Genomic DNA, 56,710 nt, shown 5'->3' with positions numbered 1-56,710 from the left:
AGCGCTGGATCAGGGGCTCCTTGACCTCGGGCCGGAAGCCGGCGCGGACCTGCTGGACCTTCTCGCGCACGTCCTGCGTGGCGACGGCGGAGGATACCGAGAGCTCGAACTCGGCGATGACGATCGAGCGGCCCTCGAAGGAGCGCGAGGTCAGCGCCTTGATCCCGGCGACGGCGTTGATCGCCTCCTCGATCTTGCGGCTGATCTCGGTCTCGACCGTCTCCGGCGAGGCCCCCGGATAGTCGGTGGTCACCACGACCACTGGGAAGTCGACATTGGGGAACTGGTCGATGCCGAGCTGGCGATAGGAGAACAGGCCCATCACCAGCAGCGCCACCATCATCATGGTGGCGAAGACCGGATTGTCGACCGCTACTCGGGTCAGCCACATGGCGCCGCCTAGCGCGTCTCGACGATCTTGACCGGCTGGCCCGCCTGCAGGCCGGGGAGCGGCGCGGAAACCACGCGCATACCTGCCTCCAGACCCTTGACCTCGACCAGCTCGCCGCGCGACCAGGTGCGGACCGCGCCGACTGGCTTGCGCACCAGCATGCCGTTCTCGGCGGCGAGAACGAAATCCCCTTCGGCGTCCTTGCGCATGGCGGAGGCCGGGACGGCCAGCGCGTGGCCCTTCTCCTTGACGTTGATGGTGCCCATGCCGAACAGGCCGCCGCGCAGCCCGTCGTGCCGTTCGAGGATCTCGACGAAGACCAGGATCGATCGCGAGCCCGGTTGCGCCGTCGGGCTGATGCGCGTGACGCGGCCGGGGAAGACGTGTTCGCCGAAGCCCTCGAGCGTGACCGAGGCATGCTGGCCCACGCTCATGCGGACCACATCGGCGGCCGGCATCTGGGCGGCGACCTCGACGCGGCTGGTGTCGAGCAGGGCGAGGATCTTGCCGTCGATCGGGAGTGATTCGCCCTGGTTGGCGAGCCGCTCTCCGATCACCCCGCCGAACGGTGCCCGCACTTCGGCGTCCGCCAGGTTTTTCTCGGCGACGTCGAGTTGGGCCTCAGCCACCGCGACCATCGAGGCCTTTTGCTCGGCCGCGGCGCGGGACTGGTCCATCGCCGCCTGGCTCACGATGTTACGGGCCGCGAGCGCCTCCTTGTCGGAGCGGTCGCGGGCAGCCCAGCGCAGCTCCGCGCGGGCGGCCTCGACGGCCGAGCGCCTCTCGTTGACCCGCGCCTGGAGCTCCGTCGTCTCGAAGCGGGCAAGCAGCTCGCCTTTGCCGACCTTGTCGCCCTCACGCACGAGGACCTCGGCGAGGCGGCCGGCGACCCTGCTCTTGACCACGGTCTGGTCGACCGGCTGTGTCGCGCCGGTGAAGCGCACCGTATCCACGAGGCCGCGCGGCTTGATCGTATGCAGCTCCGCGGGGATCAGCTCGATCGTGCGCTGGCCCGCCGTTACCGCCGCTCCAGGCCTGTGTTCCGAGGCGGCGGACTTGCCGTTTTGCCAGACGAAGGCGCCGCCCGTTACGACAATGGCCGCCGCGAGGGCGGCAATCACGAGCTTGCTTCGCTTCCTCATGACCGCAACCCCGCGAGGATCAGGTCGAGATAGGCGGCGTAGAAGGCATCGTTCGAGGGGGCTTGGGTGTCGTAAGGGGCAAGCGAGCGCAGCCACACCGAGTGCATCGCCAAGGGCTGGGCGACGACGACCGCGGCGGCGTCGATGTCGTCGATCGGACGGAACTCGCCCCGGTCGACGCCGCGGCGCAGCACGGTCGCGAACAACTCGCGCCCCCGAAGATCGAACTCGGAGCAATAGAAGTGGGCCACATCGGGGAAGTTGCCGGCCTCGGCGAGGATGAGCTTCACGACACCACCGGCCGGACTCTCCGAGAAGTCCCGGAAGCGTGCGACCAACGCGCGCAACAATTCCTCGCTGGTGCCGTCGAACCGGTCGATGAATTCCCTGGCCCGGGAGATGGGCGCGGCGATTGCCTCGTTGATCACCGCCTTGAAGAGGTCCTCCTTGCTCCTGAAGTAGAGATAGGGGAGGCCCTTGCTGACGCCGGCGGCCTTGGCGACATCTTCCAGCTTGGTCGCGGCGAAGCCACGGGTGACGAAAAGTTCCAGTGCGGCGCGGGCAATGTCCGAACTGCGATCCTCCGATCGGCGCCCTCGGGTGTCGACCGTAGCGATGGAATTGACTGACTGGTCAGTATCCATTTTCGCTGTGTAGGGGCGAAATCAGGCTGGATCAAGGCCCTCCAAAAAGAATGTCCGGCGCGCCGAAGCTGCCGGACATCGAATTCAGTCTCGCCTTTCCGCCTCCACGGAGTGGGGCGTTGCTTTGGCTTAAATGCACAAATTCAAGGTGGCTTCCGGTGGGGGCCCGAGTGACTGAGCACAGGGGCTCCCACACGGAAGCCGAAAGGCGTTGGTTAGAGGGGCCAAAGTCTTGCTTTGGCCTACGCCCTTTCCTTCTTACTGCTTCTTCTTCTTAGCAGCCTTCTTCTTCGCAGCCTTCTTCTTAGCAGCCATGACTGTCTCCTATGGTTAGCTGTGAGGTCCCCAACCGCGAGGGCCCCGGGGTACGCGGGTACGCGAACGCCACGATGGTCAACTGCAACCGGTGGTTCCGCCACAGGTCGTGCACTTGAGGCACGTTCCGTTGCGGACCATGGTGAAGTTGCCGCATTCCGGACAGGCATCACCTTCGAAGCCTTGCAGCCTCGCTGTGCTTGCCGATCCGGTCGCGACGCCGACGACGGCCGCCTGGGCGATGTGCGCCGAAGCGACGGCTGGGCCGTCCGTCAGTCCTGTGGGCGGGGGGCCGGCCGCGAACGCCTCCTCGGCGATCGCCACATTGCCGGCCATCCGGCCGTTCAACACGTAAAGATTGGTGCGCATATAGCCCGCGCTGGCGATGCGGCTCACGGCGGCCGCAGCCTGCTGTGCTGCTTGACTGCCGGCCGCGGGAAGTTCGCCCTCCACCTCGCCCCGACCGACGCTGTCCGACCTAAGGTCGGATTGTTCGACATGGGCGAGATCGTTGCGTCCGAGATATGAGATCGCGAGCTCGCGGAATATGTAGTCGAGTACAGACGTCGACATCTTGATTGCATCGTTGCCTTCGACCAGACCGCTGGGATCGAACCGGGTGAAGGTGTAGGCCTCGACGAATTCCTCCAGGGGCACGCCGTACTGCAAACCAATCGATATCGCGATGGCGAAATTGTTCATGAGACTGCGGAAGGCTGCGCCCTCTTTGTGCATGTCGACGAAGATCTCGCCGACACGGCCGTCCTCGTACTCACCCGTTCTCAGGTAGACTTTGTGGCCGCCGACAACGGCCTTCTGAGTGTATCCCTTGCGGCGCTGTGGCAGGCGCTCGCGCCCCTGCCGAATCTGCCGTTCGACGATGCGCTCGACGATTCGTTCGGCGACGACTGGTGCTCGTGCGATCGGCGAGAGCTCTGCCAAGTCGTCATTGGCTGGCAGGTCGTCTCCGATTGTCATCGCCGACAACGGTTGGGAAAGCTTCGAGCCGTCGCGATAGAGCGCATTGGCCTTGAGGCCTAGCCTCCACGACATCTCGTAAGCCTTGCGGCAGTCCTCGACCGTTGCAGCGTTGGGCATGTTGATGGTCTTGGAAATCGCCCCCGATATGAACGGCTGTGCTGCAGCCATCATGCGGATATGGCTTTCTACAGACAAGAAGCGCTTGCCATCTCGTCCACAGGGATTCGCGCAATCGAACACGGCGAGATGTTCGCTCTTCACTCCGGGGGCGGCCTCGAGCGACATCGTTCCGCAGACATGGAGGTTGGCGGCATTGATGTCATCGCGAGAGAAGCCGAGGTAGGCGAGCACGTCGAGGCCGGGAGCGGCGAGCGTCCTGTCGTCGATGCCTAGTACGTCCCTGCAGAAGGCATCGCCCAAGGTATAGCGCGAGAAGGCGACGCGGATGTCGAAGGCGCTTCCCAATGTTCCTTCGATCCGTGCGAGTGTCTCGGCGTCGAAGCCCCGGGCCGCAAGAGTTTGATGATTTATGGCGGGAGCGCCATCGAGCGTTGCATGACCGACGGCGTGAGCGACGATGCGCCGAACATCGGCGTCGTCGTAACCAAGCTTCTTCAATGCCAGCGGCACTGTCCGGTTGATGATTTTGAAGTAACCGCCGCCGGCGAGCTTCTTGAACTTCACCAAGGCAAAGTCGGGCTCTACGCCGGTGGTGTCGCAATCCATGATCAGACCGATCGTCCCGGTCGGGGCGATCACGGAAACCTGGGCGTTGCGGTATCCATGTTGCTCGCCGAGAGCCAACGCACGGTCCCAAGCCCGTTTCGCGGCGGCGCCCAGCTCCGCGTCCAGGCAATTGGCATGATCCAGGGCAACCGGTGGCGTCGACAGGTTCTCGTATCCGGAATTGTCGCCGTGCGCGGCGCGACGATGATTCCGAATGACCCGCAGCATCGCGGCGCGGTTCGCGGGGAAACCGGCGAACGGGCCCATGAGCCAGGCCATTTCCGCCGACGTGGCGTAGGCCGTGCCGGTCATGACCGCTGCAATCGCTCCGGCGATGGCCCGACCATGCGCCGAATCATAGCTGAGACCAGAGGCCATCAGGAGGGCGCCGAGATTGGCGTAGCCCAATCCCAGGGTGCGGTACCGATACGACAACTCGGCGATAGTGCGCGACGGGTACTGCGCCATCATGACCGAAATCTCGAGCACAACCGTCCAAAGGCGTGCGGCGTGTTCGAAGCGATCAACGTCGAACGATCCGTCGGCACGGCGGAAACGCATCAAGTTGAGCGAAGCCAGATTGCACGCAGTATCGTCGAGGAACATGTACTCCGAGCACGGGTTCGAACCGTTGATCCGGCCGGATGCTGGACAGGTGTGCCAATCGTTTATTGTGGTATCGAACTGAACGCCCGGATCCGCGGAATGCCAGGCCGCTTCCGCGATTCGATCCCACAAAACGCGCGCGCTCACGATGCTGGAGACCTTGCCGGTCGTCCGCTCGGTGAGCGCCCAGTCACGATCGGCTTCGACAGCACGTAGAAACGCATCGGTCACGCGCACCGAATTGTTGGCGTTCTGACCGGCCACGGTGGCGTAGGCCTCTGACTCCCAATCGGCGTCGAACGTCGGAAACTCTATGCCTCGGTAGCCCTGACGGGCGAACTGGACGACCCGCTGGATATAATTCTCGGGCACCTCGGCGCGTCGTGCCGCGACGATCTCGTGACGCAGGCGCGGATTGCGCTTGGGGTCGAAAGCAGCCTCGCCCACATCGTCGACGCAGGCCTGCATCACCGCGTTGAGATGGCGGTTGGCGAGCCGCGAGCCCGCCACCAATGCCGCCACCTTCTGCTCCTCGAGCATCTTCCAGGAGATGAATTCCTCGATGTCGGGATGGTCGATGTCGACGCTGACCATCTTGGCCGCCCGCCGAGTCGTACCCCCTGACTTGATGGCGCCCGCCGCGCGGTCGCCGATCTTGAGAAATGACATGAGACCGGACGATTTGCCGCCGCCCGACAACTTCTCTCCGGAGCCGCGCAACCGGGAGAAGTTGGAGCCGGTCCCAGAGCCGTACTTGAACAGTCGCGCCTCGCGGATCCAGAGATCCATGATGCCGCCTTCGTTGACCAGATCGTCGGAGACACTCTGGATGAAGCAGGCGTGCGGCTGCGGCCGCTCGTAGGCGGAGTCGGAAGGTAGGGCGCCGCCGTCACGGTGATCGACGAACCAATGACCCTGGCCCGGGCCGTCGACGCCGTAGGCCCAATGCAGACCCGTATTGAACCATTGGGGGGAGTTCGGCGCGCAGATTTGCGCCGCCAGCATGTAGCAGTGCTCGTCGTAGAACGTCCGGGCATCGGCTTCGCTGTCGAAATAGCCGCCTTTCCAACCCCAATAGGTCCAGGCACCGACCATTCGATGAAAAACCTGCCGAGCGCTGGTCTCGCCGCCAAAGCGCTGGTCGACCGGCAGCGGTGCCAATGCCTCTTCGTCCGGGACCGAGCGCCAGAGCCACTCGGGAACGTCGCTCTCGGCAACCTTCTTCAAGCGCTGCGCAACGCCGGCACGGCGGAAGTACTTCTGTGCCAGCACATCGGTGGCGACTTGCGACCAACCGGTCGGGACGTCCACGCCGACTTGATGGAAGATGACCTTGCCGTCGTGCGCGCGAATTTCGGAAGCGGCAGCACGAAAAGCCATCCGTGCGAATGGCGATTCTCCTTCGTGAGTATACCGACGCTCAAAACGCATCGACGATCCCCCGTGCCCGTTTCCGTCTTCGTTCTCTTGCGGAGCGCGCTCGGCGCAACTGGAGGCGCGCAAATATGGGCACGTGGCGATAGTAAATTACAAAATCTTGTGTGCGCAACTACATTTTGTAGACCGGCGTGTTGATCGTACTACATGATGCAAGGACGCAACACGGTACCTTGGTGCCGATTCGCGTGATGGCGAACGATCGATATTGGCGTCCCTCATGCGCCGCGTTGCGACTCACACGGTGCCCGCGTAGAAGCGGCACATACAGAAGGTTAAGCGTGGACGGTTCATGACTTTCGGTACCTGGCTCTTTACCAAGTTGCACGGCGAACTCGTTGGCGCCGATGCTGCCGGCAATCGCTACTTCCAGCACAAGCGCGATGTCGAGGGGCGTCGTCGGAAGCGTTGGGTGATCTACAACGGCGAGGTGGAAGCCAGTCGCGTCCCACCGGAATGGCATGGTTGGTTGCACCATACTGTCGAGGCACCGCCTACACAGGCATCCGTTTCGCGTCAGGCCTGGCAGAAGGACCACGTCCCCAATCTGAGTGGTACCGCGCTTGCCTATCGGCCGTTGGGCCATACGCTATCGACCAGCGGAGACAAGCCCAAGCCGCGCTACGAGGCTTGGCATCCGAGCTGAGTTGCCGGACGGGAGGGAAGCACGTGGGCCGCAATATCGTCGAAACGATCGTCGGAGCGTTGGTACTGGTCGTTGCGGCGGTTTTTGTGTTCTATGCCTTTTCGAAATCGGACCGCACAGGGCCGGATGGCTATGAGGTTGTCGCTCGGTTCGATCGCATCGATGGTCTCAAGCGAGGGGCCGATGTTACGCTGAGCGGCGTCAAGGTTGGCACCGTGACCGGCTTCGATTTGGACCCGCAATCGTACCAGGCAGTGGTCCGGATAGCGGTGGCCTCCGGCGTCAAGCTGCCGACCGACACCAACGCCAAGGTCGTGAGCGAATCGTTGCTTGGCGGCATGGTCGTCGTGCTGGAGCCTGGCGCCGACAAGAACGCCTTGCGTTCTGGCGACGAGATCCAAAATACGCAAGGAGCGATCCCGCTTTCGGAACTGATCGCCAAGTTCATGTTCGGCGGCACAGGACAGAAGTAGTGGATACGCGTGCTCCCAAGACGGCCACTGTGTGGCGTCAGGCAGACGGCAAGCCGGTGTCGTGCCTCGAAAAGATCAAAGTCCTTAATCAGAATATCGGGGAGATCGAAACCCTCTGCGCCGACGCGCTGGAGGACGGGGTTCTGATGGGATGCGATGCCGACCAAATCAAGCAAGCGTTGCACGAGTTGATCGACGGCTTGGTGCCTCCGCATCAAGGAAAGAAGTGAAGACTGCCGCTGTCGCGGCTGCGTTCGTCTTGGCGATGGTCGCGGCCATTGAAGTCGACGCTCAAACGAGCGCCGTCAGCCTTCAGGCCATACCCGCGGGACCTGGCAAGGCGATGGCCGAATTGCAGGGGCTCGACAAGGTCACGGCGCGAACTCAGCGCTTCTACGCGCCAGTCGGGGAGGCTACTCGCTTTGGTACCCTCGAGATCACTGTCGGCGATTGTCTGGTGAACGCACCGGATGCACCGCCCGAAGCAGTGGCTTATCTCACCATCCTCGACCACAAACCCGGCCAGGCTGCAGAAAAGTTGTTTGCCGGCTGGATGTTCGCGTCTACGCCATCGCTGTCGGCACTCGACCACGGTGTCTACGATGTCCGTGTGCTCGCGTGCACGATGGCACAGGGATCCTCCCCGCCGAGCTCTCGTTGAAACGAAGCTGTCCGATCGACTGCGTCAGCCAGCAAGGCGCGGAAACGGTCGCGGGTAACCTCGATTGCACCGAAACTACGCAAGTGTTCAGTCATGAACTGGCAGTCGAGAAGGCGGAATCCGCCCCTGATCAGCCGGGCGACAAGGTGAACCATCGCGACTTTGGAGGCATCGCGTTCGCGGCTGAACATGCTTTCACCGAAGAAGGCCGCCCCGACCGTGACGCCATAGAGTCCTCCAACCAGCCGGCCATCGCGGCGGCATTCAATGCTGTGACCATGGCCGCGGGAATGAAGCTCGGCATAGAGATCGAGAATGGGCTCATTGATCCAGCTCTCGGGGTGACCTGGGCGCGGCTCGGCACAGGCCCGCATGACTTCGAGGAAAGCCGTGTCCACGGCAACCTCGAAGGCACCGTTGCGTATGGTGCGGGCGAGGCGGCGCGGCAAGTGGAAGCCGTCGAGCGGCAGGATGGCCCGCAGCCGCGGATCGAGCCAATAGAGCTTGGGATCTTCGCGGCGTTCCCCCATTGGGAAGACGCCGATGCGGTAGGCCTGCAGCAGCAGCTCGGGCGTGATTTCCAGCATACGCCTAGGTCTTGAGGCCGACCAGTTTCTCCAGCCAGTGAATATCGTATTCGCCGTCGATGAAGGCCTGCTGGCGAATGATGCGCTGGTGCAACGGTATGGTCGTGTCGATGCCGCCGATCACGAATTCTTCCAGCGAGCGGCGCAGGCGCATCAGGCACTCGTTGCGGGTCGTGCCGCTGACGATCAGCTTGGCCACCATCGAATCGTAGTAGGGGGGCATGACGTACCCGGTGTAGAGCCCCGAATCGACACGTACGCCCAGCCCTCCGGGCGGGTGGTAGTCGACAACGCGACCGGGGCAGGGGACGAATGTCTCGGGATGCTCGGCGTTCACGCGGCATTCGATCGCATGGCCTTGGATCACGACGTCCCTCTGCGTGAGATGCAGCGGCCCGTCGGCGGCGATGCGGATCTGTTCTCGGACAAGGTCGATGCCCGTTACCGCCTCGGTGATCGGATGCTCGACCTGCAGCCGAGTGTTCATCTCGATGAAGTAGAATTCGCCGTCCTGGTACAGGAACTCCATCGTGCCGGCACCCCGATACCCGAGCTTGCGAACAGCTGCCGCGGCGAGTTCGCCGATGCGGCTGCGCTGCTCGGGATTCAGGGCGGGAGAGGGAGCCTCCTCCAGTATTTTCTGATGCCGACGCTGCAGCGAGCAATCGCGCTCACCGAGATGGATACCGCCTCCTTTGCCGTCGCCAAGAACCTGAACTTCGATATGGCGTGGCCGTCCAAGATACTTCTCGACGTAGACCGCATCATTGCCGAACGCCGCCTTCGCTTCGGCTCGGGCCAGCGCGTAGGCTTCCGCCGCAGCATCGGCATCGTGCACCACCTTCATGCCGCGTCCGCCGCCGCCTGCCACGGCCTTGACCAGGACAGGCCATCCGATCTTCTCGCCCAGTTCCACAACCTCGTCGAGCGAGTCCACCGGCCCAAGCGAGCCCGGCACCAATGGCAAACCCAATTCCTTTGCTGTCTGCTTGGCGACGATCTTGTCGCCCATCATCCGGATGTGGTCTGGAGTTGGGCCGATGAATGTAAATCCGTGTGCTTCGACGGCCTCGGCGAAGCGGGCATTCTCCGACAGAAAGCCGTAACCCGGGTGAACGGCATCGGCACCCGCTATGGTCGCTGCAGAAAGAATCGCCGGCACATTCAGGTAGCTGTCACGGGCGGGCGGCGGCCCTATGCATACCGACTCATCTGCAAGCCGTACGTGCATGGCATCGCTGTCTGCGGTTGAATGGACCGCGACCGTCTGGATGCCCATCTCCCGGCACGCTCTGTGGATGCGAAGAGCGATCTCTCCGCGGTTTGCGATCAATACCTTCTCGAACATCTTGTCGATCGTGCCCTATTCGACGACCATCAGCGGCTCACCGAATTCGACTGGCTGCGCATTCTCGACCAGGATCTGGGCCACCGTCCCGGACTTGGGCGCCTTGATCGGGTTGAAGGTCTTCATGGCCTCGATGATGAGTAGCGTCTGGCCCGCGACGACCTTGTCACCGATCGCCACGAATGGCGGCTTCCCGGGTTCGGGCGACAGGTAGGCGGTACCGACCATGGGGGATTTCACCGCCCCCGGATGCTTCCCGGCGTCGCCAGCAACGGATACAGAGACCGTCGCCGCGGGCCCCGGCGTGGCCAGCGTCGATGCCGGAACGGCGACGGGAGCGGCGGCTGCGACCGTCACGGTCGGGCGCGCCACCCGGATGCGGCGCTCCCCGTCGGCTAACTCGATCTCGCCGAGATGGGTCTCTTCAAGAATCTCCGCGAGCTTGCGGATGAACTCGGTATCCATCTCGAACTTTGCCATGAACGATCGCTCCCGAGTGAAAGTCAGCGCGCTAGCAAGCGGGACAAGGCCTGCAAGGCAAGAAGATATCCTTGGCTACCCAGCCCTGCGATCACCCCGACCGCCGCCGGACTTATATAGGAGTGATGCCGGAACTTCTCCCGCTTGTAGATGTTCGAAAGGTGGACCTCGACCACTGGCAACTCCGCCGCGTTCAGCGCGTCGAGCAAGGCGACGGAGGTATGTGTATAGGCGCCTGCATTGATGACGATTCCGCTGTTCTTCTCTCGTGCCGCCTGAATCAGATCGACCAGTACTCCCTCATGGTTGCTTTGCGCGAACTCCACCAGAACGCCAAGCCTTGCTGCTTCTGCCCGGCAAGCTTTCTCGACATCGGCCAGAGTCTCGCGGCCATAGATTTCCGGCTGGCGTTTGCCCAGCATGTTCAGGTTGGGCCCGTTGAGCACCAGCACCGGCTTGGACGGTGGGCGCCGGGCGGCCTTGGCGGCCAATTCCTGCCTCCCCGATGATGAAACGCGGGCCTTATAGCCTGACGGCGCGCGCCCGGGCAAACAGCCTATCCGCCAGAACCTCGAAGGTCCGACGCTCATCCCCTGTCAGGGCCTCGAAGAGCTTTGTCTCATATGCCAGGGCCATGGGTACGATCCGGGCGTGCATCGCCCGGCCGCTCGCACTCAACGTGAGAGTCGTCCGGCGGCGGTCGGTATGGTCGGCGGTTCGTTCGACTAGACGTCGCTTCCACAGGCCGGCGACTGCCCGGCTGACGGCTACCTTGTCCACAACGATGCGCTGCCCAATATCCGAGGCGGTCAGTGGACCAAAACGTCCCAGCGCTGCCATCACTCGCCATTGGGTGACGCTGAGGCCGAAAGGTTCTCCATAGAGATCGTGCAGCGACTCGCTCACCAGTTGGGCAAGCACGGAAAGGCGGTAAGGGAGAAAATTCTCCAACTCCAGGACTTGCGGAGAGCTCAACATAATAGTTACATTTGAAACCAATCAATCCTCCACGTCAAACGGGAGATCGCCATGGCCGCCATCGTCGATCAGAAGTCGCCTGAGGACACGGTGAACCCGATGGACACGGACGGTTTCGAGTTCGTCGAATATGCCGCTCCCGATCCGGAGGCACTCGGCCGCCTGTTCGAGAGCATGGGTTTCGCGCGCGTGGCCCGGCATCGCTCGAAAGCCGTTTCCCTATATCGGCAGGGCGACGTGAATTTCATCGTCAATGCCGAGCCGGAGAGTTTCGCCCAGGGATTCGCCCGCGTACACGGTCCCAGCGTCTGCGCCATCGCTTTTCGTGTGAAGAACGCAGCACGCGCCTACAAGCGCGCCTTGTCGCTCGGGGCTTGGGGAGTGGAGGGCAAGATCGGTCCCATGGAACTCAATATTCCGGCCATCAAGGGTATCGGCGATTCGCTGATCTATCTTGTCGATCGCTATGGTCCGCGCGGCAGTATCTACGATGTCGACTTCGACTACCTGCCGGGTGTCGATCCTGATCCAACGGGCGTCGGCCTCACTTACATCGACCACCTGACGCACAACGTTCATCGTGGCCGCATGGCGGAGTGGGCGGACTTCTACGAACGGCTGTTCAATTTTCGGGAGATCCGCTACTTCGACATCGAGGGCAAGCTCACCGGCCTGAAGTCGAAAGCGATGACCAGTCCCTGCGGCAAGATCCGCATCCCGATCAACGAGAGCACCGACGACAAGTCGCAGATTCAGGAGTATCTCGCCGCTTACCATGGCGAGGGTATCCAGCACATAGCGTTGGGCACCAGCGACATCTACGCATCGGTGGAGATGCTGAAGACCTTGGGCGTCCCGTTCCAGACCGTACCCGACACCTACTACGAACAGGTCGACAGCCGCGTGCCGGGACATGGCGAGGACCTCGCCCGACTAGCCGCCGACCGTATCCTCATCGATGGTGCCCCTACGAAGGGCGGCGGCCTGCTTCTGCAGATCTTCACCCAGACCGTGATCGGTCCCATCTTCTTCGAGATCATCCAGCGCCGCGGCAACGAGGGTTTCGGCGAGGGCAACTTCAAGGCGTTGTTCGAATCGATCGAGCTCGACCAGATCCGTCGCGGCGTCCTGCAGGATAAGACCAACTAGGAGGGAACCATGGCGAGGAACTGGATACCGCTGCGCCAGGTCGAGGGCACGGCCTCGCGCCAAGCCCATGTACGGCTGCCGGCGGAAACCTACGAGCGCGAGATCAGCAAGGAGGGCTTTTTCGGCCCGTCGGCGCAATTTCATCACAAGCACAAGCCGACCGACTGGATCGAGTTCGACGGGCCGATCCGGCCGCGTGCGCTCGACCTCAACAAGCTCGCCACTTCAAGGGACAACCCTTGGGATGCCGAGTTGGTGATGACCAATGCGCACCTGCAGATGCGGATATGGCGGCTCGAGCGGCCGATGTCCGAGCTGGTCCGCAACAGCGACGGCGACCAGTTGCTGTTCGTTCACGAAGGGGAGGGCGAGCTGTTCTGCGACTACGGTCGGCTGATCTACTGCGAGGGCGACTATCTCATCATTCCACGCGGCACGATGTGGCGGCTTGCGCCGTCCAAGCCGACGTCGTCTCTGATGATCGAGGCGACCAACGACAGCTTCACCTTGCCTGATAAGGGACTGGTGGGTCGGCACGCCATCTTCGATCCGGCGATGCTCGACACGCCGGTCGTCGACGATGCTTTCCGGGCTCAGCAGGACGAACGCACCTGGAAGGTGTCGGTGAAGCGGCGCAATCAGCTTTCGACCGTCACTTACCCGTTCAATCCTCTTGATGCGGTAGGCTGGCACGGCGATCTCAGCGTCGTGCGCATCAACTGGCGCGACATCCGCCCGCTGATGAGTCATCGCTTTCACTTGCCGCCGTCGGCGCACACCACCTTCGTGGCCGGCCGGTTCGTTGTTTGCACCTTCGTGCCGCGGCCGCTGGAGAGTGACCCCGAGGCGCTGCGCCTGCCGTTCTTCCACAACAACGACGACTACGAGGAAGTGATCTTCTACCACAGGGGCAGCTTCTTCAGTCGTGACAACATCCATCCGGGCATGATGACGGTGCATCCCACCGGCTTCACGCACGGGCCGCATCCCAAGGCCTTCAACGCTGCCACCAAGGGCGGCAAGACGGAGACCGACGAGGTGGCGGTGATGATCGATACGCGTGACGCAGTCGACATTGCCGACATGCCGGCAGGCGTGGAGTTCGAAGGCTACGTGAAGTCGTGGCGACCGACGGAAATCAAGCAGGCGGCGGAGTAATGAAGCTCGGATCACTCAAGGAAGGCGGTCGCGACGGCACACTGATTGTCGTCGACCGCGATCTCAAGCGCGCGGTCCGGGCGACCAGCGTCGCGGCCACGCTGCAGAAGGCGTTGGACGATTGGGTGAACATTGCACCCAGGCTCTCCGAATTGGCGGACCGGCTACGTGACGACGGGGCGCCGGGCTCTTTCGATCTCGATACCACGGCTCTGGCCGCGCCGTTGCCGCGGGCCTATCAGTGGGCGGACGGTTCGGCTTACGTTGTTCATGTCGAGCTAGTCCGCAAGGCGCGTGGCGTGGAGATGCCGCCGAGTTTCTGGACCGACCCCCTTATGTACCAGGGCGGATCGGACTCCTTCATCGGCCCCAACGACGAGATCGAGGCGGTCGACGAGGCACACGGCATCGACTTCGAGGGCGAGATCGGCGTCGTCGTCGACGACGTGCCGATGGGCATCACGCCGGAGGCAGCGCGTCGCCACATCAAGCTGGTGACGATCTTGAACGACGTGTCGCTGCGCAACGTCATCGTCGCCGAGCTCGCCAAGGGCTTCGGCTTCTTCCATGGCAAGCCGGCGACGGCCTTCGCGCCCGTCGCGGTCACGCCCGACGAACTGGGCGACGCCTGGGACGGCGCCAGACTCGACCTGCCGCTGATCTCGACCTTGAACGGCAAGGAGTTCGGCCACCCGAGCGCCGCAACCGACCTCACGTTCGACTTCGGCCAGCTGATCGCCCATGCGGCGAGGACGCGACATCTCGAGGCAGGCACCATTGTCGGCTCGGGCACCGTTGCCAATCGGGAAGCGGGAGTAGGTTGTTCATGCATAGCCGAGCGGCGTGTGCGCGAGACGATCGAAACGGGCAAGCCTGTCACGCCATTCATGAAATTCGGTGACCGTGTCCGCATAGAGATGCTGGATCGCCAGAACCGTTCGATCTTCGGGGCGATCGACCAGAAGGTGGTGCGCTACGCGCTGCCGACTTGAGGATTCCACCCGCACGCCTTCAAAGACAGCCAGACACCGGCGAAACAGAACAGCGCGAAAACCCAGCCCGAGACTGCGCCGGCCATGACGCCCGACAGCAGCACGCCGACCGTGCAGCCAAGCGACACCATGGCCCCCCAGCCGAGCAGGATGCCGCCAGCGATGGCGCGCGTGACCTCCCGCGCCGTCGGCAGGCGCGGCTTGAAGTCGCCGGCGACGAGGGCCGACGCGAAGGCCGCCAGCACGAGCCCTGCGACGAACACGCCGTTGCGCGACAGCAGCGTCTCCTTGAGTGCCGTGGCGCAGCCGGCGAATGTGTCGAGCCCCTCCAGTCGAGCCGGCAACAGGCCTGCGGTGTTGGCGGTCGTGCGCGACCACGAGCCCAACTCTGCCGTCACGCCGAGTGGCCCCACCCGCAAGTAGGCGACGGTGGCGAGCGTACCGACCAGGACGCCGCCGAGGACCGCCGGCCAGCGGCGGTGCAGCACGGCCTCGATGGACGACGCCGGCGGTACGTCGGACGGCGGCCGGTGGCGCATCAGCAGGAGCGCAAGCACGCCCAGCGCCGCAAGCTGCAGTGCCAGCGAACCGCCATAGCCCAGCCAGTGCGGCAGCCACGGCACCGGCGATTCCTGGATCGTCCCGAGATAGAGCCAGTTCCAGGAAAGAAAGCCCAGGACGAAGCCGAGCGCGGCGCCGAGCAGGGCGAACGGCGCCGTCGGCGAGCCTTCACCCAGCCGATAGAGATGTGCGCTGATGCAGGAGCCCGACACCGTCATGCCAATACCGAAGACGAAGGCGCCCGTCGCCAGAACCCATGACACTGGGCCGATATGCGCGTCGGGTGGCAGGCGGCCCGGGGCGGGTTGCGGCAGCCAGCCTCCGATCACCGCGTAGGTGCCGAGCAGGCCGACGGCGAGTGCGGCGACGATGCCGAGCAGGCCGCGCGGATCGCGTCGCTCGAGGAAGTCTCGCGCATTGCAGAAGAAGCAGAAGCGGGAACGCTGGAGGACCACGCCGAAGGCGCCGCCGAGCAGCATCGAGAGCGGCAGTGAGCGGCCGAGTGGGTCGCTTGGCGGCAGCGCCAGGACGCAAGCGAAGAAGAACGCCGCGACGAGAGCGCCCACCAGGGGACGGGACACGGCGCCAGGGGTGGCGGAAGACGACACGGACATGCGGTTCGAAAGACTGGATGAACGAAGGCGCGCGGCTGCCCGCGCGCCTCATTCTCGCCCGCCCCGTAGGGGTAGGCTACTTGCCGGTCCAGACGGTGCCGGCGACGTTGACGATCGGCACGCCGACGGCGTTGCCGTACTCGGTCCACGAGCCGTCGTAGTTCTTCACCTGGTAGCCGAGGATCTTGGTCAGCGCGAACCAGGTATGGCTCGATCGCTCGCCGATGCGGCAGTAGGTGATGATCGGCGCGGTCCCGTCGATGCCCTTGCCGGCGTAAAGCGCCTTGAGTTCGTGGGCCGACTTGAAGGTACCGTCCGCAGCGACCGCCTCGCCCCACGGCACGTTGACGGCGCCCGGTACGTGGCCAGCTCGGATCGCCAGTTCCTGGATGCCGGCCGGCGCGATCACCTTGCCGTTGAACTCGTCCGGCGATCGGATATCGATCAGCCTGGCATTCGACTTCTTCTCCGCCGCGGCGAGAACGTCGGTAAGGCGGGCGCGCAGCGCCGGGCTGGCGTCGGCCAGTGCGATGCTGCCGGCCGGCTTCTGCGCGACCTGCGAGGACAGAGGCCGCTTCTCGGCTTCCCACTTCCGCCGGCCGCCGTCGAGCAGCTTCACGTTGGGAATGCCATAGATGTCGAATACCCAGGCCCCCCACGCAGCAAACCAGTTGTTGGTGTCGCCATAGAGCACGATGGTATTGCCGGTGCTGACGCCCGCCTGGCGCAGCCGCTTCTGCAGGTCGTCCCTGGAGACGATGTCGCGGCGTACACGATCGGCGAGATCTGTATGCCACACGAGGTTGCTTGCGCCGGGGATATGGCCGCGCTCGTAGACGCCGGGGTTGACGCTGACCTCGATCACCCGCACTTGTGGGTTGTTGAGGTTCTTCTCGAGCCAGTCCGTACTGACGAGGGCGTCGGACGCCTGTGTGCCGGACGACAGCAGCAGGCCGGCGGCGGCGGCCACGATGGCGCCAAAGGCGTGCGCGATTCTCATCTCTTCTTCCTCCTTGACCCTTTCGGTCGTAGGGGAGACAGGCTAGGAGGGGCGCGACGGCGCAACAACAGCATGGTTCGGCAAAGGATTCGCCTTTCGTGCAAGTCTTTGTGCGAAGCTGCCGTCAGCGAAGCAGACTTTGTCATTTGAAGCCACCGGAGAGGGGCGGGATGAAGCTAATCGGTTACTTCAGGTCGTCCGCCGCGTACCGAGTGCGCATCGCACTCAACTTTAAGGGGATCGCGGTCGAGCACGAGTTTCGGCACTTGCGCAAGGCCGAGCACCTGTCACCCGACTTCGCTGCGATCAATCCGCAGAAATTATTGCCGGCGCTGATCCTCGACAACGGGCAGGCGCTTGGTCAGTCGCTCGCCATCATCGAGTATCTTGAGGAGATCTGCCCGCAGCCGCCCCTTCTGCCGTTCAACCCCGTTGACCGTGCCCGGGTACGGTCGTTGTCGATGATCGTGGCGGCGGAAATCCATCCGGTGCAGAATCTCAGGGTACTGGGCTATCTGCGCCGGCATTTCGGTCAGACCGACGACGGTGTCTTCGCCTGGGCGAGGCACTGGATCGAGACCGGCTTCGAGGCCTACGAAGCCTCGATCGCCGAGGATCCCAAAACCGGCATCTTCAGCCATGGCGATCAGCCGACCATGGCGGATCTCTGTCTCGTTCCCCAGGTCTTCAATGCCGGGCGCTACAAGGTCGACATGACGCGATTTCCCACCATTCAGCGCATCTACGACGCCTGCGTGAAATTGCCCGCCTTCGATGCGGCGCAGCCGTCGCGGCAACCCGACGCGGAGTCATGAGAAAGGTCCTCTACGCCGGCCTCCTGTTGGCCCTGTTGGCGGTGGCTGCCGTGGTCGTCGTGCCGCTGGCAGAGCGGCACGCCGCCGACCGTGTAAAGGCGGAAATCGAGGCTGACGGCAAGACACGGGTCGGCTCGGTCGAGGTCGGATTGCTGTCCCGCAGCCTCGTCCTCACCGACCTCAGGTCGAGGCGCGTGGGTGACATCTCCATAGGCCGCTGGCGCGCCTCGGGTCTTGCTTGGCCGTTCGATGAGTTGCTACGCGGCCGCACGCCGCTTTCGGGCTGGCGGCTGGGCGATCCTTTGACGGCCGGCAGCATAGAGATTGACGCGTTGGTAGTCGTCTCGGAGGACGGTTCGACGTGGAGCGTCGATCTGCTGCGGCTCGAGGGCTTCGAACTTGCAGCGTATGACGACGATGTCGGCCCTGGGCCGAATCGGGTCGTGGCGCTCGGCGCGCGGGTCTTGCAAGCACTGACCTTGAGCCGCTTCGAAGAGCAGGGCGTCGCCTTCACCGGGCCGGGCAGCCACAACACCGTGCGGATCGAGTCGTTCGTTCTGCACGATGTGTCGCGAGGCGACGTCGGCTCGCTCGCGTTGACCCGCTTCGAAATCGGGGAGAGGGGAGCGAAGGAACCGGGGTTCGCGTTGGCCAGCATCGATGCGAAAGGAATCGGTCTGCGGCGCATCCTCTCCTCTCTGTCCTCGCCGGATTGGGAACCGGGCGTCCCCACGGGGCGTCTCGACCTGGAGGCGTTCGACGCCAGTGGATTCGACGGGGCATTGCTCAAACAGTACGGACTCTCGCTCGATCGGATCGGGTACGAGATGGTCCGCGAGGCGCCCGGCATCACGCGCGCGCGCTCGCGCATTACCGGCTTCTCGATGGCGCCACCGTTGCACGGCGCCGAGACGCTCCAATTGCGGATGATCATGGAGGCGATGGGACTCGAGGAGCTGCGGCTGGAACTCGAATGTTCCGCCATCGAGGATCGCAACAAGGGGGAATTGTCCGTCGATCGATGCGCCCTGATCGGACGCGATCTCGGCGAGGTCGACCTGTCCTTGAAGGTCGTGGATGCCGACGAAGCCTTCTGGCGAGCCGTGGACGAGGGAGACATGGCTCTGGTCTACCGCTCGCAGGCGGCACTCGGAACGGCGCGTCTGACCCTGGCCGACCGAAGCCTGCTAGACCGCGCTCTTCGCGCGGCGGCGAGCACGACCGGCCAGCCCGTGGCGGCCATGCGCGCGGAAGCAGCCCGCGAGGTGCGCCGCTTCCAGCCGGCGGGAGTGCTCATTACGGAGGACATGACCAGGTTGCTGGACACGGTGGCTCGTTTCATCGAGCTCGGCGGCACATTGGTCGTCGAAGCGCGGCCCGACCCGCCTTTCGGTCTCGACCGCGTCTCCTATCTTGCGACGCCGGGTCCAGACCTGATCGACGTGCTCGGCGTGTCGGCGAAACTGACGCGCTGATCGCCGGCACGCACTACCCCTTGCGACGCGCTTCCGCGATCAGTTGACGCAGCGTATCGGCGTCGACGGCGCCGGGAACGAAGTGACCGCCGACGACGAAGGCAGGTGTACCGCGAACGCCGAGTTCGGAGGCTAGAGCGGCGTTGCGCTCGATGATCTCGCGGAGTTTCGGATCCTCCATGTCCTCCTGAAGCTTGGGCACGTCGAGCCCGACCGATCCGGCGATCTCGAATATGCGTTCGCGGTCGAGTTTGCCGTTGAACCCGAGCAGGGCGTCGTGCATCTCGCCGTGCTTGCCCTGCTTGCGCGCGGCAAGGGCCGCCAGGGCGGCGATGCGCGACGGCTCGCCCAGGATGGGCAGGTCCTTGAGGACCAGCCTTACCTTCGGATCGGTCGCGAGCACCGCTTTCACCGCGGTATGGGCGCGTTTGCAATAGGGGCACTGATAGTCGTTGAACTCGACCACGGTGACGTCGCCGTCGGGATTGCCGGCCACGGGACTGTCCGGGTCCCGCAACAGCGCCTCCTGATGGGTCCGGATCGCCCTCTGGGCGACCGCGTCGCGCTGGCTGTCCTGCTTGCGCTCGAGTTCCTGCATCGCTTCGACCAGCACTTCCGGATTGGCGAGCAGGTAGTCGCGCACGCTCTTGCCGAATGTCGTCTTGTCCGAAGGCGATAGAGATGCCGCGGCCGTGGGCGGCACGCCGGTTCGAAATGCGACGAAGGCGCCGGCGACGATCAGGACCGCGCAGAGAATCAGAAGGGGAAATCGCATCGATAGTCTCCGGTGAGGCGTCAGTTCTTGCGTGGCCTCGAGTTGATGTATGCCTTGAGATCCTGGGCACGATGCCAGGCGGGAGTGCCGGGTTGCAGCTGGCGCTCGGCGGCGGCGGCGTGAACCTGCGCCTCGCTGCGCTGACCACGGATGACGGCCATTTCCGCGCGGGCCAACGACGTCATGCCCGGGTTGTTGAGCCGGGAGTACCCGGATGCCATGAGGCGCCACAGCTCGAAGCTGTTGGATTCCGACTGCGTGGCGGCCAGCTCCAGGTTGCGCACCGCTTCCCGGTCGTTCTCGGGGCGATTCGTTTCGAGCAGAGCGCGCGCCAGATCGATCTTGACGATGCCGATCTGTGGCAGAAGTTGGACGGCCCGGCGATAGGAGGGGATAGCCTCGGCGGCACGGCCGTTCTCGAACAGCATCTGGCCGCGCAGCTCGTGGAAATAGGGATCGTTGGGGTGCTCCTTGAGCAGGCCGTCGATGGTCAGCAGCGCCGAGCCGAGGGCGCCCTGGCGGTAGAGGGCGATGGCGCGCGCATATCGGGCTGGCACCGAGCGATCGCCCTCGCTGTACCGCTGCAATGCGGCGCCGGGCGAGATGAAGCCCCACAGCTTTGCGATCATGCGCTGGTGCAGCTCGAGAAATCGCGGGCTGTCGGGGGTGTTGGCGTAGGGCGAACGTGCCGCCGCCGCCTCGAACGCATCGATGCGTTCGGGGGTGAGCGGGTGGGTGCTGAGATAGGGATTGCGGCGGCCGATCATCATGCGCTCCTGCTGCAGCAGGACGCGCAGGAACTCGACCGTCCCCTTGGGCGACTGCTGCGTGCGCTCGAGATAGGTGATGGCGGCCTGGTCCGCGGCGTTTTCCTGGGTTTGCGTGTATTTGAGGAAGGAGAGCAGCGAGCCCGGCGCCTGCGCGCTGCCGGGTCCCGTCGGCCCGGGCCGCGAGGTGCCGCTGCCGCCGGAAACGGCACTGCCCGCCATTGCGCCGGCGCTGAGGATCGCTTCGATGATTTGCAGCGTGCTGAGGTCGCGCAGTTCCTCCTGCAGGCGTGCGAGGTGGCCGCCGGCGACGTGGCCGGTCTCGTGAGCCAGCACGCCGATCAGCTGGTTGGGGCGCTCGGTGCGCATCAGCAATCCGGTGTTGAGAAAGATCCTTTGACCGGCAGCGACGAAGGCGTTGAGTGCACCGTCCTGGACGATCATGATCTCGAGTGCCGCGGGATCGAGACCGGCGGCGCGCCAGATCGGCGTCACGAAGATGCGGAGCGTGCTCTCGATCTCGGCGTCGCGGATCAGGCTGAGGCGTTGACCTTGTTGCGCCGTCGCGGCACGAAGCGGAGTCAGCGCCGCGAGCACGAGACAGGTGAGGATGATGATGCGTCGGAACACGGGCGTCACGGGTTACGGCCAAGCTAGAAACGCGCGGCCGCGGCGTCAATTGCACAGCTTTGCCCTGATTGCGGCGATTTTGGTGTCGTCGTGCTCGGGTGACGGCAGCGCCGACCGCGAGTATCGTACCAATCCGGCCTACCTGGCACCCAATCAGGCCGGCTTGAGCGCGCTGCTCCGCGGAGGGACGCGGTTCGCCGCCGTGTCGGCCGACGAGAGTCGCGCCGCCGAGGTCGGGCGGGAGATCCTGCTGGGCGGTGGCAATGCCGTCGATGCAGCGGTGGCCATGTATTTCGCCATGGCCGTCACGCTGCCTTCGGCCGCGAGTCTCGGCGCGTCGGGTGCGTGCATCGTCCACAATGCGAGGACGCGCGCGGGCGAGGTTTTCGCGTTCGCGCCGACGCCGGCTCCGGGTCCGGTGCATGGCACCTCGTTCACGGTGCCGGTCGGCGTTCGTGCCGTCACGCTCATGCACGTCAGACACGGTCAGGCGCGCTGGGAACAGGCGGTCGCGCCGGCCGAACGGCTGGCGCGCCTCGGTGTGCCGGTGTCGCGGGCGCTCGCGCGCGATCTGCAGGCCGGCGGCGCGACGCTCGCGGCCGATCCCGAGGCGGTCCGCTACTTCAGCCGCCGTTCGGGCGGCTTGCTCGCCGAAGGCGACAACTGGGCGCCGCTCGATCTGGCGGCGACGCTCGGTGTCATCCGCCAGCGTGGCGGCGCCGATTTCTTCAGCGGTACCTTTGCCAGGTTCCTGTCGGATCAGGTCTCGCGGATCGGTGGCAACCTGCCCATCGAGACCCTGCGCAGCAGCGTGCCGATTTCCGGTGCCCCGCCGGCGCAGGACTACCGCGGCTACAAGGTGTATGTCGCACCGGCACCGTTGGCGGGTGCCAGAGCGCTCGCCGGTTGGAATGGAGAGCCCGCGCCTTCGACGGCCGTTCCGACGAACTCCGGCGGCATCGCCGGCCTGGCGGCGGTCGATACCGGGGGCGGCGCCGCGGCTTGCGCCTTCTCCATGGGGCAGCTCTTCGGTGCGCGCATCATGGTGCCGGGCACGGGCATTCTGCTCGGTGCACCGACGCCGGATGCGGCCGCCGTGAGCCCGGTCGTCGTCGGCAATCCGCAGAACGGCGAGTTCAAGTTCGCCGGTGCCGGCGGCGGCTCGCCGGCCGCCGCCTATGCGACCGGTGCCGTCGCGCGGCTGGCCCTGCAGAACGACCAACCGGTGGGGGCGGCCCTCGTGTCGCGCCGCGGGCAGGGCGGCTGGGTCAATGCGATGGCTTGTCCCGAAGGCATTCGCTCGGGCGCCGTGTCGTGCAACAGCGGCATCGATCCCGCCGGGTCGGGCCTGGCGTTGATCGTCGATTCGCGCTGAAGGGGCGATCATCCGTGCCACCCAAGCTGTCGCGCCGCGCCGGCGCCGTCGATCCATTCATCGTCATGGACGTGATGGCCGCGGCCGCCGCCAAGGAGGCGACGGGCGACACGGTCATCCATCTCGAGGTCGGCCAGCCGAGCACGCCGGCACCGAAGGGAGCGCTCGCGGCGGCGCATGTGGCGCTCGACGCCGACCGGATCGGCTACGTCGCCGCCCTCGGCGTTCCGGCGCTGCGCGAGCGCATCGCGCGGCACTATCGCGAAGCCTATGGCACCGACGTCTCGCCCGAGCGCGTGATCGTGACGACCGGGTCGTCCGGCGGCTTTCCGCTCGCCTTCCTCGCGAGCTTCGACGCGGGTGATCGTGTCGCCCTGGCGGCGCCCGGCTACCCCGCCTATCGCAACATCCTCGCCGCGCTCAATCTCGAGGCGGTGGACCTGCCGACCTCGGCGGCCGACCGCTTCCAGCCGACGGTCGAGGCCTTGAAGAAGGCCGGCCGCCTCGACGGCCTGATCGTCGCCAGCCCGTCCAACCCGACCGGCACCATGGTGAACCACGCCGAGATGAAGGCGCTGGCGGCGTGGTGCGACGACAACGGCGTGCGGCTGATCTCGGACGAGATCTATCACGGCATCGTCTACGGGGGCGACACGGTGTCGGCAGCGGAAGTCTCCGAGACGGCCATCGTGGTCAACAGCTTCTCCAAGTACTTCTCGATGACCGGTTGGCGAGTCGGCTGGCTGGTCGTGCCGCCGGACCTGGTGCGGCCGATCGAGCGGCTCGCGCAGAACTTCTTCATCTCCGTGCCGACCCTCAGTCAGCACGCGGCACTGGCGGCGTTCGAGTGCCGCGACGAACTCGACGGCCACGTCCGGCGCTATCGTGCCAATCGCGACCTGCTGCTGGCCAGGCTGCCGGCCGCCGGATTCCCGACCTTCGCGCCGGCCGAGGGCGCCTTCTATCTCTATGCCGACGTCGCGCATCTGACCAACGACAGTCGGGAGTTCTGCAAGCGCATGCTGCAGGAGGCGGGCGTGGCGACGACGCCCGGCGTCGATTTCGATCGCGCCCGTGGAGCCGGCACCTTGCGCATCTCCTTCGCCGGCTCGACGGCGGAGATGGAGGAGGCGGTGCGCCGCCTCAAGGCGTGGAGGCGCGCGTGAAGATCGCACTGGTGGCGTTCGCGATGCTGCTGTCCTTCCCGGCATTCGCCCGGCAGGGACCGAGCTTCGACTGCGCCAGGGCATCGACCGCGGTCGAGCGCGCGATCTGCGAGGATGCCGCGCTCGGCCGTGCCGACCGCGACCTTGCCGCCGCCTATGCCGCGCTTGGCGGCAGGTTGAACGGCGCCGCGAGAGATCATCTGCGGCAGGATCAACTGCGCTGGATCGCGGCGCGCAACGACGCCTGTGCGCACGACACCGATGGCATCGCGGTCTGCCTCAAGAATCGCTACGGTGCGCGCATCGCCAACCTGAGAGCGTTCGCCGAGGGCGGTTATCCCTTCATCGCCGAGCTGGCGCTCCACGAGGCGGGCAGGCTGGGCCAGGTGGCCTGGTCCTACGACATCGCCTATCCGCGGTTCGATGGCGCGTCGGCCAATTTTGCCGCGGTCAACGCGCGTTTCGCCGACAGGGCGCGCAAGGCGGCCGCCGAGGCCACGCCGAAGGCCGATGCCGGCGTCGACCGCGAGCAGCAATGGACCTACGAGCAGAGTTTCGAGGTGGTGCGTCCGTCGCCTCATGCCGTCACGGTCGTCACCGGCTTCTATGGCTTCTCCGGCGGAGCGCACGGCTACGGCGCAACCGACTGTACGTTGGTCGACCTGCGCAGCGGCGAGGCCGTCGGACCCGACGGCGTGATGGATGGCGCCTGGCTCGACGAGATGATCCGGCTGGCTGGTGCCGATCTCAAGGCGCAGTTCGTCGACAAGCCCGGTTTTCCCGAGGCCCTCGAGCGAGACAATCTCGCCAAGCTGCTGGCCGAGCCCGACCGCTATTGCTGGCGTGCCGGCCGGCTCGAGCTGATCTTCAACCAGTACGAGGTCGGACCCTACGCGGCGGGCCCCTATTCGGTCGGCATCCCACTCTCGATCCTGCAGCCGCTGCTGCGTTCCGGCGGTCCGCTGTCGCGTTAGTGCAGCTTGCGGCGATCGCGCACCGGCTGGGCCGGGGGCGCGGCGGTCGCGGTGCGCGGGCGCTCCACCGAGGGCACCGGGCCCGAGTGGTGGCCGACCAGGTGCCAGCCGTCGCTCAGGCGCACGAAGCTGTTGGTCGCCATGAGCTGCACGGTCGGCAGGATCTCGCGGCACACGACGAGAGCGAGGCCGCCGCGGCCCATCGTCCATTCGTCGCTGCAGCGCACGCGCGGCGCATCGGGATGGCGCAGGATGCCGCGCCAGCTCGCCATGATCTCGGCGCGTTCGTGCAGCGGCGCCTGCCCCGGATGCAGGCACACCATGGCTCCGCTCGGCGCCCAGATGCGCTCCATGGCGTCGGCGTCGCGATCGTTGAAGGCCTTGTAGAAGGCGCGGTTGGCGGCCAGAACGGCCTCGCGCTCGTCGTCGTCGAATTCCGCCAGTAGAGGCGGCAGGCGGGGCGGGCGGCGGGGCATCTTCGACTCTCGAAACGGCGATGTTGCGCGCGCTAGAATTAGCCGACAGAGAGGAAGCATCCAACCCGAGAGAACGATGTCCGTCCCCAAGCTGGAATTCCCGCCCTTCCATCTGCCGCCGGAAGCCGAGGCGTTGCGCGGCGAGGTCCGCGCGTTCCTCGAGAAGACGCTGCCCGGCGTCGCCAGCGAGGACCGCTTCCCGAGCTGGAACACGCGCTCGCCCGAGTTCAGCAAGGCGCTGGGCGCCAGGGGCTGGATCGGCATCACCTGGCCCCGGCAGTATGGCGGCGCCGAGCGCAGCTTCCTCGAGCGCTACGTCGTGACCGAGGAGTTGCTCGGCAACGGCGCGCCCGCCGGCGCCCACTGGGTGGCGGACCGCCAGTCCGGTCCGCTGCTGCTGCGCTTCGGCAGCGAGGAGCAGCGTCAGGCGATCCTGCCGCGCATCGTCAAGGGCGAGTGCTACTTCTCGATCGGCATGAGCGAACCCGATTCGGGCTCGGACCTCGCCTCGGTGCGCACGCGCGCCGAGCCGGTGCCGGGCGGCTTCCGGGTCAACGGCACCAAGGTCTGGACCTCGGGCGCGCACAAGAACCACTACTGCATCACGCTGGTGCGCACCTCGGGCCAGCATGGCGACCGCCACAAGGGCCTGAGCCAGTTGCTGGTCGATCTCAAGACGCCGGGCATCACGATCCGGCCGATCATCAACCTCGCCGGGCGCCACGACTGGAACGAGGTGACCTTCAACGACGCCTTCATCCCGGAGAGCTGCCTGATCGGCAACGAGGGCGACGGCTGGCTGCAGGTGACCAGCGAGCTCGCCTTCGAGCGTTCGGGGCCGGAGCGCTTCATGCAGAACTTCTACGTGTTGCGCGAACTCGTGCGCGTGCTCGGCCGCCAGCCGGCCCGGCGCGCCTCGTCCGTGCTCGGGCGCCTCATCGCGCGCCTCTGGACCCTGCGGCAGATGTCGGTGGCGGTCGCCGGCATGATGCAGGGCGGCAAGTCGCCCGCCATCGAGGCGGCGCTGGTCAAGGATCTCGGCACGATCTACCAGCAGGACCTGCCCGAGGTGGCGCGCGCCATCGCCGAATCGGACGCCACGACCGAGGAGGATCTCGCCGATTTCCTCGACGTCGCGCAGTACGCCACCATGATGGCGCCGAGCTACACCATCCAGGGCGGCACCACCCAGGTCCTGCGCGGCATCGTCGCGCGCGGCCTCGGCCTGCGCTGAGCGAGGAGACGAACGATGGACCGCGAGACGCGCGACATGCTGCTGGAGACTGCCGACCGCTTCTTCACCGAGAAGTGCGGGCGCGAGGTGGTGAACGGCGTGGAGAAGGGCGTGTGGCCGGCCGATCTCTGGAAGGAGATCGAGGAGATGGGCCTGCCCCTGATCGCCGTCCCCGAGGACAGAGGCGGGGTCGGCGGCACGCTCGTCGACATGCTGTCGCTGATGCGGCTGGCAGGCTCGCATGCCGTGCCGGTGCCGCTCGCCGAGACCGCGCTCGGCAATCTGATGCTCGCCGCGGCCGGTGGCGAGCCCAAGGCCGGGCCGCTGACATTGGCCCTCGGCAACCTGTCGCTGAACGGTGGCCGCGTGACGGGCAAGGTCGAGCGCGTGCCGTTTGCGTCGGTCGCCGATCGCTTCGTCACGGTGTCGGGCGGCACGCTCGCGGTGATCGCCGCCGGCAACGCGCGCATCGACGACGCGCCGAGCCATGCCGGCGAACCCTATGGCACGGTGACCTTCGACGGCGCGCCGACCGAGTTCAGCGGCGCCTCGCCGGTCGACGCCGCGCGCGCCTACGAGCTGGCGGCTCTGACCCGCGCCATGCAGATGGCGGGCGCGGCGGACAGGGTGCTGGCGACGGCGGTCGAGTATTCCAAGCAGCGCGCGCAGTTCGGGCGGCCGATCTCGACCTTCCAGGCGATCCAGCACATGCTGGCGGAGCTGGCGAGTTGCGTCGCCGCCACCATCGCCTCGGCCGAGGCCGCGGCGCGCGACGCCGACGAGGGCGGCCTCGAGGCCGGCGGCAGCTTCTCGATCGCGGCGGCCAAGACCCAGGCGTCGGAGTTCGCCCAGCGCATCGCCGCCATCTCGCACCAGTCGATGGGCGCCATGGGCTTCACCCACGAGCACGTGCTGCACCACTACACGCGCCGGCTCTGGGTGTGGCGCCGCGACTTCGGCAGCGAGACCCACTGGGGCGAGAAGATCGGCGCGGCCTATGCCAAGGCCGGGCCGCAGGCGCTGTGGAAAGGGCTGAGCGGCAGCCGCTACGCCGCCTGACGCACGACCTGGAAGCTGCGGTCCTCGATGAGTGCCGAGACGGCGATCGTCTTGGTCGCGCCGGTCGCCATCTGCTCGATGCTGGCATGCGGGATGCCGACGAAGTCGCGGATGTGACAGACCCGCCAGAGCGAATCGGAATCGGGCGCGCGGCTCGAATCGCCGAGCGCGAAGACGCTGCCGGGGGCAAGCCCGGACGCTCGCCCGAGCCTGGACTTGAGATAGGAGAGAGGGTTCATAGCCACCACCGTTTCTTGTCTGATGGATTAAGAATAAGACGCAAGTGGCGATAAATCCATGATTTTTTATGAAGGAAGAAGATTGAGACGGGCGAGCAGCGCGCGCTCCTCCTCGAGCGTCTTCACCATGGCGGCACGATAGGCCGGCCCGTCGAGCAGGATCAGCGGCTGGTCGAGCCTCTCGAGGAACTCGATGTGCCGCGGTTCCTGGGCTGCCGTGCGGAAGGCATCGGCCAGGGTCTTCACGACGGCCGCATCCATGGCCTTGGGTCCGATCAGGCCGCCCGGGCTCTCGACCACGACGTCGATGCCGAGTTCCTTCACCGTCGGCACGTCGGGGAAGCGCTTGGCGCGCGTGCCGGTGAAGACCGCAAGCAGGCGCAGCTTGCCCGACTGCACCAGCGGCGCCCAGCCCGACGATTCGGAGGCGAAGTCGATCTCGCCGCCCATCAGCGCGCGCAAGGTGTCGGCGGTGCCGCGATAGGGCGCGTGCGTCCAGCTCAGCCCGCCCTGGGCGAGGCCGACCCGCTCCATCGCGAGATGCTGCGTCGAGCCGATGCCCAGCGTGCCCCAGTTGAGCTTGCCCGGGTTGGCCTTGGCGTAGGCCAGCAGCTCGGGCAGCGTCTTCCAGGGCGCGTCGGGACGCACCACCACGCCCATCACGAAGCCGGTGATCTGCAGGATGTAGGTCAGATCGGCGATCGGGTCGTAGGGCAGCGACTTGTTGAGCAGCGGCTGGCGCAGCACGCTCATGTGCATCTGGGAAATGGTGTAGCCGTCGGGCTTCGCCTCCTTCAGGGCGATCGCGCCGAGCACGCCCGAGGCGCCGGCCTTGTTCTCGACCACCACGGTCTGGCCGAACCTGGCGCCGACCGATTCGGCCAGGATGCGGAAGCCGCCGTCGGCCGGGCCGCCGGCGGCCCACGGGATGATCAGCTTGATCGGCCTGTCCGGGAACTTGCCCTGCGCGCGCGCGGCGCCGGCGATGAAGGGCAGGGCGGTGGCGCCGGCGAGGGCGGCGCGACGGGTGATGATACTCATGCTGTGCGGACTCCCCAACGTTCTGACGAATTTTCAGCAAAGGCGCTTCGCACGGGCAAGCGGCGATGCAGCTCCGGCGCGTGTCGGCTATCGCCCTGCGATGCATGAGCCGGGCCATCCATGGCTAGCGACGCGGGTCGCCGCAAACGCCGAGCGAAACGCCGGCGGCATGGGCTGCCGTCAGGCAGTCGGCCATGCTGCGGTAACGAGCGGGATCGAAGAGGGTCGGCGCGGCGCCGCGGCGCGATGGAGCCGCTGTCGCATCCCACAGTGGCCGGGGATGGCAGGGCGTGCCGGCGCGCTTGAACTCGTCGTAGTTGGGGCGCTCGTCGCACAGCAGCTCCTTCGCGGCCTTGTAGTGGCCCGAGCGATAGAGCGCGGCGGCGAGTTGGGCGCGGGTCATGGTTCCCGGACCGTAAGGCTGCGGATCCTGCGAGGGGATGCCGGCCATGAAGCGGATCAGCGCCGATTCGCCGGCCGAAGCCGCAACTGAATTTCCGGCGTTGCCTTCGTCGGCGGCCGACGCGCCCGAAGCGTCTGCGCCGCCCGCGTCGCCGGCCGCCGCGCCGGCCGAGGCGCCCGCGGAGGCGGCGCTCGACCCACTGCCGGCGGATGCACCGTCGGCCGAGCCGTCGCCGGCCGATCCGCCGCCGGTCGATCCACTGTCGCCGCCCGCGCCGGTGGCACCCGCTGCTGCGCCTGCTGCCGCACTGGCGGCGCTCGCCGCTGCGCCCGCCGCCGCCGCTGCCGCGCCCGCCGCGGCACCGGCGGCCGCACCGGCCGCTGCACTGGCAGCTCCCGCCGCCGCCGCTGCCGCGCCGTCCTGGCCAAACGCCTCTATCGGGACTGATGTCAGCGAGAAGACAATAGCCAGCCACGTCGCCACGACATTGCGTCGGCGCATTCCATCCTCCGATTGTTCGGCGGCTCGCCCCTGCGAACCTTCCCACGCGGGAACGCTAGCAGCCGCTCGTGCGTTGGTGCGTGACCAATATCGGGTCGCACGCGAGCCTTTCGACGTTCGCCTCTTTTTGGTCGCTGGCTCGCGTTCGGCGGAAAAGCACATCATCGAACCCATGCGATTGCTGCTGATCCTTCTCGCAACATTCGGGGCGGGCCTGGTCGTGACGGGCATCGCGGCCAGCACGTTGCAAGCCCTTCATACGCATCGGTCGTCGCCCGTCTCCGATGCGGTCGCCGGCCGCGACGTCGAGGGGCGCTGGACGTTCCGCGATGCATCCGCGTCGCCGCCGCCGCCGACGCCGGGGAGGTGGTGATGCTGAAATGGGCGCTGATCTTCCTCGTCGTCTCGGTGATCGCCGGAGTCTTCGGATTCACCGGCATCGCCGCGGGCGCGCGCACCATCGCCAAATGGCTGTTCGTGCTGGCCCTGATCGTATTTGCGGTATTCGTGATTCTCGCCCTGATGGCCGGCGAGATGCTCATGTAGCCGCAGCCCCGTGTCGTCGTATCCGCGCACTTTTCGGCTGTGCTAGTGTGCCGGCCGCGCCCGCCGGGATGGCGGGACGCGCGGAAAGGAAAGACGAGACGATGAGCGTGCGTGCGGGACGTGAGTTCCTGGCGATTCCCGGCCCGACGACGGTGCCGGACGAGGTGTTGCGGGCGATGCATCGGCCGGCGGTCGACATCTATTCGGGCCCGCTGCTCGCGCTGACCGACGGTCTGCTCAGGGACGTGGCGCGGGTCTTCCACACCAGGGGGCGCGCCTACCTCTACATCTCCAACGGCCACGGCGCCTGGGAAGCCTCGCTGACCAACGTGCTCAGCAAGGGCGACAGGATCCTGGTGCTGGAGAGCGGCCGCTTCGCCATCGGCTGGGGCGAGAGCGCGCGCCGCATGGGCTGCGAGGTCGAGATCCTGAAGGGCGACATGCGCCGCGCCGTGCGGCCGGCCGAGCTCGAGGCGCGCCTCAAGGCGGACAAGAAGGCCAACGGCTCCGGCACCATCAAGGCGATCCTCGTCGCCCAGATCGACACCGCCTCGGGGGTGGTGAACGACATCGAGGCGATCGGCCAGGCGATCCGCGCCGCCAAGCACGACGCGCTGCTGATGGTCGACGCCGTCGCGTCGCTCGGCTGCATGCCGTTCAAGATGGACGAGTGGGGCGTCGACGTCGCCATGTCGGGCTCGCAGAAGGGCATGATGACGCCGCCCGGCCTCGGCCTCGTCGCCGCCAACGACCGCGCGCGCGAGATCCACAAGACGGCGGGCCTGCGCACGCCCTACTGGGACTGGACCGACCGCGAGGGCGACCAGCACTATCAGAAATACGCCGGCACGCCGCCCGAGCACCTGCTGTTCGGCATGCGCCAGGCGCTCGACATGCTGTTCGAGGAGGGCCTCGACAACGTCTTCCGCCGCCATCGCCTGCTGGCCGAGGCGGTGCGCCGCGCCGTCGGCGTGTGGTCCGAGGGCCAGGCGATCGGCTTCAACATCGCCGAGGCGGACGAGCGCTCCGATTCGGTGACCTGCGTGCTGGTCAACGGCCGCGATCCCGAGGCGATCCGCGACTACTGCAACAAGCAGTGCGGCGTCATCCTCGGCCACGGCATCGGCGAGCTGTCGGGCAAGGCGTTTCGCATCGCGCACATGGGCCACGTCAACGCGCCGATGATCCTCGGCACGCTGGGCACCGTCGAAATGGCGCTGTCGGCGCTCGACATCCCGCACGGCAAGGGCGGCGTGCAGGCCGCCATCGACTGGCTGGGCGCCGAGGTGAAACCGGCCTAACCTCGCCGCTGACAAGGCGCGGCAAAGCCGATAAAAGCCGCGCCAAACGGAGTGAACGCCATGCCGGACAGCCCGCTCGCCCAGACCACGCCGATCGCGTTCGAGCGCGTCGCCCATCCCGCACCGACGCCGCCCGACAAGCGCGCCGCCATCCTGCGCGATCCCGGCTTCGGCCGTGCCTTCACCGACCACATGGTCACGATCCGCTACACCGAGGGCAGGGGCTGGCACGATGCCACGATCGGCCCGCGCGGCCCGATCTCGATGGATCCCGCGTCGGCCGTGCTGCACTACAGCCAGGAGATCTTCGAGGGGCTGAAGGCCTACCGCACCGCCGAGGGCGGCGCCGTGATGTTCCGGCCCGAGGCCAACGCGCGGCGCTTCAACCAGTCGGCCGACCGGCTCGCCATGCCGCGCCTGCCGGAGGAGACCTTCGTCGAGGCGCTCGACCAGCTGGTGCGGCTCGACCGCGACTGGATCCCCGAGGGCGACGGCAGCCTCTATCTGCGGCCGTTCATGATCGCCAACGAGGTGTTCCTCGGCGTCAAGCCGTCGTCGGAATATCTCTTCATCGTCATTGCCTCGCCGGTCGGCTCCTACTTCAAGACCAAGGACAGCGCCGTCTCGGTGTGGGTCGAGCGCGACCTCACGCGCGCCGCGCCCGGCGGCACCGGCGCGGCCAAGTGCGGCGGCAATTACGCCGCCAGCCTGATGGCGCAGATGGACGCCTACAAGCACGGCTGCGAGCAGGTCGTGTTCCTCGACGCCGTCGAGCGCAAGTGGATCGAGGAACTGGGCGGCATGAACATCTTCTTCGTGTTCGACGACGGCTCGATGCAGACGCCGCCGCTCGGCGGCACCATCCTGCCCGGCATCACCCGCGATTCGATCCTCGAGCTGGCCAAGGACATGGGCATCACGGTGCGCGAGCAGCCCTACGCCTACGAGCAATGGAAGGCCGACGCCAAGAGCGGCCGCCTGCGCGAGACCTTCGCCTGCGGCACCGCCGCGGTGCTGACGCCGCTCGGCACGATCCGTTCGGCCGAGGGCGAGTTCGTGATCGGCAACGGCCAGTCGGCCGAGCGCACGGAGAAACTGAAGTCGGCCCTGATCGACATCCAGCGCTGCCGCGCCAGGGACCCGCACGGCTGGGTGCACAAGGTCTTCTAGCATCGCCGCCCTCGTTGGCGTCTTGCGCCGACCGGTTGGGGCGTCATGTCTCGTTTTCTCCGGCCTGCCTTCGTCGCTCGGCGTCGAGGAAGGCGCGGACGAGTTCGGTCATGCCCTGCAGCGGCGTGAAGGTCAGCATGACGATGCCGCCGACCGTCATGGTGCGGATCAGGCATTCGACGTAGACCGCCATCGGCGGCTCCTCGTCGAGCCAGATCAGCTCGCGCTCGGTGCCCTCGAAGGCGCCGCGGCCCTGCTCGAACGACTTGAAGCCGAGCGTCGACAAGCCACCCGACGCGTGGCGCACCTGCAGGGTGTCGACGGCGTCGGCGACGCCGCGCTGCCAGGAGACGGCGCCGATCGTGTCGGCCGGGATCAGGCCGCTGCCGGCGACGCGCTTCCTGCCGCCTTCGAAGGCCACCGGGCCGCACAGCTTGGCCTGGATGATGTCGCGGGTGGTGGCCGCGGTGCGGCCGACGGCCCAGGCGCGGATCGGCCGGTCGAAGCGATGGCCTTCCCACCAGTGCGGATAGAGGCCGGTGAGGTGCAAGGTGGTCTCGTAGCCGCCGATGCCCTCGGTCTTGCCGATACGGTTGGCGGCCATCATCAGGCGCTCGCGGTGCTGCGCGCCGTTCCTGAAGAATTCCAGGTGCTTGACGTAGAGCTCGCGCCTGAGCGGCCCGGTGTCGGGATAGAAATAGGCCAGCCGGCCGCTCGTCGGGAACGACCGACGCGGCGCGGGAGTCCATGCGCCGAGATGCGTGGCCGCCGTCGGTTCGGTGTCTATCAAGGGTGTGAGGAACTTGCCCATGGCGCGACCATAGCCGCTGGGGTTCGGGCGAGCCTAATCGGGTCGACGGATTCGGGCGGATGCAGATGCCGTCGGCATCGAAGGCGGATTCGATCCGGGCTCGACCTCCGCGGCGGCGGAAAATAACGGCGATTTATTCGGACGGCGGGCGCCGCCGGGGCTTCGAGCGGCCGCGGGGGTGCGTCTGGTCGACGGAACGCGGCGGATGCCGACGGCGTCGGCATCGAAGGCCCGTTCGATCGGCCCTCGGGGAGAGTCGGCGGAGAGTCAGATTCGTCTGCGGGAGAGTCAGATGCGTCGGTTCGCTGGCAAATCGCGATGGCCGACCGCATATCGCGACGATGAAGAAGAAGGACACACGCTTTGGCCTGGGCAACACGGCCGGTGTCGGCCGGCCCGAGGGCCGCAAGAACGACACCACGTTGGCGCGCGAGGCGATGCTGGAGGGGCTGTACGAGCAGGCGCGCGAAGTGCTGCAACAGGCGTTGGACAAGGGCAGCGAATCGGCGGCCAAGTTCGTGATCCGCATGGTGTGCGGTCAGCCGCGCGGGGCGGTGGTGAAGCTCGACCTGCCGCGCACCGACACGATGGCGGGGGTGGACGAGGCGGAGCAGGTGGTGATCGCGGCGGTTGCGTCGGGCGAGCTGTCGGCGGCCGATGCGCTGGCGTGGTCGGCGCTGTTCGACATGCGTCGGCGCTCGATCGAGAAGCGCGATCTGGAGCGTCGGGTCGAGGCGGCGACGCGGGCGCAGAAGGAGAACACGGAGTTCGCGCAGGCGCTGGTGGCGACGGCGCGCGGCGAGGACGATGCACCGGAGGCGGATGCACCGGTGGCGGGGTCGAGCCGGATGGAGAAGGACCTGGCGGCGGTGGAGGCGGCGGCGCGGCCCGACCTGCCGCGCGGCCAGCGCATGAACATCATCGCCGATGAGATCCTGAGCAAGACCGATGCGGAAGGCGTCGAGCGCGTGCGCGCGGCGGCGCGCGGGGTGCTGAAGGAGCAGCAGGCGCGGCGCGAACGCGAGGCCGCGGCCGCTGCCGCCGCACGTCCCGCGCCGGACGCTCCGCCTCCGCCTCCGCCACAGCCGTCACAGCAACAGCCGCCGGGTTCCTGAGGGGCGCGCCACCGCGGCCCGCCCCGGTCTGCGCCGGGAGCGGCAGTCTCCACCAAAACGCCCCACAAAAGGCGCAGATTGTCGGCACCCTCGGGGGGCCTGTAAAAGGAACGTGTGTTGAATCTCGTGAAGATTGGGCTGGCCTTCGCCCTGGCCTGCATGATCGTGGGCGTGGCGACGGTCGCCGGCCTGTTCTGGCATTTCAGCCACGGCCTGCCCGACCACGGCACCCTGGCCGACTACCAGCCGGCCACCACCACGCGCCTCTATGCCGCCGACGGCAAGCTGCTCGCCGAGTATGCCCGCGAGAAGCGGCTGTTCGTGCCGGTCGCCGCCATGCCCAAACGCGTGCTGCAGGCCTTCGTCGCCGCCGAGGACCAGCGCTTCTTCTCCCATCCCGGCCTCGACGTGCTGGGCATCGCCCGCGCCGCCTTCACCAACCTCACCCATCCCGGCCGGCGCATGGAAGGCGCCTCGGGCATCACCCAGCAGGTCGCCAAGAACTTCCTGCTGACCAACCAGGCCACCCTGTCGCGCAAGATCCGCGAGGCCATCCTCGCCTTCCGCATCGAGGAGACCTTCTCCAAGGAGCGCATCCTCGAGCTCTATCTCAACGAGATCTATCTCGGCAGCGGCAACTACGGCGTGGCGCAGGCGGCGCTCAACTACTTCGACCGCTCGCTGGGCGAGCTCACCCTGTCGGAGATGGCCTATCTCGCGGCGCTGCCCAAGGCGCCCAACCGCTACCACATCGTGCGCAACGAGAAGGACGCCTACTGGCGGCGCGACTACGTGCTCGGCCGCATGCTCGACGACCGCTACATCACCGCCGAGGAATACAAGGAGGCGCGCGCCGAGAAGCTCGCCTACCGCCGGCGCAGCACGACCGAGACCGCGACCGCCGACTTCTTCGCCGAGGAGGTGCGCCGCAACCTGCTCGCCGCCTATGGCGAGAAGGCGCTCTACGAGGCGGGGCTCACCGTCACCACCACGCTCGATCCCGCCATCCAGGCGGTCGCCGACCGCGCGCTGCGCGACGGGCTGGTGCGTTACGACCGCCGCCACGGCTGGCGCGGCCCGCACGCCCAGATCGCCGACATGCGCCAGGGCTGGGAGGAGGAGTTCGCCCGCATCGTCCAGCGCCGGCCGCTCTTCGGCCTGCCCGAGTGGAAGCTCGCCGTGGTCACGCGGGTCGACGCGCAGTCGGTCCAGATCGCCATCCCTGCGCCGCTCAATCCGTGGGCCACCACCCAGAGCGAGCCGGCCGCGGGCACCATCCCGTTCGCCGAGATGGCGTGGGCGCGGCCGACCCTGCCCGAGCAGCGGGTCGGCAACCCGCCGCGCCGGCCGGCCGACGTGGTCGCCGTCGGCGACATCGTGATCGTTGAGAAGGTCGCGCAGAACGAGGCGAAGAAGCCCTATCCCGCCGACAGCTACGGCCTGCGCCAGGTGCCCAACGTCAACGGCGCGGTCGTGGTGATGGATCCGCAGACCGGCCGCGTGCTCGCCATGTCGGGCGGCTGGTCCTACGGGCTCAGCCAGTTCAACCGCGCCGTCCAGGCGGCGCGCCAGCCCGGCTCGTCGTTCAAGCCGTTCGTCTATCTCGCCGCGATCGACGCGGGCTTCACGCCGATGACCGTGGTCGAGGACGCGCCGTTCTCCTACGACCCGGGCTACGGCCAGCCGGTGTGGACGCCGCGCAACTACGGCGGCGACTTCCTCGGCCCGACCACGGTGCGGCGCGGCCTCGAGCTGTCGCGCAACCTGATGACGGTGCGCATGGCCCAGCAGGTCGGCATGAAGCGCGTCGTGCAGGTCGCCCGGGAGTTCGGCGTGGTCGAGGAGATGGGCGCCTATCTGCCGATGGCGCTCGGCGCCGGCGAGACCACGGTGCTGCGCCAGACCATGGCCTATTCGATGCTGGCCAACGGCGCGCTCGAGATCACGCCGTCGCTGGTCGACCGCGTGCAGGACCGCAACGGCAGGACCATCTACCGCCACGAGCCGCGCGCCTGCCGCGGCTGCGGCGAGGCGGCGCCCGGGGCGAAGCCGCAGCCGCCGCAGATCGTCGATTCGCGCCGGCCGTTCCACGACCCGGCCTCGGTCTACCAGGTGGTGCACATGCTGCTGGGCGTCACCCAGCGCGGCACCGGCGCGGCACTCGCCAACCTCAACCGGCCGATCGCCGGCAAGACCGGCACGACCAACGACGCGCGCGACAACTGGTTCATGGGCGCCACGCCCGACCTCACCGTCGGCATCTACATGGGCTTCGACGAGCCGCGCACGCTCGGCCCCTCCAACCTCGAGACCGGCGGCGGCAACGCCGTGCCGATCTACCGGCAGATCGCCGAGACGATCTACAAGGACAAGCCGCCGGTGCCGTTCCGCATCCCGCCCGGCCTGCGGCTGGCGCGCGTGACCTACGAGGGCGGCACCATCGACGAGGTCTTCAAGCCCGGCACCGAGCCCGGCTCGGGCTACGGCTATGCCTGGGGACCGGGCGTGCTCGACGGCACCGGCATGTCGCCCCTGGACCCCAACCTCGCCGGCGGCGGCCCGGCCTCCTACGGCGGCGGTGCCGCCGGCGGCCGCCCCGGCGCCGGCCGCCCGGCGCTGAGCGGCACAGGCGAAACATATTAGTGGGCGGGCTGCGTCGCCGGCTGGGGCATGAGCGGGGGCGGCCGGGCGACCGAGCCCGACCGTTGGCATCGGTGGCCCTGGTGCTGGCCTCGATCATCGTCAGCCTGCTGGTGCTCGAGATTGGCTGCCGGCTGCTGCGGGGCCCCTCGACGCTGCTTCACTGGAACAACCTGGTTCTCGCCACGCGCCTTGAAGCAAGGAGGCCGGAGATTGCCAGCGCCTCCGCTTATGTCGTCGATCCCGTGCTCGGCTTCGTCAATGCTCCGAACTATGCCTCGCCGTGGGCCAATTTCGACTCGCAGGGCTTTCGCCGCATGCCGCCGCCCGCCGCCGGCGCGGTGATGAACCCGCCGATCGTGGCAACGGGCGATTCCTACACGAAGGGCGAGGAAGTCGACGACCTCGAGACGTGGCCGGTGGCGCTGCAGGAGCTTCTCAACTGGCGAACGATCAATGCCGGCGTCGGCGCTTATGGTCTCGACCAGACGGTATTGCGGACCGAGCAGGTCGCCCGGGAACTCGAGCCCGCCGTCCTGGTCGTCGGCTTCATCGCCGACAACCTGCGCCGCAACGAGATGAGTCGCATGTGGGGCCGCGAGAAGCCATATTTCGCGCTCGAGCATGGTGAGCTCGTGCTGCGCAACGTGCCGGTGCCGCCGACGCCCGATCCACACGACACGCTCGATTTCCTGCAGACGGCATTCGGCTGGTCGGTGTTGCTCGACACGGTGCTCGAACGCCTGCGCCTGCGCAGCGAATGGCATCAGGAAAACGTGCGCGCCTTGCCGGCTGGCAGCGGCGAGCGGATGGTCTGTCCGCTGATGCAAAGACTCGCGGCATTGCAGGTTCCGACCCTGGTCGTGGGGCAATACGCGGTCTGGGCCTTTGGAGATCGGGCGGCCGAGGAGCGTCGTGCCACCCGCGCCGTGCTCGATTGCGCCGAGCGCGCCGGCCTTGCGACCCTGGACGTCTATGATCTCTTCGCCGGGCCGGTAAGGAAGGACGGTCTCTCCTCCGTCTACAACCAGTGGCATCCCAATGCGCGAGGCTACCGCATCATCGCCGAGGCGATCGCGGACGAGCTCGAACGCCGCAACATGCTGCACTTGACGACAACCCCGTCAGCACGCGAAAGGTAGACGATGCGTGCCGAAGCTCAAGCCATGGTGAACGAGATCGAGGAGTCGCTGGCGCTTCTCAGGAGGCGTCTTTGACTACGATCGCGCGGTCGTCCGTCTCGCCGAGCTGAACGCGCGCGCCGAGGAATCGGCGCTGTGGAACAACCCGAAAGAGGCCGAGAAGGTGATGCGCGAGCGCAATCGCCTGGAGGCCGCCATCGCCACCATCAAGCGCCTGCGCGCCGCGGTCGACGACAATGCGGGCCTGATCGAGATGGCCGAGGCCGAGAAGGACGAGGCCACCATCGCCGAATGCGAGAGGGCGCTCGTCGAGGCGGCCGAGGAGGCCAGGAAGGCGCGGCTCGAGACCCTCCTGTCGGGCGACGCCGATCCCAACAACGCCTATGTCGAGATCAACGCCGGCGCCGGCGGCACCGAGGCGCAGGACTGGGCCGAGATGCTGGCGCGCATGTACGTGCGCTGGGCCGAGCGGCGCGGCTTCAAGGTGACCTGGCTCGAGGAGAGCGCGGGCGAGGAGGCGGGCATCAAGAGCTGCGCCTTCAAGGTCGACGGCGCCAACGCCTACGGCTGGCTGAAGACCGAATCGGGCGTGCACCGGCTGGTGCGCATCAGCCCGTTCGACGGCAACGCGCGGCGCCAGACCAGCTTCGCCAGCGTCTGGGTCTATCCCGAGGTCGACGACGACATCGACATCGAGATCCTCGACAAGGATCTGAGGGTCGACACCTACCGCGCCAGTGGCGCGGGCGGCCAGCACGTCAACAAGACCGACAGTGCGGTGCGCATCACGCACATCCCGACCGGCATCGCCGTCGCCGTGCAGCAGGAGCGCAGCCAGCACCAGAACCGCGCCAAGGCGATGCAGATGCTGAAGGCGCGGCTCTACGAGGTCGAGCTGCAGAAGCGCGAGGCCGAGCGGCTCGCCGCCGAGGCGAGCAAGACCGACATCGGCTGGGGCCACCAGATCAGGAGCTACGTGCTGCAGCCGTATCAGATGGTGAAGGACCTGCGCACCAACGTCGAACGCTCCGACCCGCAGAAGGTGCTCGACGGCGATCTCGACGAGTTTATGGCGGCCAGCCTAGCGGCGCGCGTGGGCGAGGGTGGGGACAAGGAGGCGGCTTAGGGGGCATTGTCGCTTGAGAAGAGCCATCTTTAAGTGTGGATAACGCGCATGGCGAATCTATCTGCCATGGGCCTGCTCGTGCGAACTTAGATTGAGTGACCTGAAAGAGCATGCGCGACCTAGCCGAATTCCAATGATTGGCATTGACCTATTTTCGGGCGCTGGCGGCATGTCTTTGGGCGCCGAGCGCGCCGGCATCGATGTCAAGGTTGCGGTTGAAAGCGATCCCTACGCCGCAGAGACCTACCGACGCAACCATCGCAATACGCTGGTCATCGAGGCTGATGTTGGCACGTTGGTCGATTTGCCGATCAAGTGCCATTCGAAGGACCTGATAGTTTTTGGCGGGCCGCCTTGCCAGGGGTTTTCAACGTCGAATCAGCGCACGCGCGGCCCTGACAATTCTCAGAACTGGCTGTTCCGAGAATTCCTTCGCATCACTGCAAGACTCAATCCGCATTTTGTGGTGTTCGAGAACGTTGCGGGGCTGCTGGAGCAGGGTCGAAAGGTGTTCTTTAACGGAATAGTCGGAGGGCTAAAGCGCCAAGGATACTCGATTACGTCCGGTGTGCTGAACGCGGCCAACTTCGAAGTGCCACAACGTAGGTCGCGCCTATTCATCGTTGGTACGAAGTCCCGACGTCCAATAGAGCTTCCGACACACTCAGCCAGGACAGTTACCTCGGTTCGATCCGCAATCCATGACCTCCCAGTCCTTCGAAATGGAGACCATCGAGACAGGCTTCCTTATCGAACGGATGCGACAAGCCAGTACCAAGAGAGAATGCGTCGCGGCCAATCGGAATGTGATGGACATCTAGTGACCAACAACGCGCCGTCAATCGTGGCCCGGTACAAGCATATTCCTGCGGGAGGCAATTGGCAGAGTATCCCGGCCTTCCTTATGAGAAATTATGCTGACGTTGACCGATGCCACACTGGTGTCTACCGTAGGCTGTATTGGGACGCGCCTTCTATCGTTATCGGGAACTTTAGAAAGAATATGCTCGTGCATCCAAGTCAAAACCGAGGACTTTCGGTGCGCGAGGCGGCTCGTCTTCAATCGTTTCCGGACAGCCACACCTTTTTCGGGTCTATCGGCAAACAACAACAACAAGTGGGCAACGCAGTTCCTCCACTCCTCGCGCAAGCGGTATTCCAGAGTCTCGTCGCGCAAGTGTAGCCACCATATGCAACTGCCAGCGCAAGGACTCGAGAAGTGGCTTGAAGAACGCACGGCCGATCAGCACGCGTTTCCTGACGGAAAGAGCAATGAGTATGTGGCTAGGTACGCTCATCTGAAGGACCTCTTTAAGGATCGATATCACTCGTGGGTGAACCCCGGAGCGACAGCAGCAAATGGAGGTCTACTTACGGACCACGGCCCTGGTCACATAGATGTGGTGATCAGGCGCGCGAGCGATCTTGTGCGTGGGCAAAAATGCGTGCTCACACCATACGAAGTTTATTTGACCCTAATGGCAATTCATCTCCACGATGTTGGGAACGTCTTCGGACGAGAGAAGCATGAGCAGGAGTCGACCAAGATCTTGAATGATCTAGGGCCCGCTGCTGGTTTCGACACCACTGAAAAGCGGATCATTCAAATGATCGCCAGAGTCCATGGTGGAAAGATCGGCGAATCGAAAGATACGATTTCCACACTCCAGACTGAGACAGCACTTCTCAACCAGCCTGTACACCCTCGACTGCTTGCCGCTATCGTTCGGCTGGCTGACGAATACTCCGACCAGGCAAATCGCGCGGCAAGATTCCTGCTAGACGGGGAGCGCGTGCCAAAGCCTTCGGAAATATTTCATAAATATGCTTCCGGGTTGCACTCGGTGATGGTGCAGCCCGATACCGAGCGGGTAGAACTCCACTTTTCATTTGATGAGAAAGACTTCACGAAAAAGTTCGGGAAACTTAAGACCACCACATACTTACTCGATGAGATTCTCGAACGCTCCGTGAAACTGTTTACGGAGACCATCTATTGCAATCGGTTCATGAGGCCGAGCATTGCAATCAACTCTATAAGCGTCTCCCTCGAAATCGTCAGAGTGAATGGCAACGGTGCGCCTCCGCGCAAGATCGCCTATCGTATGGAAGAAGCGGGTTATCCGTCGGTTCCAAAGAACTTTCTCTATGAGACCAACGAGTCATTGCGCGTTGGCCAAAAGCGATTGGATGGCGCAACCCTTGCCAAACAGATTCGGCGGAAGCAACGGGCATGAACCCATTCTCTGTCCAAACCCCAGAAGGCATCGCTGCGCAAACGGCAGTTTCCCTCTTTGTGTCGGAGGTGCCCGGCTACTCGGCGATGGTTGCGCCAGGGCATACTTTTTTGCATGGAGCGCGAGGTTCGGGGAAGAGCATGCTCTTTCGCTATCTCGAACCGGACTGTCAGGCGTTGGCGCACAACTACAAGACCAAGGATCTTCCATTCCTCGGCGTGTACGTCCCGATCAAGGGCACTGACATAGCGCTCGCCGAGTTCGAACGCATCGAAGAGCGCCATGCGGACGTGATACTCAACGAGCACTTCTTCAGTCTCACGGTGCTCCTGACGATCATTCACACCCTGCTGGATAGAATGCCCGAGGACTTCGCAAACGCTCGAGCATCGAAGCGAGATGTCCAAGAATTTTACGTCGGAGCGTTCGGTTCCCTATTGCAGCGTTCGTTTTGGCAAGGATCGTTGCCTGGGCTAGAGAACCCACAACGTCTTCGGTCATTGTTGCTAGGCGTGCGACATGTGCTACGGGACATGCACGCGCACACATTGAGATACGTGCGAAGCCTGTTCTTGCCGACGTCGACGATTCCGTATGACGGTCCGCTTGCGGGGTTCTTGGACTTCGTGGTGCCGTTCATCACGAGTCTTAGGACACTGTCAGCACTGCCGAACTCGCCAGTTTATCTATTAATCGATGACGCAGACAACTTAAGCAATATTCAGACTCGTGTTCTCAACAATTGGGTTTCGATTCGCAGTACTGAAAACGTCTGCCTCAAGATATCTACGCAGCTGCAATACAAGACCTTTTCCACGACGCATGGTCAGCGGATAGAGAGCCCACATGATTTTCAAGAGTTTAGCATCTCTGATGTGTACACGACCGACGTAAGGGACAGCTATAGGAGCCGTGTGCGGAGCATTGTAGAAAAGCGGCTTAAGGTGAGCAACATTCAGCGAAGTGCTGAAAGGTACTTCCCGCCGGATCAGGAACAGGAAGATCAAATAAATCATCTCGCCAACACGCTACGCTCGCAATGGCAGAATAAGGGCAAGCGTGGCAATCGAGCTCGCGATGATGCCTATCGATATGCGCGGCCAGATTACATTAAGGGTCTCGGTGGGGCAGCGAAGAGCAAATCCACGTATAGTTACGCCGGCTTTGACCAGCTAGTACACGTGTCCTCGGGAATCGTTCGGTTCTTCCTTCACGCCGCTACGAAAATGCACGACCGCGCGTCGACCGACGGGAAGGAGCACGCATTCATTCCGCCGCATATCCAGAACGAAGTCGTTAGAGAACTAGCCAATGACATGTTGTTCTCAGAGTTCGACAAGATTCGTCTGGAAGAGAAGGAACTTGAGCGAACCAAAGACAGGTCTGATGAGAGACTTCAACTGGATGTCGTTCAGCGTCTCAGCAATCTCGTTAATGGTCTCGGTTCCCTATTTCATGCCGTCCTGCTCTCCGAACGATCGGAGAGACGCGTATTCTCGATCGCGTTTCAAGATGAACCGAGCCCAGAAGTCCGTGAAGTCCTAAATCTCGGTATGCGTTATGGCTACTTTCATCGGTCTAGTATTGGGCGAAAGGAGGGTATCGGGCGTGCAGAGCTCTATATCCTGTCGCGACAACTTGCGCCGGCGTTTCAACTCGACCCAACTGGGTTCGCGGGGTATTTGTTCGTAACCAACTCGTTCGTAAAGGAGCTGATGAAGGACCCGCGTTCTTTTCCGAGAAGACTCAAAGAGAAGGGGCTTGAGAAACTAGAGGAAGAAGTCCTTCAAGCTGACTTGTTCGCAACTTGACGAGCAATCGATGAGCGCTTTTAGGCTAGCGGATCTTTCAGCCATGCTGAGCCCTCGGATCGGTGCATTCTTGTGCTCCGCGAGCTTTGAACCCCGGTGCTTGTCAGTGGCGCGTCATTTGCCGACCGACAAACTGAGATCTGCATTAGTCTTCCATCATGAGGACGTCCCGCTGCCGGGATTGGACCATGTAAAAACTCTCTTGAATATCCTTGGACCAAAGGGGCAACCGCTCGCTATCAGGCGCAACGATCCAGCCTACACCGCCGATCAATTAGCCAAAGGATTGGAAGACTCTCACGGGGACGTTCTCGTTGATATCACCAGTTTTACGCATGAAGCCTTACTTATCTTGATGAGGGTGTTGAAGGAGCGACTGGGTCAACACCAGAAGGCTTACGTTGCCTACAATCCTGCGAAGAGCTACGGAGACGTTGCCTCAGGCGAGACGCCGTGGCTGAGCAGGGGACTTAAGGCCATTCGTTCGGTGCTTGGCTACCCAGGTAACGTGGTCCCAGGGCGTCCCTTACATTTGTTGGTGATGGCAGGATACGAGCCAGACAGAGCGGCGCGTATTATAGATGCATATCAGCCTCGTGTGCTGTCGCTCGGAAATGGCGCCGAGGACAGTTCGGTTGACGAGCGAATGCACGAGTTGAACAAGTTCTTTGTCGGTGGTTTGAAGGCATCGCAGCCATCATTCCAGGAATTTACATTCTCTTGTCTCAATCCTGAACTCGCCTGCAATGCCTTGGTCGATGCAATCTCAAAGCAAAAGCGCCACAACGTGGTTGTCGCGCCAATGAATACGAAGCTCTCGACAATTGGCGCGGCGCTTGCGGCTCTACGTGATCCAACTATCCAATTATGCTACTCAGTCCCAGAATACTACAACGTGTCTAACTACTCTCTTCCAAGTGATCGTTGCTTCTTGGAGGAATTGGCATTTGAGCGCTCCGTGGCGGACAAGTCCGGCTTCGGCTAAGTGGGTTGCGCCTGCGAAGGACTGCGCCTGTGCAGGCCTCACCGTCGCGCCCGCGCCGTCCTGACCTCCGGATTGTCGTTCTCACCCGCCCGCGCGCAGCCGCGCACGAGGGGCGCGCAGACCCCCTCGCGGCCGGCGACGTCGTCGTTGTCGCCGGTGGTGTTGACCTCGACCACCCGGCGGTCGACCAGGCGCATGACGGCCTGGCAACAGGAGCCGCTCGCGCCCAGCCTGAAGCCGCCGCCGACCACCGGAAGATCGAGCTGCAGGCCGCCCCTGTTTTCGTTCCTGATCTCGTACTGGAAGATCTCGGTGCGCTCGTCGGTCCGCCAGAGCGGGTTCCGTGACTCACCTTGACATGGATGTCCGACACAATACGTCTCGACATATGACTGAAAGGACCACCGTCCGCTTGCCGCCCGATCTTCTGTGGCGCGCCAAGCGCAAGGCCGCCGCCGAGGGCCGCACGCTGACGGCGCTGATCGTCGAGGGCTTGCGCCTCGTCACGGCCGAGCGCAGCCGTGGTGCGGGGCAGCCGAGGCGGGTCATGCCGCGGGTGAGCAAGGCGAGGGGCGGGATCCTGCCGGGCATCGATCTTGCCGACAATCTCGCCGCGCCGCGATCAGGGCGGGTGGTTCACCGCCCCCGGAATTCGCGTTGAGAATCAAGGCGTGACTCGCGACCGGTGAACCGGATTTCCGAGTTGCCATCGCCCGCGCGTAGGATGCGCGGCAATGATCGCGACGATTTCCACTCTCCGCCCGGGCGACGGCGTTACCGCGTGCGTTGGCAACATCTCGAGGGGCGCTCCGTCAGACACCGTCAGATCGGTGCGGTCGGCACAACGTCTTGTGGCGAGGAGGCACGTCGCTCGGGCCGCGTGGTTGCGAAGGCGAAGTGCCGGCCGCAGGTCCGTTTGTTCGATGCGGCGCGCCTCGTCCGTGCGCCGCTAGAATCCCGGTCGATTCGCGTTATCCTCGCGACCGCCGACTGAAAGGGAGCCCGCCATGTCCGGACCGACGCCTCTCAGCTTCCACGTCCCGGGCCCGGCGGTGCGGCCTGGCGGCGCGCCCGATTTCAGCGACGTGCCGATCTCGCGGGCGGGCGAGGTGCGGCGGCCGGAAGTCGACGCGGCGCCCGAGGATATCCGCGACCTCGCCTTCTCGATCATCCGCGTGCTCAACCGCGACAGCGAGGCGGTCGGGCCGTGGGCCGGGCTGCTGAGCGACGCCGAGCTGCTCGAGGGGCTGCGCCACATGATGACCCTGCGCACCTTCGACGCGCGCATGCAGATGGCCCAGCGCCAGGGCAAGACGTCGTTCTACATGCAGCATCTCGGCGAGGAGGCGGTGAGCTGCGCCTTCCGCAAGGCGCTCGCGCCCGGCGACATGAACTTCCCGACCTACCGCCAGGCCGGGCTGCTGATCGCCGGCGGCTATCCGATGCTCGACATGATGTGCCAGATCTATTCCAACGAGCTCGATCCGCTGAAGGGCCGCCAGCTGCCGGTGCTCTATTCGTCGCGCGAGCACGGCTTCTTCACCGTGTCGGGCAACCTCGCCACCCAGTACATCCAGGCGGTCGGCTGGGCGATGGCGTCAGCCATGAAGGGCGACACCAAGATCGCCGCCGGCTGGATCGGCGACGGCTCGACGGCGGAATCCGACTTCCACGCCGGCCTGGTCTTCGCCTCGACCTACAAGGCGCCTGTGGTGCTCAACATCGTCAACAACCAGTGGGCGATCTCGACCTTCCAGGGCATCGCGCGCGGCGGCTCGGGCACCTTCGCCGCGCGCGGCCTGGGCTTCGGCATCCCGGCGCTGCGCGTCGACGGCAACGACTATCTCGCCGTCCACGCCGTGGCGCGCTGGGCGGTCGGGCGGGCGCGGCGCAATCTCGGCCCGACCCTGATCGAGCACGTGACCTACCGGGTCGGCGCCCATTCGACCTCCGACGATCCCTCGGTCTACCGGCCCAAGGCGGAGTCCGACGCCTGGCCCCTCGGCGACCCGGTGCTGCGGCTCAGGAACCACCTGATCCGCCGCGGCGCCTGGTCGGAGGAGCGCCACCGGCAGGCCGAGGCCGAGATCCTGTCGACCGTCATCGCCGTGCAGAAGGAGGCGGAGGGCCACGGCACGCTGCACTCGGGGCCGCATCCCTCGGCGCGCGACATGTTCGAGGGCGTCTACGAGACGATGCCGCCGCACCTGCGGCGCCAGCGCCAGCAGGGCGGAGTCTGAGCGATGGCGCGCAAGACCATGGTCGAGGCGATCCGCGACGCCATGGACGTCTGCATGCAGCGCGACGACAACGTCGTCGTGTTCGGCGAGGACGTCGGCTATTTCGGCGGCGTGTTCCGCTGCACCCAGGGGCTGCAGCAGAAATACGGCGAGAGCCGCTGCTTCGACGCGCCGATCAACGAATCGGGCATCGTCGGCGCGGCCGTCGGCATGGCGGCCTACGGTCTCAGGCCCTGCATCGAGATCCAGTTCGCCGACTACATGTATCCGGCCTACGACCAGATCGTGTCGGAGGCGGCGCGGCTGCGCTACCGCTCGAACGGCCAGTTCACCGCGGCCATGGTGGTGCGCATGCCGACCGGCGGCGGCATCTTCGGCGGCCAGACCCACAGCCAGAGCCCGGAGGCGCTGTTCACCCACGTCTCCGGCCTCAAGACCGTGGTGCCCTGCAATCCCTACGACGCCAAGGGCCTGCTGATCGCCGCCATCGAGGACAACGACCCGGTGATCTTCCTCGAGCCCAAGCGGCTCTACAACGGGCCGTTCGACGGCCAGCACGACAAGCCGGTCACGCCGTGGGCGCGCCATGCGCTGGGCGAGGTGCCGGACGGCCACTACACCGTGCCGCTCGGCAAGGCCGCGATCCGCCGCGCCGGCGCCGCCGTGACGGTGCTGGCCTACGGCACCATGGTGTTCGTCGCCGAGACGGCGGCCGAGCAGGCCGGCGTCGATGCCGAGATCGTCGATCTGCGCAGCCTGGTGCCGTACGACCTCGAGACGATCGCCGCCTCGGTCGCCAAGACCGGACGCTGCGTGGTGGTGCACGAGGCGACCCTGACCTCGGGCTTCGGCGCCGAGCTGAGCGCGCTGGTGCAGGAGAACTGCTTCTATCACCTGGAGGCGCCGGTGATGCGCGTCGCCGGCTGGGACACGCCCTATCCGCATGCGCAGGAATGGGACTACTTCCCCGGGCCGGCCCGGGTCGCGCGCGCCCTCAAAGCCGTCATGGAGGCCTGAGATGGGACTCCGCATCGTCAAGCTGCCCGATGTCGGCGAGGGCGTCGCCGAGGCCGAGCTGGTGGAATGGCACGTCGCGGTCGGGCAATCGGTGCTCGAGGACCAGATCCTCGCGGCGGTGATGACCGACAAGGCCACGGTCGAGATCCCGTCGCCGGTCGCCGGCACCGTCGTGGCGCTGGGCGCCGAGGTCGGCGGCGTGCTGGCGGTCGGCGCCGAGCTGGTGCGCCTGGAGGTCGCGGGCGAGAGCAGCGGCGAGGTCGCCGCGACGCCGCGCGAGGCGGCCGCGCCGGCGCCGAAGGCAGAGAAGCCGGCGGCGCCCGCGGTTCCGGCGACACCGGCAGCGACGACGCGCCTGCCCTCAACGGCCCTGCCCACGACGGGCGCACCGATCGGGCCGCCGCGGCCGGCGGGCGAGAAGCCGATCGCCTCGCCGGCGGTGCGGCGGCGGGCGCGCGATGCGGGCGTCGATCTGCGCCAGGTGCGCGGCACCGGCCCGGCCGGCCGCATCGGCCACGACGATCTCGACGCCTTCCTGCGCGGCGCGTCGGCGGCGGTGTCGTCGCGGGCGCGGGTGGCCAACACCGCGGTCGAGACGGTCAAGATCGTCGGCCTGCGCCGGCGCATCGCCCGGAAGATGGCCGAGTCCAAGCGGCGGGTCGCGCACTTCTCCTATGTCGAGGAGGTCGACGTCACCGCGCTCGAGGAGCTGCGCGCGCGTCTCAACGCGGCGAACCGGCCCGATCGCGCGCGGCTGACCCTGATCCCGTTCCTGATGCAGGCACTGGTCCGGGCGGTCGCGGATTTCCCCGAGATGAACGCGCTCTACGACGACGAGGCGGAGACGCTCGAGCGGCACGCCGGCGTCCATATCGGCATCGCCACCCAGACGCCCGCCGGCCTCATGGTCCCCGTCGTGCGGCACTGCGAGGCGCGCGGGCTGTGGGATTGCGCCGCCGAGGTGCTGCGCCTGGCCGAGGCCGCGCGCGAGGGCAAGGCGAGCCGCGACGAGCTCACGGGATCGACCATCACCATCACCAGCCTGGGGCCGCTCGGCGGCATCGTCACGACGCCCGTCGTCAACCGGCCCGAGGTCGCCATCATCGGCGTCAACCGCCACGCCGTCCGGCCGGTCTGGCAGGAAGGCCGGTTCGTGCCGCGCACCATGATGAACCTGTCGTCCTCGTTCGACCACCGCGTCATCGACGGCTACGTCGCGGCGCGCTTCGTGCAGCGCCTCAAGGCGTTGCTCGAGTCGCCGGCAACGATCTTCATCGAGGAGGCGTGAGATGGCGGAGATCGCGGCCAGGGTGCTGGTGCTGGGCGGCGGGCCCGGCGGCTACGTCACGGCCATCCGCGCAGCCCAGCTCGGCCTCGACGTGGTGCTGGTCGAGCGCGGCGGACGCGACGGCGGGCTGGGCGGAACCTGCCTCAATGTCGGCTGCATCCCGTCGAAGGCGATCATCCACGCCGCCGATGCCTACGCGCGCGCGCTCGAGCATGCTGGCGATGCGCCGTTCGGCCTCCGGGTCGGCGCGCCGACGATGGAGTTCGCGCGCACCGTCGAGTGGAAGGACGGCATCGTCGGCCGCCTCACCGGCGGCGTCGGCGCCCTGCTGAAGCGGCACAAGGTCAAGATCGTGCAGGGCAACGGCGAGATGCTCGACGGCAAGACCTGCCGGGTCGAGACCGATACCGGCCCGCAGACCGTCCGCGCCGGGCACGTCGTGCTGGCGACCGGCTCGATGCCGGCCAGCCTGCCGGCGCTGCCGTTCGGCGGGCGCGTCATGTCGTCGACCGAGGCGCTGTCGCTTCAGGAGGTGCCCGGGCGCCTGGTCGTGATCGGCGCCGGCTATATCGGCCTCGAGCTCGGCACGGCGTTCGCCAAGCTCGGTTCGAAGGTCACGGTGATCGAGGCCGAGGAGCGTATCCTGCCGGCCTACGACGCCGAGCTCTCGCGCCCGGTGCTGCGCCGCCTGCAGGCGCTCGGCGTCGAGGTGCTGACGCAGGCGCGGGCCAGCGGCCTGTCGGATGCCGGCGACGCCGTGCTGGTCGCCCGGGAGGGTGCCGCGACGCGCAGTGTGCCGGCGGACCGCGTCCTCGTCGCCACCGGCCGGCGGGCGCGCACGGCGGGCTTCGGCCTCGAGCGGCTCGACCTCACGATGAACGGCGGATTCGTGGCGATCGACGAGCGTTGCGCCACGTCGATGCTCGATGTCTGGGCGGTCGGCGACCTCACCGGCGAGCCGATGCTGGCCCATCGGGCGATGGCGCAGGGGGTGGCGGTCGCCGAACAGATCGCCGGCCATCGCCGCGTGTTCGATGCTGCGACGATCCCGGCGGTGTGCTTCACCGATCCCGAGATCGTCACCGTCGGCCAGTCGCCCGACGAGGCGCGCGCGACCGGTCGCGAGATCCGCACCGCGCAGTTTCCCTTCCAGGCGAACGGCCGCGCCCTGACACTCGGCGCGGAGGAGGGGTTCGTGCGGGTCACCGCGCGTTCCGACAACCATCTCATCCTCGGCATCGCCGCCGTCGGCGCCGGCGTGTCCGAGCTCGCCGCGGCCTTCGGGCTGGCGCTCGAGATGGGCGCCCGGCTGGAAGACATCGCCGGCACCATCCATGCCCATCCGACCCTGGGCGAGGCGTTCCACGAGGCGAGCCTGCGCACGCTGGGCGAGGCGCTCCACATCTAAGCCCCGGTCCGGCGGCGAAAGCGCTGGCTGGGGCGCGGGTGACCTTGCGTCCCGGGTCTGGAAGAATGCGGGCAGGGGGGAACGACCATGACACGGCACACTCGTCTCTTTGTCCTCGCGGCGGCGCTGGCGTGGATCGCCGGCCTGCTGCCGCCCGCGGCCGCGCCCGCCCTTGCGGCGAGCCCGACGCTCGACACGGTGCGCAAGCGCGGCGAGCTGGTGTGCGGGGTCAACGGCCTGCTGCCGGGGTTCTCGGCGCCCAACGCGGCCGGGAAGTGGGAGGGCTTCGACGTCGACTATTGCCGCGCCGTCGCGGCGGGCGTACTGGGCGACGCCAACAAGGTGCGCTACGTGGCGCTCAACGCCGACAAGCGCTTCGACGCGCTGGTCGCCGGCGAGATCGACGTGCTGATCCGCAACTCGACCTACACGCTGCAGCGCTCGACCGGCAGCAGGATGCGCTTTGCCGCCGTCAACTTCCACGACGGCCAGGCCTTCGTCATTCCAAAGGGTCGCCGCATGGATCGCGCGCGCCAGCTCGCCGGCCAGAAGATCTGCGTCACCGGCGCCACCACGCACGAGGCCAACCTCGCGGCCTGGGCCAGGCTCGAGGGCATTGCGGTGGAGACCGTGGTTCTGCCCGACCAGAGCGCGATGTACGAGGCGTTCTACGACGGCAAGTGCGCCGCCATCACGCAGGACATGACGGCGATGGCCTCGACCATCGTGCGGGCCGGTCGCGGCACGCTGTTCCAGATGCTGCCCGACATCATCTCCGACGAGCCGCTGGGACCCTACGTGCGCTCGGGCGACGACGGCTGGCTCGACGTCGTGCGGTGGACGCACTACGCGCTGGTCAAGGCGGAGGAGCTCGGCATCCGTTCCGCCAACGTCGAGCAGCACCGCCAGCAGGACGGCAGGCTGCAGGCGCGGCGGCTGCTCGGCGCCGAACCCGGCAGCGGCCGCGCACTCGGGCTGGACGATGCCTGGGCGTTCAACGCCATCAGGCAGGTCGGCAACTACGACGAGATCTATGCCCGCAATGTCGGCCCCGGCTCGCCGCTGCGCTTCAGCCGCGGCCTCAACTCGCTCACCAAGGAATGCGGCCGCATGTTCGCACCACCGATGTAAGCCCCCTTCCGGCGCCATGCGCCGGAAGGGAGGCCGGTGGCACGCCGGGCCGTAACATGGGATATCTCCCCTAGAGAACACAGTATTCATGTCCCCGTCCGAACCGATACCCGTGCCGATCGCCGGCGTGCGCCAGCGGCGGCGCATTCCGCTGGTCTGGCTGGTGCCGGCCGTCACCCTGCTGATCGCGCTGTGGCTCGCCTGGGATACCTATTCCAAGCGCGGCCCGACCATCACCGTCGCCTTCGAGCAGGCCGACGGGCTGCAGGCCGGCCAGTCGCAGCTCAAGTTCAAGGACGTCACCATGGGCACGGTGAAGTCGATCGCCGTGGCGCCCGACTTCAGCAAGGTGCTGGTGCGCATCGAGACGACGCGCGAGGCCGAGCCGCTGCTCACCGACAAGACGATCTTCTGGGTGGTCAAGCCGCAGCTCTTCGCCGGCAGCGTCTCGGGCCTCGACACGCTGCTGTCGGGCTCCTACGTCGGCATGATGCCGAGCACCGAGCCCGGCAAGTCGCAGCGCGAGTTCGTCGGCAAGGCCGACCCGCCGATTCTCAAGACCTCGACGCCGGGCACGGTGTTCATCCTCGAGAGTCGCAAGCTGCGCTCGATCGGCCTCGGCGCGCCGGTGTTCTATCGCGGCATCGACGTCGGCACGGTGCTGGGCTGGGATCTCGGCGACGACAAGGCCCGCCACGTCGCCATCCATGCCTTCGTGCGCGCGCCGTTCGATTCGTTCGTGCATGTCGACACCATGTTCTGGAACGCCTCGGGCATGTCGGTGAAGATGGGCGCCAACGGCCTCGACGTGCGCATGGAATCGGTCAAGGCGCTGCTGCTGGGCGGCATCGCCTTCGAGATCAAGCCGCGCACCACGGCGCCGGCCGCCAAGGCGGGCCACCGCTTCGCGCTGCATTCGAGCGAGGAGGCGGCGCGCACCGCCGGCTACAGTTTCCATCTGCACCTGCGCTCGGAGTTCGCGGGCTCGGTGGCCGGCCTCGAGATCGGCTCGGACGTCACCCTGCACGGCCTCAAGGTCGGCGAGGTCACCGATGTCGGGCTGAAGTTCGACGCCGTGGCCGGCCGCATCGTGGCGCCGGTCAGCTACCGCATCGACGCCGACCGCATCGGCGGCGTCTCCGCCGCCCAGGGCATCACGCCCGGCACGATCGCCGCCGAGATGGTGAAGCGCGGCTTTCGCGCCACCCTGCAGGCGCAGAGCCTGATCAGCGGCCAGAAGGTGGTGGCGATCGAGAAGATCGCCGATGCGCCGCCGGCCGTGCTGTCGCAGGACGGCGACGTCTTCGTCATGCCGTCGTCGGAAGGCGGCGGCTTCGACAGCATCACGCGCTCGGCCAACGAGCTGCTGTCGAAGATCAACCGCATCGATTTCGAGGCCATCGGCAACAGCGTGGCGAGCCTCGCCAAGGGCCTCGACCAGACGGTCAACGGGCCCGAGATCAAGTCCATCCTGGCCGACGCCGCGGACACCATGCGCAAGCTCGACGAGGGCGCCACGCCGGCGCTGGCGCGGCTGCCCGAGATCTCGCTGCAGCTCCAGCAGGCGCTGACCCAGATCAACCGGCTGGCGGCGTCGCTCAACACCGGATACGGCGCCGAGTCCAAGCTCAACCGCGACGTCGAGAACCTGCTGCGCCAGCTCACCGACACGGTGCGCTCGGTGCGTGCCCTGTCGGATCTTCTCACCCGTCACCCCGAGGCCCTGATCAAGGGCCGTGGCAAGGACTGAACCGGACCATGATTGCCGCCGCATTCCGTCGTCGCTCGCTGCTCGCCCTTCCTCTGGCCGCGCCGCTGGCTCTTCCGCTGGCGGGGGCCGGCTGCGGCTCGTCGACCGACCCCTCGCTCTACACGCTCTCGGTGAAGCCGGGGCCGGCCCTGACCGGCGGGCCGAAGGTCGTGCTGCTGCGCGAGATCGGCCTGGCGAGCTATCTCGACCGCCGCGAGATCGTGCGCTCGGCCGACGACAACAAGCTCGCCATCGCGCGCAACGACTGGTGGGGCGAGCCGCTCGGCAGCCTGCTGGCGCGCGTGCTGGTGGTCGGGCTGTCGCAGCGCCTGCCGCAGTCCAACATCTACAACGAGGGCGGCGCCATCGCCGGCGATCCCAATGCGGTACTGGCCGTCAACATCCAGAGGCTCGACGTCAGCGGCAGCACGCTCGAGCTGCTCGCCCAGGCGGCGATCGAGTTCAACCGGCCGAGGCGCTCGGCGGCCCGGACCTTCGCCATCTCCCGCCCGGTGACGGCGGCGACCGTCGCCGCCCAGGTCGCGGCGACCGGCGAGGCGGTGGCCGAACTGACCGACGGGCTGGCGGCGCTGCTGAAATCCTGACCGCGTTGCCGTGACGCGCCCCGAGCTCCGCGAATGCACCGGCTGCGGCCTGTTCCAGGTCGTGCCCGAGCTCGGCCCCGACATGCGCTCCGACTGCCTGCGCTGCGGCACCGGCCTGCGCCGCACGCGGCGCGATCCGCTGCCGCGCAGCCTCGCGCTGACGATCGCCGCGCTGGTGCTGCTGGTGGTGACGTGGACGACCATGCTGATGCGGGTCTCCACCGCCGGCATCGTGCACGAGGCGGACATGGCCGCGGGGCCGCTCGAGCTCGTCCACCACGGCCTGTGGCCGCTCGCGCTGGTCGTCGCTTTCACCACCGCGCTGGCGCCGCTCGCCCAGTATCTCTGCACGCTCTACGTCCTGCTTGGCCTGCGCGCCCGCAAGCCGTTCCCGCATCTCGGCCGGGTCTTCCTGTTCGCCCGCCGCATGGCGCTGTGGGCGATGCTCGACGTGCTGCTGCTCGGCGTGTTCGTCGCCTACACCAAGCTCGGCGACCTCGTGCAGGTCGAGGTCGGCGTCGCCGTCGCCGCGCTCGGCCTGCTGACGGTGGTCGGGCTGTGGGCCAACACCGCGCTCGAGCCCGACGCGGTGTGGGACGCCATCGAGGCGCGCGGCCAGACCCACGGCGCCGCCATCGGCACGCCGCTGCCGGCCGAGCGGCCGCTCGAGTTCCATCCCGGCATGGCGTCGTGCGAGGCCTGCGGCCTGGTCGGCCGGCACGACACGACATGCCTGCGCTGCGGCTCGACCGTGCATGCGCGCAAGCCCAACAGCCTGCATCGCACATGGGCGCTGATCGCCGCCGCCGCGATCCTCTACATCCCGGCCAACGCCTATCCGGTGCTGACGGTGATCCAGGCCGGGGCGGGGGCGCCCAGCACCATCATCGACGGCATCGAGGAACTGGTCGCCTCGCGGATGTACCCGCTGGCGATCCTGGTGTTCGTCGCCAGCGTGCTGGTGCCGGTGCTGAAGCTGATGGGGCTGGCGCTGATGCTGATGGCGATCGTGCTGGTCACCACGGCGGCCGGCGCCAGCCGCCTGCTGATCGAGCGCACCAGGCTCTATCACGTCGTCGCCTGGATCGGCCGCTGGTCGATGGTCGACATCTTCATGGAGTCGCTGCTGGGCGCGCTGGTGCAGTTCGGCAGCGTGGTCAGCATCGCGCCCGGCACCGGCGCCGTCGCCTTCTGCGGCGTCGTCATCCTCACCATCCTCGCCGCCGAGACCTTCGACCCGCGCGTCATGTGGGACGCCGCCCAGCGCAACGCCCATCGCCCGTACGAGCTGCTGGGTGCGCAGCGGCGGGCCGCCAAACCTCCGTCGTCGGCGTAGACGTCGACGAAGGGGCGTCAGGATGCCTTCCGCACCGCCCTTGCCACTTCGCCCCATCGTCCCAGCGTGCGGGCGTCGATCTCGCGCCAGTGCGAGGCGAGGTAGATCACCAGCCGCGAGGCGATGCCGCGGTAGCGCTCGATCATCCTGTCGGCGACGTCGTCCCAGCGCGCGACCACGGCGAACTGGTCGAGGATCTCGTCGGTGATCAGCGCCTGGGTGCGCGCCGTGTCGTTGGCGCGCAGCGCGTCGCGCAGCCGGTCGCGCAGGCCGGTGTGGCCGAGATCGTCGAACTGGAAGGCGTAGTTGGGCGTGGCGCCGTAGAAGCCGATCGTCGTCTTGGCCTCCTCGATCGGCTTGGCGCGCTCCTCCGGCGTGTCGCCGGCGGCGACGATCACCGGCACGATCAGGTCGATCTCCTTCGGGTCGCGCCCGGCGCGCCTCGCGCCCTCGGCGACGCCGGGCAGCAGGCGGTTGTCGATGTAGTGCATGGAATGCATTGGATGGACGTGCACGCCGTCGGCGACCTCGCCGGCGACGCGGACCATGATGGGGCCGACGGCGGAGATGTCGACCTTGACGTCCTCGTGGCCGTGACGCGGCGGCGTCCATTGCTCGGGCAGCAGGTTCATCCTGTAGTAGGGGCCGTCGTGCTCGAGCGGCGCCTCGCGGCGGAACGCCTTGAGGCAGGCCTTCACCGCCAGCACATAGTCCTTCATCTGCGGCGCCGGCTTGTCGAAGGTGCCGGCATAGCGCCGCTCGATATGCGCCTTGACCTGGCTGCCGAGCCCCAGCCGGAACTGCCCGCCGGTGTTCTGCGCCAGCTCCCAGGCGATCTCGGCGGAGACCATCGGGCTGCGCGCGAACGCGATGGCGATGCCGGTCGAAAAATGCAGGGAGGGCGCGGCGAGCGAGGCGGCGGCGATGTTCATCCACGGCACCTGGTGACCCTCGGTGAACAGCATGCCGGAGAAGCCCGCCGCCTCGACGCGGCGCGCCAGGTCGGCCACGTTCTGCCATGTCGTCGCGCGCGTCATGACGTCGAATTCCATGATCTCCTCCCTTTGTCGCAGCATAGCAGCCCGACGCCAGCCGGGGGCGTTGCCTGTCCAGCGGTGGGGCATTCCCAGGACAGAGGTGAAGGCATGATCTCACGTCTCGTTTCCATGACGGCTCTGGTGGCCGGCGCGGCTCTCCTCGCCCTGCCGGCGCAGGCGCAGACCGGCACGACA

Annotated in this window: 56 protein-coding genes (2 of these 56 running past the window's edge); 36 read left to right on the top strand and 20 right to left on the bottom strand. The window is 66.4% G+C overall.

The window, feature by feature from the left end:
- From KIT25_14010 to KIT25_13995, 4 genes are all read right to left on the bottom strand, one after another.
- On the bottom strand, positions 1-391 hold the 5' end (the start) of the coding sequence (locus KIT25_14010) for an efflux RND transporter permease subunit (protein ID UYN93181.1). The gene continues 2,723 nt to the left of window position 1, outside the view; the window shows 391 of its 3,114 coding nt (coding positions 1-391); the start codon lies at positions 389-391; its stop codon lies beyond the left edge, outside the window.
- Positions 392-399: 8 nt separating this feature from the next.
- Positions 400-1,533, bottom strand: coding sequence for an efflux RND transporter periplasmic adaptor subunit (locus KIT25_14005; GenBank protein ID UYN93180.1), 1,134 nt, complete (start codon positions 1,531-1,533; stop codon positions 400-402).
- On the bottom strand, positions 1,530-2,177 hold the full coding sequence (locus KIT25_14000; protein ID UYN93179.1) for a TetR/AcrR family transcriptional regulator: 648 nt from the start codon (positions 2,175-2,177) through the stop codon (positions 1,530-1,532). Before KIT25_14000 ends, KIT25_14005 begins: the two co-directional genes overlap by 4 nt.
- Before the next feature lie 393 nt (positions 2,178-2,570).
- Positions 2,571-6,236, bottom strand: a complete 3,666-nt coding sequence (locus KIT25_13995) for a vitamin B12-dependent ribonucleotide reductase (GenBank protein UYN93178.1) — start codon at positions 6,234-6,236, stop codon at positions 2,571-2,573.
- Positions 6,237-6,534: 298 nt separating this feature from the next.
- On the opposite strand from KIT25_13995, the gene KIT25_13990 reads away from it, so the two are divergent.
- From KIT25_13990 to KIT25_13975, 4 genes are read left to right on the top strand one after another with little or no spacing between them, the layout of a single operon-like run.
- The gene (locus KIT25_13990) at positions 6,535-6,888 is read left to right on the top strand and encodes an NADH:ubiquinone oxidoreductase subunit NDUFA12 (protein UYN93177.1); all 354 of its coding nucleotides are present in this window, start codon (positions 6,535-6,537) and stop codon (positions 6,886-6,888) included.
- 23 nt (positions 6,889-6,911) lie between these two features.
- Complete coding sequence (mlaD, locus tag KIT25_13985; protein UYN93176.1) at positions 6,912-7,361, top strand: outer membrane lipid asymmetry maintenance protein MlaD; 450 nt, start codon at positions 6,912-6,914, stop codon at positions 7,359-7,361.
- Positions 7,361-7,591 carry a hypothetical protein gene (locus KIT25_13980; GenBank protein ID UYN93175.1) on the top strand — a complete coding sequence of 77 codons (231 nt, stop codon included), beginning with the start codon at positions 7,361-7,363 and terminating at the stop codon, positions 7,589-7,591. The genes mlaD and KIT25_13980 overlap by 1 nt, the downstream gene beginning before the upstream one ends.
- 35 nt (positions 7,592-7,626) lie before the next feature.
- Positions 7,627-8,022 carry a DUF2155 domain-containing protein gene (locus KIT25_13975; protein ID UYN97935.1) on the top strand — a complete coding sequence of 132 codons (396 nt, stop codon included), beginning with the start codon at positions 7,627-7,629 and terminating at the stop codon, positions 8,020-8,022.
- On the opposite strand, the gene aat is transcribed toward KIT25_13975, so the two are convergent.
- Genes aat through KIT25_13950 form a run of 5 tightly spaced genes read right to left on the bottom strand, consistent with a single transcriptional unit; the run spans position 7,959 to position 11,358 of the window.
- Complete coding sequence (gene aat, locus KIT25_13970; protein ID UYN93174.1) at positions 7,959-8,609, bottom strand: leucyl/phenylalanyl-tRNA--protein transferase; 651 nt, start codon at positions 8,607-8,609, stop codon at positions 7,959-7,961. The two genes, KIT25_13975 and aat, sit on opposite strands and share 64 nt — an antisense overlap.
- Positions 8,610-8,613: 4 nt before the next feature.
- Entirely contained in the window at positions 8,614-9,957 is a 1,344-nt protein-coding gene (gene accC / locus KIT25_13965) for an acetyl-CoA carboxylase biotin carboxylase subunit (protein ID UYN93173.1), read from the bottom strand.
- 15 nt (positions 9,958-9,972) lie between these two features.
- Entirely contained in the window at positions 9,973-10,437 is a 465-nt protein-coding gene (gene accB, locus KIT25_13960; GenBank protein UYN93172.1) for an acetyl-CoA carboxylase biotin carboxyl carrier protein, read from the bottom strand.
- A 23-nt stretch (positions 10,438-10,460) separates the two neighbouring features.
- Positions 10,461-11,027 carry a type II 3-dehydroquinate dehydratase gene (aroQ, locus tag KIT25_13955; GenBank protein UYN93171.1) on the bottom strand — a complete coding sequence of 189 codons (567 nt, stop codon included), beginning with the start codon at positions 11,025-11,027 and terminating at the stop codon, positions 10,461-10,463.
- The gene (locus tag KIT25_13950) at positions 10,960-11,358 is read right to left on the bottom strand and encodes a MarR family transcriptional regulator (GenBank protein UYN93170.1); all 399 of its coding nucleotides are present in this window, start codon (positions 11,356-11,358) and stop codon (positions 10,960-10,962) included. The genes aroQ and KIT25_13950 overlap by 68 nt, the downstream gene beginning before the upstream one ends.
- Before the next feature lie 108 nt (positions 11,359-11,466).
- Here KIT25_13950 and hppD point away from each other — a divergent pair, with 108 nt between their 5' ends.
- From hppD to KIT25_13935, 3 genes are read left to right on the top strand one after another with little or no spacing between them, the layout of a single operon-like run.
- Positions 11,467-12,564 carry a 4-hydroxyphenylpyruvate dioxygenase gene (gene hppD, locus KIT25_13945; GenBank protein ID UYN93169.1) on the top strand — a complete coding sequence of 366 codons (1,098 nt, stop codon included), beginning with the start codon at positions 11,467-11,469 and terminating at the stop codon, positions 12,562-12,564.
- A gap of 9 nt (positions 12,565-12,573) precedes the next feature.
- Positions 12,574-13,722 carry a homogentisate 1,2-dioxygenase gene (locus KIT25_13940; protein ID UYN93168.1) on the top strand — a complete coding sequence of 383 codons (1,149 nt, stop codon included), beginning with the start codon at positions 12,574-12,576 and terminating at the stop codon, positions 13,720-13,722.
- Entirely contained in the window at positions 13,722-14,714 is a 993-nt protein-coding gene (locus KIT25_13935) for a fumarylacetoacetate hydrolase family protein (GenBank protein UYN93167.1), read from the top strand. Before KIT25_13940 ends, KIT25_13935 begins: the two co-directional genes overlap by 1 nt.
- Here the strand turns inward: KIT25_13935 and KIT25_13930 are convergent.
- Both KIT25_13930 and KIT25_13925 read right to left on the bottom strand, forming a co-directional pair.
- Positions 14,696-15,841, bottom strand: coding sequence for a YeeE/YedE family protein (locus KIT25_13930; GenBank protein UYN93166.1), 1,146 nt, complete (start codon positions 15,839-15,841; stop codon positions 14,696-14,698). The two genes, KIT25_13935 and KIT25_13930, sit on opposite strands and share 19 nt — an antisense overlap.
- Before the next feature lie 124 nt (positions 15,842-15,965).
- On the bottom strand, positions 15,966-16,889 hold the full coding sequence (locus tag KIT25_13925) for a sulfurtransferase (GenBank protein UYN93165.1): 924 nt from the start codon (positions 16,887-16,889) through the stop codon (positions 15,966-15,968).
- Between the two features lie 170 nt (positions 16,890-17,059).
- Here KIT25_13925 and maiA point away from each other — a divergent pair, with 170 nt between their 5' ends.
- Together maiA and KIT25_13915 are read left to right on the top strand one after the other, a co-directional pair.
- Entirely contained in the window at positions 17,060-17,704 is a 645-nt protein-coding gene (maiA, locus tag KIT25_13920; GenBank protein ID UYN93164.1) for a maleylacetoacetate isomerase, read from the top strand.
- A 50-nt stretch (positions 17,705-17,754) separates the two neighbouring features.
- Entirely contained in the window at positions 17,755-19,179 is a 1,425-nt protein-coding gene (locus KIT25_13915) for a hypothetical protein (protein UYN93163.1), read from the top strand.
- Positions 19,180-19,192: 13 nt separating this feature from the next.
- Here KIT25_13915 and KIT25_13910 read toward each other — a convergent pair whose 3' ends face one another.
- Both KIT25_13910 and KIT25_13905 read right to left on the bottom strand, forming a co-directional pair.
- On the bottom strand, positions 19,193-19,954 hold the full coding sequence (locus KIT25_13910; GenBank protein ID UYN93162.1) for a DsbA family protein: 762 nt from the start codon (positions 19,952-19,954) through the stop codon (positions 19,193-19,195).
- 20 nt (positions 19,955-19,974) lie between these two features.
- Positions 19,975-21,360 carry a M48 family metallopeptidase gene (locus tag KIT25_13905; protein UYN93161.1) on the bottom strand — a complete coding sequence of 462 codons (1,386 nt, stop codon included), beginning with the start codon at positions 21,358-21,360 and terminating at the stop codon, positions 19,975-19,977.
- Between KIT25_13905 and KIT25_13900 the strand changes: the two genes are divergently transcribed.
- From KIT25_13900 to KIT25_13890, 3 genes are all read left to right on the top strand, one after another.
- A complete protein-coding gene (locus KIT25_13900) occupies positions 21,335-22,726 on the top strand; it encodes a gamma-glutamyltransferase (protein ID UYN93160.1) in 1,392 nt (463 codons plus the stop codon). The genes KIT25_13905 and KIT25_13900 overlap by 26 nt on opposite strands.
- Before the next feature lie 65 nt (positions 22,727-22,791).
- Positions 22,792-23,892 (top strand): pyridoxal phosphate-dependent aminotransferase, encoded by a 1,101-nt coding sequence (locus KIT25_13895; GenBank protein ID UYN97934.1) that lies wholly within the window; start codon positions 22,792-22,794, stop codon positions 23,890-23,892.
- Entirely contained in the window at positions 23,889-24,866 is a 978-nt protein-coding gene (locus tag KIT25_13890) for a DUF4163 domain-containing protein (protein UYN93159.1), read from the top strand. The genes KIT25_13895 and KIT25_13890 overlap by 4 nt, the downstream gene beginning before the upstream one ends.
- Here KIT25_13890 and KIT25_13885 read toward each other — a convergent pair.
- Positions 24,863-25,342 (bottom strand): nuclear transport factor 2 family protein, encoded by a 480-nt coding sequence (locus tag KIT25_13885; protein ID UYN93158.1) that lies wholly within the window; start codon positions 25,340-25,342, stop codon positions 24,863-24,865. The genes KIT25_13890 and KIT25_13885 overlap by 4 nt on opposite strands.
- Before the next feature lie 76 nt (positions 25,343-25,418).
- Between KIT25_13885 and KIT25_13880 the strand changes: the two genes are divergently transcribed.
- Both KIT25_13880 and KIT25_13875 read left to right on the top strand, forming a co-directional pair.
- Positions 25,419-26,576, top strand: a complete 1,158-nt coding sequence (locus KIT25_13880; protein ID UYN93157.1) for an acyl-CoA dehydrogenase family protein — start codon at positions 25,419-25,421, stop codon at positions 26,574-26,576.
- Between the two features lie 15 nt (positions 26,577-26,591).
- Positions 26,592-27,635 (top strand): acyl-CoA/acyl-ACP dehydrogenase, encoded by a 1,044-nt coding sequence (locus tag KIT25_13875; GenBank protein ID UYN93156.1) that lies wholly within the window; start codon positions 26,592-26,594, stop codon positions 27,633-27,635.
- Here KIT25_13875 and KIT25_13870 read toward each other — a convergent pair.
- From KIT25_13870 to KIT25_13860, 3 genes are all read right to left on the bottom strand, one after another.
- A complete protein-coding gene (locus tag KIT25_13870; GenBank protein ID UYN93155.1) occupies positions 27,623-27,874 on the bottom strand; it encodes a hypothetical protein in 252 nt (83 codons plus the stop codon). The two genes, KIT25_13875 and KIT25_13870, sit on opposite strands and share 13 nt — an antisense overlap.
- A gap of 66 nt (positions 27,875-27,940) precedes the next feature.
- The gene (locus tag KIT25_13865) at positions 27,941-28,915 is read right to left on the bottom strand and encodes a tripartite tricarboxylate transporter substrate binding protein (protein ID UYN93154.1); all 975 of its coding nucleotides are present in this window, start codon (positions 28,913-28,915) and stop codon (positions 27,941-27,943) included.
- A gap of 124 nt (positions 28,916-29,039) precedes the next feature.
- Positions 29,040-29,819, bottom strand: coding sequence for a hypothetical protein (locus tag KIT25_13860; GenBank protein UYN93153.1), 780 nt, complete (start codon positions 29,817-29,819; stop codon positions 29,040-29,042).
- 172 nt (positions 29,820-29,991) lie between these two features.
- On the opposite strand from KIT25_13860, the gene KIT25_13855 reads away from it, so the two are divergent.
- From KIT25_13855 to KIT25_13840, 4 genes are all read left to right on the top strand, one after another.
- Positions 29,992-30,192: a hypothetical protein gene (locus KIT25_13855; GenBank protein UYN93152.1), complete on the top strand. Its 201-nt coding sequence runs from the start codon at positions 29,992-29,994 to the stop codon at positions 30,190-30,192.
- Positions 30,192-30,365, top strand: coding sequence for a DUF1328 domain-containing protein (locus KIT25_13850; GenBank protein UYN93151.1), 174 nt, complete (start codon positions 30,192-30,194; stop codon positions 30,363-30,365). Before KIT25_13855 ends, KIT25_13850 begins: the two co-directional genes overlap by 1 nt.
- Before the next feature lie 101 nt (positions 30,366-30,466).
- On the top strand, positions 30,467-31,666 hold the full coding sequence (locus tag KIT25_13845; GenBank protein UYN93150.1) for an aminotransferase class V-fold PLP-dependent enzyme: 1,200 nt from the start codon (positions 30,467-30,469) through the stop codon (positions 31,664-31,666).
- 60 nt (positions 31,667-31,726) lie between these two features.
- Positions 31,727-32,836 (top strand): branched-chain amino acid aminotransferase, encoded by a 1,110-nt coding sequence (locus KIT25_13840; protein UYN93149.1) that lies wholly within the window; start codon positions 31,727-31,729, stop codon positions 32,834-32,836.
- 43 nt (positions 32,837-32,879) lie between these two features.
- Here KIT25_13840 and KIT25_13835 read toward each other — a convergent pair whose 3' ends face one another.
- Positions 32,880-33,647, bottom strand: a complete 768-nt coding sequence (locus KIT25_13835) for a terminase family protein (protein UYN93148.1) — start codon at positions 33,645-33,647, stop codon at positions 32,880-32,882.
- A gap of 341 nt (positions 33,648-33,988) precedes the next feature.
- Between KIT25_13835 and KIT25_13830 the strand changes: the two genes are divergently transcribed.
- The 8 genes from KIT25_13830 to KIT25_13795 all read left to right on the top strand — a co-directional run bounded on the left by KIT25_13830 (position 33,989) and on the right by KIT25_13795 (position 44,703).
- Positions 33,989-34,762: a hypothetical protein gene (locus KIT25_13830; GenBank protein UYN93147.1), complete on the top strand. Its 774-nt coding sequence runs from the start codon at positions 33,989-33,991 to the stop codon at positions 34,760-34,762.
- A 117-nt stretch (positions 34,763-34,879) separates the two neighbouring features.
- Positions 34,880-37,405, top strand: coding sequence for a penicillin-binding protein 1A (locus tag KIT25_13825; protein UYN93146.1), 2,526 nt, complete (start codon positions 34,880-34,882; stop codon positions 37,403-37,405).
- 71 nt (positions 37,406-37,476) lie between these two features.
- Complete coding sequence (locus KIT25_13820) at positions 37,477-38,544, top strand: SGNH/GDSL hydrolase family protein (GenBank protein UYN93145.1); 1,068 nt, start codon at positions 37,477-37,479, stop codon at positions 38,542-38,544.
- A gap of 3 nt (positions 38,545-38,547) precedes the next feature.
- Positions 38,548-39,670 (top strand): peptide chain release factor 2 gene (prfB, locus tag KIT25_13815; GenBank protein UYN93144.1). Its coding sequence is split into 2 segments (ribosomal slippage): positions 38,548-38,616 and positions 38,618-39,670, totalling 1,122 coding nucleotides; the frame shifts between segments, so codons are not numbered across the junction.
- Positions 39,671-39,803: 133 nt separating this feature from the next.
- Entirely contained in the window at positions 39,804-40,853 is a 1,050-nt protein-coding gene (locus KIT25_13810; protein ID UYN93143.1) for a DNA cytosine methyltransferase, read from the top strand.
- Positions 40,854-40,860: 7 nt separating this feature from the next.
- Positions 40,861-41,907 (top strand): hypothetical protein, encoded by a 1,047-nt coding sequence (locus KIT25_13805; protein ID UYN93142.1) that lies wholly within the window; start codon positions 40,861-40,863, stop codon positions 41,905-41,907.
- Entirely contained in the window at positions 41,904-43,718 is a 1,815-nt protein-coding gene (locus KIT25_13800) for a hypothetical protein (GenBank protein UYN93141.1), read from the top strand. The genes KIT25_13805 and KIT25_13800 overlap by 4 nt, the downstream gene beginning before the upstream one ends.
- Before the next feature lie 106 nt (positions 43,719-43,824).
- The gene (locus KIT25_13795) at positions 43,825-44,703 is read left to right on the top strand and encodes a hypothetical protein (GenBank protein UYN93140.1); all 879 of its coding nucleotides are present in this window, start codon (positions 43,825-43,827) and stop codon (positions 44,701-44,703) included.
- A gap of 38 nt (positions 44,704-44,741) precedes the next feature.
- Here the strand turns inward: KIT25_13795 and KIT25_13790 are convergent, their stop codons facing one another.
- Positions 44,742-44,954, bottom strand: coding sequence for a hypothetical protein (locus KIT25_13790; protein UYN93139.1), 213 nt, complete (start codon positions 44,952-44,954; stop codon positions 44,742-44,744).
- 137 nt (positions 44,955-45,091) lie between these two features.
- Between KIT25_13790 and KIT25_13785 the strand changes: the two genes are divergently transcribed.
- The 9 genes from KIT25_13785 (at position 45,092) to KIT25_13745 (ending at position 55,478) form a co-directional block, all read left to right on the top strand.
- Positions 45,092-45,364 carry a hypothetical protein gene (locus KIT25_13785; protein UYN93138.1) on the top strand — a complete coding sequence of 91 codons (273 nt, stop codon included), beginning with the start codon at positions 45,092-45,094 and terminating at the stop codon, positions 45,362-45,364.
- Positions 45,365-45,710: 346 nt separating this feature from the next.
- A complete protein-coding gene (locus tag KIT25_13780) occupies positions 45,711-46,943 on the top strand; it encodes a 3-methyl-2-oxobutanoate dehydrogenase (2-methylpropanoyl-transferring) subunit alpha (protein UYN93137.1) in 1,233 nt (410 codons plus the stop codon).
- Positions 46,944-46,946: 3 nt separating this feature from the next.
- Entirely contained in the window at positions 46,947-47,960 is a 1,014-nt protein-coding gene (locus tag KIT25_13775; GenBank protein UYN93136.1) for an alpha-ketoacid dehydrogenase subunit beta, read from the top strand.
- Position 47,961: 1 nt separating this feature from the next.
- Complete coding sequence (locus KIT25_13770; protein UYN93135.1) at positions 47,962-49,248, top strand: 2-oxo acid dehydrogenase subunit E2; 1,287 nt, start codon at positions 47,962-47,964, stop codon at positions 49,246-49,248.
- Position 49,249: 1 nt separating this feature from the next.
- Positions 49,250-50,656, top strand: a complete 1,407-nt coding sequence (lpdA, locus tag KIT25_13765) for a dihydrolipoyl dehydrogenase (GenBank protein ID UYN93134.1) — start codon at positions 49,250-49,252, stop codon at positions 50,654-50,656.
- 87 nt (positions 50,657-50,743) lie between these two features.
- On the top strand, positions 50,744-51,787 hold the full coding sequence (locus KIT25_13760; GenBank protein UYN93133.1) for an amino acid ABC transporter substrate-binding protein: 1,044 nt from the start codon (positions 50,744-50,746) through the stop codon (positions 51,785-51,787).
- A gap of 88 nt (positions 51,788-51,875) precedes the next feature.
- The gene (locus KIT25_13755; GenBank protein UYN93132.1) at positions 51,876-53,537 is read left to right on the top strand and encodes an MCE family protein; all 1,662 of its coding nucleotides are present in this window, start codon (positions 51,876-51,878) and stop codon (positions 53,535-53,537) included.
- 8 nt (positions 53,538-53,545) lie between these two features.
- Positions 53,546-54,142: a membrane integrity-associated transporter subunit PqiC gene (locus tag KIT25_13750; GenBank protein ID UYN93131.1), complete on the top strand. Its 597-nt coding sequence runs from the start codon at positions 53,546-53,548 to the stop codon at positions 54,140-54,142.
- Between the two features lie 10 nt (positions 54,143-54,152).
- Positions 54,153-55,478, top strand: a complete 1,326-nt coding sequence (locus KIT25_13745; GenBank protein ID UYN93130.1) for a paraquat-inducible protein A — start codon at positions 54,153-54,155, stop codon at positions 55,476-55,478.
- A gap of 17 nt (positions 55,479-55,495) precedes the next feature.
- Here the strand turns inward: KIT25_13745 and KIT25_13740 are convergent, their stop codons facing one another.
- Complete coding sequence (locus KIT25_13740) at positions 55,496-56,530, bottom strand: TIGR03617 family F420-dependent LLM class oxidoreductase (protein UYN93129.1); 1,035 nt, start codon at positions 56,528-56,530, stop codon at positions 55,496-55,498.
- 93 nt (positions 56,531-56,623) lie between these two features.
- On the opposite strand from KIT25_13740, the gene KIT25_13735 reads away from it, so the two are divergent.
- A protein-coding gene (locus KIT25_13735; GenBank protein ID UYN93128.1) for a hypothetical protein crosses the window boundary here: on the top strand, positions 56,624-56,710 show its start. The gene runs 324 nt beyond the window's last position; the window shows 87 of its 411 coding nt (coding positions 1-87); its start codon is at positions 56,624-56,626; its stop codon lies off the right edge, out of view.

Source organism: Enhydrobacter sp. (assembly GCA_025808875.1).
In the GTDB taxonomy this organism is placed as follows: Bacteria; Pseudomonadota; Alphaproteobacteria; order Reyranellales; family Reyranellaceae; genus Reyranella.
This window is presented reverse-complemented; position numbering and strand designations above follow the sequence as displayed.

Coding starts and splice junctions, on each gene's coding strand:
- KIT25_13755 (UYN93132.1), top strand. CDS start 51,876: ATGTCCCCGTCCGAACCGATACCCGTGCCGATCGCCGGCGTGCGCCAG.
- KIT25_13940 (UYN93168.1), top strand. CDS start 12,574: ATGGCGAGGAACTGGATACCGCTGCGCCAGGTCGAGGGCACGGCCTCG.
- aroQ (UYN93171.1), bottom strand. CDS start 11,027: ATGAGCGTCGGACCTTCGAGGTTCTGGCGGATAGGCTGTTTGCCCGGG.
- KIT25_13770 (UYN93135.1), top strand. CDS start 47,962: ATGGGACTCCGCATCGTCAAGCTGCCCGATGTCGGCGAGGGCGTCGCC.
- KIT25_13760 (UYN93133.1), top strand. CDS start 50,744: ATGACACGGCACACTCGTCTCTTTGTCCTCGCGGCGGCGCTGGCGTGG.
- KIT25_13900 (UYN93160.1), top strand. CDS start 21,335: ATGATGCGTCGGAACACGGGCGTCACGGGTTACGGCCAAGCTAGAAAC.
- KIT25_13780 (UYN93137.1), top strand. CDS start 45,711: ATGTCCGGACCGACGCCTCTCAGCTTCCACGTCCCGGGCCCGGCGGTG.
- KIT25_13885 (UYN93158.1), bottom strand. CDS start 25,342: ATGCCCCGCCGCCCGCCCCGCCTGCCGCCTCTACTGGCGGAATTCGAC.
- KIT25_13740 (UYN93129.1), bottom strand. CDS start 56,530: ATGGAATTCGACGTCATGACGCGCGCGACGACATGGCAGAACGTGGCC.
- KIT25_13925 (UYN93165.1), bottom strand. CDS start 16,889: ATGAGAATCGCGCACGCCTTTGGCGCCATCGTGGCCGCCGCCGCCGGC.
- KIT25_13860 (UYN93153.1), bottom strand. CDS start 29,819: ATGCGCCGACGCAATGTCGTGGCGACGTGGCTGGCTATTGTCTTCTCG.
- KIT25_13935 (UYN93167.1), top strand. CDS start 13,722: ATGAAGCTCGGATCACTCAAGGAAGGCGGTCGCGACGGCACACTGATT.
- KIT25_14000 (UYN93179.1), bottom strand. CDS start 2,177: ATGGATACTGACCAGTCAGTCAATTCCATCGCTACGGTCGACACCCGA.
- KIT25_13995 (UYN93178.1), bottom strand. CDS start 6,236: ATGCGTTTTGAGCGTCGGTATACTCACGAAGGAGAATCGCCATTCGCA.
- KIT25_13910 (UYN93162.1), bottom strand. CDS start 19,954: ATGCGATTTCCCCTTCTGATTCTCTGCGCGGTCCTGATCGTCGCCGGC.
- KIT25_13810 (UYN93143.1), top strand. CDS start 39,804: ATGATTGGCATTGACCTATTTTCGGGCGCTGGCGGCATGTCTTTGGGC.
- KIT25_13805 (UYN93142.1), top strand. CDS start 40,861: ATGCAACTGCCAGCGCAAGGACTCGAGAAGTGGCTTGAAGAACGCACG.
- KIT25_13835 (UYN93148.1), bottom strand. CDS start 33,647: ATGGGCAAGTTCCTCACACCCTTGATAGACACCGAACCGACGGCGGCC.
- accC (UYN93173.1), bottom strand. CDS start 9,957: ATGTTCGAGAAGGTATTGATCGCAAACCGCGGAGAGATCGCTCTTCGC.
- KIT25_13775 (UYN93136.1), top strand. CDS start 46,947: ATGGCGCGCAAGACCATGGTCGAGGCGATCCGCGACGCCATGGACGTC.
- KIT25_13875 (UYN93156.1), top strand. CDS start 26,592: ATGGACCGCGAGACGCGCGACATGCTGCTGGAGACTGCCGACCGCTTC.
- KIT25_13785 (UYN93138.1), top strand. CDS start 45,092: ATGACTGAAAGGACCACCGTCCGCTTGCCGCCCGATCTTCTGTGGCGC.
- maiA (UYN93164.1), top strand. CDS start 17,060: ATGAAGCTAATCGGTTACTTCAGGTCGTCCGCCGCGTACCGAGTGCGC.
- KIT25_13880 (UYN93157.1), top strand. CDS start 25,419: ATGTCCGTCCCCAAGCTGGAATTCCCGCCCTTCCATCTGCCGCCGGAA.
- accB (UYN93172.1), bottom strand. CDS start 10,437: ATGGCAAAGTTCGAGATGGATACCGAGTTCATCCGCAAGCTCGCGGAG.
- KIT25_13845 (UYN93150.1), top strand. CDS start 30,467: ATGAGCGTGCGTGCGGGACGTGAGTTCCTGGCGATTCCCGGCCCGACG.
- KIT25_14005 (UYN93180.1), bottom strand. CDS start 1,533: ATGAGGAAGCGAAGCAAGCTCGTGATTGCCGCCCTCGCGGCGGCCATT.
- KIT25_13840 (UYN93149.1), top strand. CDS start 31,727: ATGCCGGACAGCCCGCTCGCCCAGACCACGCCGATCGCGTTCGAGCGC.
- KIT25_13990 (UYN93177.1), top strand. CDS start 6,535: ATGACTTTCGGTACCTGGCTCTTTACCAAGTTGCACGGCGAACTCGTT.
- KIT25_13895 (UYN97934.1), top strand. CDS start 22,792: ATGGACGTGATGGCCGCGGCCGCCGCCAAGGAGGCGACGGGCGACACG.
- KIT25_13870 (UYN93155.1), bottom strand. CDS start 27,874: ATGAACCCTCTCTCCTATCTCAAGTCCAGGCTCGGGCGAGCGTCCGGG.
- KIT25_13850 (UYN93151.1), top strand. CDS start 30,192: ATGCTGAAATGGGCGCTGATCTTCCTCGTCGTCTCGGTGATCGCCGGA.
- aat (UYN93174.1), bottom strand. CDS start 8,609: ATGCTGGAAATCACGCCCGAGCTGCTGCTGCAGGCCTACCGCATCGGC.
- KIT25_13830 (UYN93147.1), top strand. CDS start 33,989: ATGAAGAAGAAGGACACACGCTTTGGCCTGGGCAACACGGCCGGTGTC.
- KIT25_13975 (UYN97935.1), top strand. CDS start 7,627: ATGGTCGCGGCCATTGAAGTCGACGCTCAAACGAGCGCCGTCAGCCTT.
- hppD (UYN93169.1), top strand. CDS start 11,467: ATGGCCGCCATCGTCGATCAGAAGTCGCCTGAGGACACGGTGAACCCG.
- KIT25_13855 (UYN93152.1), top strand. CDS start 29,992: ATGCGATTGCTGCTGATCCTTCTCGCAACATTCGGGGCGGGCCTGGTC.
- KIT25_13750 (UYN93131.1), top strand. CDS start 53,546: ATGATTGCCGCCGCATTCCGTCGTCGCTCGCTGCTCGCCCTTCCTCTG.
- KIT25_13865 (UYN93154.1), bottom strand. CDS start 28,915: ATGAGTATCATCACCCGTCGCGCCGCCCTCGCCGGCGCCACCGCCCTG.
- KIT25_13800 (UYN93141.1), top strand. CDS start 41,904: ATGAACCCATTCTCTGTCCAAACCCCAGAAGGCATCGCTGCGCAAACG.
- lpdA (UYN93134.1), top strand. CDS start 49,250: ATGGCGGAGATCGCGGCCAGGGTGCTGGTGCTGGGCGGCGGGCCCGGC.